This is a genomic window from Micromonospora haikouensis, assembly GCF_900091595.1.
In the GTDB taxonomy this organism is placed as follows: Bacteria; Actinomycetota; Actinomycetes; order Mycobacteriales; family Micromonosporaceae; genus Micromonospora; species Micromonospora haikouensis.
The window spans coordinates 20653-77155 of sequence record NZ_FMCW01000010.1; the positions used below are offsets into that span (position 1 = coordinate 20653).

Annotated in this window: 56 protein-coding genes and 1 pseudogene (1 of these 57 cut by a window edge); 31 read left to right on the forward strand and 26 right to left on the reverse strand. The window is 73.9% G+C overall.

All coding sequences use genetic code 11. The annotated features are described in order from the left end of the window. Positions 1-40: 40 nt before the first annotated feature. The 6 genes from pgl to tkt all read right to left on the reverse strand — a co-directional run bounded on the left by pgl (position 41) and on the right by tkt (position 8707). Complete coding sequence (gene pgl / locus GA0070558_RS11815) at positions 41-811, reverse strand: 6-phosphogluconolactonase (protein WP_091278484.1); 771 nt, start codon at positions 809-811, stop codon at positions 41-43. Between the two features lie 122 nt (positions 812-933). Then, a complete protein-coding gene (locus tag GA0070558_RS11820) occupies positions 934-1950 on the reverse strand; it encodes a glucose-6-phosphate dehydrogenase assembly protein OpcA (protein WP_091278487.1) in 1017 nt (338 codons plus the stop codon). A gap of 31 nt (positions 1951-1981) precedes the next feature. Then, positions 1982-3496, reverse strand: a complete 1515-nt coding sequence (gene zwf / locus GA0070558_RS11825; protein WP_077939163.1) for a glucose-6-phosphate dehydrogenase — start codon at positions 3494-3496, stop codon at positions 1982-1984. 124 nt (positions 3497-3620) lie between these two features. Next, positions 3621-5252 (reverse strand): phosphoglucose isomerase-related protein, encoded by a 1632-nt coding sequence (locus GA0070558_RS11830; RefSeq protein ID WP_091278868.1) that lies wholly within the window; start codon positions 5250-5252, stop codon positions 3621-3623. Positions 5253-5373: 121 nt separating this feature from the next. Next, complete coding sequence (gene tal, locus GA0070558_RS11835) at positions 5374-6552, reverse strand: transaldolase (RefSeq protein WP_091278489.1); 1179 nt, start codon at positions 6550-6552, stop codon at positions 5374-5376. A 16-nt stretch (positions 6553-6568) separates the two neighbouring features. Next, on the reverse strand, positions 6569-8707 hold the full coding sequence (gene tkt, locus GA0070558_RS11840; protein ID WP_091278492.1) for a transketolase: 2139 nt from the start codon (positions 8705-8707) through the stop codon (positions 6569-6571). Positions 8708-8971: 264 nt separating this feature from the next. Here tkt and GA0070558_RS11845 point away from each other — a divergent pair, with 264 nt between their 5' ends. From GA0070558_RS11845 to GA0070558_RS11855, 3 genes are all read left to right on the forward strand, one after another. Then, positions 8972-9931 (forward strand): heme o synthase, encoded by a 960-nt coding sequence (locus tag GA0070558_RS11845; protein ID WP_091278495.1) that lies wholly within the window; start codon positions 8972-8974, stop codon positions 9929-9931. Between the two features lie 209 nt (positions 9932-10140). Further along, positions 10141-10476 carry a hypothetical protein gene (locus tag GA0070558_RS11850; RefSeq protein ID WP_043967526.1) on the forward strand — a complete coding sequence of 112 codons (336 nt, stop codon included), beginning with the start codon at positions 10141-10143 and terminating at the stop codon, positions 10474-10476. An 8-nt stretch (positions 10477-10484) separates the two neighbouring features. Next, complete coding sequence (locus tag GA0070558_RS11855; RefSeq protein WP_091278871.1) at positions 10485-11414, forward strand: ATP-grasp domain-containing protein; 930 nt, start codon at positions 10485-10487, stop codon at positions 11412-11414. 19 nt (positions 11415-11433) lie between these two features. Here the strand turns inward: GA0070558_RS11855 and GA0070558_RS11860 are convergent, their stop codons facing one another. Then, positions 11434-12402, reverse strand: a complete 969-nt coding sequence (locus tag GA0070558_RS11860) for a COX15/CtaA family protein (RefSeq protein ID WP_176734190.1) — start codon at positions 12400-12402, stop codon at positions 11434-11436. A gap of 98 nt (positions 12403-12500) precedes the next feature. On the opposite strand from GA0070558_RS11860, the gene GA0070558_RS11865 reads away from it, so the two are divergent. From GA0070558_RS11865 to GA0070558_RS11910, 10 genes are all read left to right on the forward strand, one after another. Beyond that, a complete protein-coding gene (locus GA0070558_RS11865) occupies positions 12501-13289 on the forward strand; it encodes a helix-turn-helix transcriptional regulator (RefSeq protein WP_091278501.1) in 789 nt (262 codons plus the stop codon). Then, a complete protein-coding gene (gene sufB, locus GA0070558_RS11870) occupies positions 13286-14716 on the forward strand; it encodes a Fe-S cluster assembly protein SufB (RefSeq protein ID WP_077939169.1) in 1431 nt (476 codons plus the stop codon). The genes GA0070558_RS11865 and sufB overlap by 4 nt, the downstream gene beginning before the upstream one ends. A gap of 49 nt (positions 14717-14765) precedes the next feature. Next, positions 14766-15911 carry a Fe-S cluster assembly protein SufD gene (gene sufD / locus GA0070558_RS11875; protein ID WP_091278504.1) on the forward strand — a complete coding sequence of 382 codons (1146 nt, stop codon included), beginning with the start codon at positions 14766-14768 and terminating at the stop codon, positions 15909-15911. After that, positions 15911-16255, forward strand: a complete 345-nt coding sequence (locus GA0070558_RS11880; RefSeq protein WP_077939171.1) for a non-heme iron oxygenase ferredoxin subunit — start codon at positions 15911-15913, stop codon at positions 16253-16255. The genes sufD and GA0070558_RS11880 overlap by 1 nt, the downstream gene beginning before the upstream one ends. Then, positions 16255-17028: a Fe-S cluster assembly ATPase SufC gene (gene sufC / locus GA0070558_RS11885; RefSeq protein WP_074474328.1), complete on the forward strand. Its 774-nt coding sequence runs from the start codon at positions 16255-16257 to the stop codon at positions 17026-17028. The genes GA0070558_RS11880 and sufC overlap by 1 nt, the downstream gene beginning before the upstream one ends. Positions 17029-17034: 6 nt before the next feature. Further along, on the forward strand, positions 17035-18339 hold the full coding sequence (locus GA0070558_RS11890) for a cysteine desulfurase (RefSeq protein WP_077939172.1): 1305 nt from the start codon (positions 17035-17037) through the stop codon (positions 18337-18339). Then, entirely contained in the window at positions 18339-18812 is a 474-nt protein-coding gene (sufU, locus tag GA0070558_RS11895) for a Fe-S cluster assembly sulfur transfer protein SufU (protein WP_043967542.1), read from the forward strand. Before GA0070558_RS11890 ends, sufU begins: the two co-directional genes overlap by 1 nt. After that, positions 18809-19288, forward strand: coding sequence for a metal-sulfur cluster assembly factor (locus GA0070558_RS11900; RefSeq protein ID WP_228986978.1), 480 nt, complete (start codon positions 18809-18811; stop codon positions 19286-19288). The genes sufU and GA0070558_RS11900 overlap by 4 nt, the downstream gene beginning before the upstream one ends. Positions 19289-19609: 321 nt before the next feature. Continuing rightward, positions 19610-20233, forward strand: coding sequence for a LysE family transporter (locus GA0070558_RS11905; RefSeq protein ID WP_091278507.1), 624 nt, complete (start codon positions 19610-19612; stop codon positions 20231-20233). A 117-nt stretch (positions 20234-20350) separates the two neighbouring features. Further along, positions 20351-20992, forward strand: coding sequence for an acVLRF1 family peptidyl-tRNA hydrolase (locus GA0070558_RS11910; protein ID WP_077939175.1), 642 nt, complete (start codon positions 20351-20353; stop codon positions 20990-20992). Between the two features lie 109 nt (positions 20993-21101). On the opposite strand, the gene GA0070558_RS11915 is transcribed toward GA0070558_RS11910, so the two are convergent. Next, positions 21102-22157 carry a polysaccharide deacetylase family protein gene (locus GA0070558_RS11915; RefSeq protein ID WP_091278512.1) on the reverse strand — a complete coding sequence of 352 codons (1056 nt, stop codon included), beginning with the start codon at positions 22155-22157 and terminating at the stop codon, positions 21102-21104. Positions 22158-22384: 227 nt separating this feature from the next. Next, entirely contained in the window at positions 22385-23302 is a 918-nt protein-coding gene (gene ypfJ, locus GA0070558_RS11920) for a KPN_02809 family neutral zinc metallopeptidase (protein WP_091278874.1), read from the reverse strand. Between the two features lie 243 nt (positions 23303-23545). Here ypfJ and GA0070558_RS11925 point away from each other — a divergent pair, with 243 nt between their 5' ends. Then, complete coding sequence (locus GA0070558_RS11925) at positions 23546-25150, forward strand: ABC-F family ATP-binding cassette domain-containing protein (protein ID WP_091278516.1); 1605 nt, start codon at positions 23546-23548, stop codon at positions 25148-25150. 160 nt (positions 25151-25310) lie between these two features. On the opposite strand, the gene GA0070558_RS11930 is transcribed toward GA0070558_RS11925, so the two are convergent. Beyond that, positions 25311-25913 (reverse strand): cadmium resistance transporter, encoded by a 603-nt coding sequence (locus GA0070558_RS11930; protein WP_256091886.1) that lies wholly within the window; start codon positions 25911-25913, stop codon positions 25311-25313. 204 nt (positions 25914-26117) lie between these two features. On the opposite strand from GA0070558_RS11930, the gene GA0070558_RS11935 reads away from it, so the two are divergent. The 3 genes from GA0070558_RS11935 (at position 26118) to GA0070558_RS11945 (ending at position 29339) form a co-directional block, all read left to right on the forward strand. Next, complete coding sequence (locus tag GA0070558_RS11935) at positions 26118-26345, forward strand: helix-turn-helix domain-containing protein (protein ID WP_007072022.1); 228 nt, start codon at positions 26118-26120, stop codon at positions 26343-26345. Between the two features lie 46 nt (positions 26346-26391). Continuing rightward, positions 26392-27159, forward strand: a complete 768-nt coding sequence (locus tag GA0070558_RS11940) for an enoyl-CoA hydratase/isomerase family protein (protein WP_043967551.1) — start codon at positions 26392-26394, stop codon at positions 27157-27159. A 200-nt stretch (positions 27160-27359) separates the two neighbouring features. Beyond that, positions 27360-29339 (forward strand): ABC transporter ATP-binding protein, encoded by a 1980-nt coding sequence (locus GA0070558_RS11945; protein ID WP_091278522.1) that lies wholly within the window; start codon positions 27360-27362, stop codon positions 29337-29339. Positions 29340-29368: 29 nt separating this feature from the next. Here GA0070558_RS11945 and mug read toward each other — a convergent pair whose 3' ends face one another. From mug to GA0070558_RS11975, 6 genes are all read right to left on the reverse strand, one after another. After that, positions 29369-30016 carry a G/U mismatch-specific DNA glycosylase gene (mug, locus tag GA0070558_RS11950; RefSeq protein WP_256091887.1) on the reverse strand — a complete coding sequence of 216 codons (648 nt, stop codon included), beginning with the start codon at positions 30014-30016 and terminating at the stop codon, positions 29369-29371. Beyond that, on the reverse strand, positions 30016-30777 hold the full coding sequence (locus GA0070558_RS11955; RefSeq protein WP_091278528.1) for an SDR family oxidoreductase: 762 nt from the start codon (positions 30775-30777) through the stop codon (positions 30016-30018). The genes mug and GA0070558_RS11955 overlap by 1 nt, the downstream gene beginning before the upstream one ends. A gap of 51 nt (positions 30778-30828) precedes the next feature. Next, positions 30829-31287 (reverse strand): SCO6045 C-terminal-like domain-containing protein, encoded by a 459-nt coding sequence (locus tag GA0070558_RS11960; RefSeq protein ID WP_091278531.1) that lies wholly within the window; start codon positions 31285-31287, stop codon positions 30829-30831. 23 nt (positions 31288-31310) lie between these two features. After that, on the reverse strand, positions 31311-32135 hold the full coding sequence (locus GA0070558_RS11965; RefSeq protein ID WP_091278877.1) for an MbnB/TglH/ChrH family RiPP precursor modification enzyme: 825 nt from the start codon (positions 32133-32135) through the stop codon (positions 31311-31313). Next, a complete protein-coding gene (locus GA0070558_RS11970) occupies positions 32132-33064 on the reverse strand; it encodes a TIGR04222 domain-containing membrane protein (protein WP_091278534.1) in 933 nt (310 codons plus the stop codon). Before GA0070558_RS11970 ends, GA0070558_RS11965 begins: the two co-directional genes overlap by 4 nt. Before the next feature lie 64 nt (positions 33065-33128). Continuing rightward, positions 33129-33701 (reverse strand): TetR/AcrR family transcriptional regulator, encoded by a 573-nt coding sequence (locus GA0070558_RS11975; protein ID WP_043967560.1) that lies wholly within the window; start codon positions 33699-33701, stop codon positions 33129-33131. A 253-nt stretch (positions 33702-33954) separates the two neighbouring features. Between GA0070558_RS11975 and GA0070558_RS11980 the strand changes: the two genes are divergently transcribed. Both GA0070558_RS11980 and GA0070558_RS11985 read left to right on the forward strand, forming a co-directional pair. Next, complete coding sequence (locus tag GA0070558_RS11980; protein WP_043967562.1) at positions 33955-34599, forward strand: HAD family hydrolase; 645 nt, start codon at positions 33955-33957, stop codon at positions 34597-34599. A gap of 351 nt (positions 34600-34950) precedes the next feature. Beyond that, positions 34951-35892 (forward strand): serine protein kinase RIO, encoded by a 942-nt coding sequence (locus GA0070558_RS11985; RefSeq protein ID WP_091278537.1) that lies wholly within the window; start codon positions 34951-34953, stop codon positions 35890-35892. A 102-nt stretch (positions 35893-35994) separates the two neighbouring features. Here the strand turns inward: GA0070558_RS11985 and GA0070558_RS11990 are convergent, their stop codons facing one another. Further along, complete coding sequence (locus GA0070558_RS11990) at positions 35995-36240, reverse strand: DUF2630 family protein (protein WP_077939191.1); 246 nt, start codon at positions 36238-36240, stop codon at positions 35995-35997. A 105-nt stretch (positions 36241-36345) separates the two neighbouring features. Here GA0070558_RS11990 and GA0070558_RS11995 point away from each other — a divergent pair, with 105 nt between their 5' ends. The 8 genes and pseudogenes from GA0070558_RS11995 (at position 36346) to GA0070558_RS12030 (ending at position 45624) form a co-directional block, all read left to right on the forward strand. Then, the gene (locus GA0070558_RS11995) at positions 36346-37260 is read left to right on the forward strand and encodes a GNAT family N-acetyltransferase (protein WP_091278540.1); all 915 of its coding nucleotides are present in this window, start codon (positions 36346-36348) and stop codon (positions 37258-37260) included. A 162-nt stretch (positions 37261-37422) separates the two neighbouring features. Next, complete coding sequence (locus tag GA0070558_RS12000; RefSeq protein WP_091278543.1) at positions 37423-38802, forward strand: cytochrome P450; 1380 nt, start codon at positions 37423-37425, stop codon at positions 38800-38802. After that, a complete protein-coding gene (locus GA0070558_RS12005; RefSeq protein ID WP_228986981.1) occupies positions 38799-39713 on the forward strand; it encodes a terpene synthase family protein in 915 nt (304 codons plus the stop codon). Before GA0070558_RS12000 ends, GA0070558_RS12005 begins: the two co-directional genes overlap by 4 nt. Continuing rightward, a pseudogene (locus GA0070558_RS34960) lies at positions 39710-41418 on the forward strand (prenyltransferase/squalene oxidase repeat-containing protein). Before GA0070558_RS12005 ends, GA0070558_RS34960 begins: the two are co-directional and overlap by 4 nt. 97 nt (positions 41419-41515) lie before the next feature. Next, positions 41516-44110, forward strand: a complete 2595-nt coding sequence (locus GA0070558_RS12015; RefSeq protein ID WP_091278546.1) for a sensor histidine kinase — start codon at positions 41516-41518, stop codon at positions 44108-44110. A gap of 110 nt (positions 44111-44220) precedes the next feature. Then, positions 44221-44643: a roadblock/LC7 domain-containing protein gene (locus GA0070558_RS12020; RefSeq protein ID WP_091278549.1), complete on the forward strand. Its 423-nt coding sequence runs from the start codon at positions 44221-44223 to the stop codon at positions 44641-44643. 5 nt (positions 44644-44648) lie between these two features. Then, entirely contained in the window at positions 44649-45035 is a 387-nt protein-coding gene (locus GA0070558_RS12025; RefSeq protein WP_043967572.1) for a DUF742 domain-containing protein, read from the forward strand. Then, positions 45016-45624 (forward strand): GTP-binding protein, encoded by a 609-nt coding sequence (locus GA0070558_RS12030; RefSeq protein ID WP_074474310.1) that lies wholly within the window; start codon positions 45016-45018, stop codon positions 45622-45624. The genes GA0070558_RS12025 and GA0070558_RS12030 overlap by 20 nt, the downstream gene beginning before the upstream one ends. Before the next feature lie 62 nt (positions 45625-45686). Here the strand turns inward: GA0070558_RS12030 and GA0070558_RS12035 are convergent, their stop codons facing one another. After that, entirely contained in the window at positions 45687-48530 is a 2844-nt protein-coding gene (locus tag GA0070558_RS12035; protein ID WP_077939195.1) for an aconitate hydratase, read from the reverse strand. Between the two features lie 241 nt (positions 48531-48771). Between GA0070558_RS12035 and GA0070558_RS12040 the strand changes: the two genes are divergently transcribed. Beyond that, complete coding sequence (locus tag GA0070558_RS12040) at positions 48772-49431, forward strand: DedA family protein (protein WP_091278552.1); 660 nt, start codon at positions 48772-48774, stop codon at positions 49429-49431. A 46-nt stretch (positions 49432-49477) separates the two neighbouring features. Here the strand turns inward: GA0070558_RS12040 and GA0070558_RS34255 are convergent, their stop codons facing one another. The 8 genes from GA0070558_RS34255 to GA0070558_RS12070 form a co-directional block, all read right to left on the reverse strand. Further along, complete coding sequence (locus tag GA0070558_RS34255; protein WP_256091888.1) at positions 49478-49849, reverse strand: PI-PLC domain-containing protein; 372 nt, start codon at positions 49847-49849, stop codon at positions 49478-49480. Between the two features lie 96 nt (positions 49850-49945). Next, positions 49946-50521 carry a glycerophosphodiester phosphodiesterase family protein gene (locus GA0070558_RS34260; RefSeq protein ID WP_256091889.1) on the reverse strand — a complete coding sequence of 192 codons (576 nt, stop codon included), beginning with the start codon at positions 50519-50521 and terminating at the stop codon, positions 49946-49948. Further along, the gene (locus tag GA0070558_RS12050) at positions 50487-51854 is read right to left on the reverse strand and encodes a helix-turn-helix domain-containing protein (protein WP_256091890.1); all 1368 of its coding nucleotides are present in this window, start codon (positions 51852-51854) and stop codon (positions 50487-50489) included. The genes GA0070558_RS34260 and GA0070558_RS12050 overlap by 35 nt, the downstream gene beginning before the upstream one ends. Then, positions 51847-52014: a hypothetical protein gene (locus GA0070558_RS33380; protein WP_176734189.1), complete on the reverse strand. Its 168-nt coding sequence runs from the start codon at positions 52012-52014 to the stop codon at positions 51847-51849. Before GA0070558_RS33380 ends, GA0070558_RS12050 begins: the two co-directional genes overlap by 8 nt. After that, positions 52011-52259: a hypothetical protein gene (locus GA0070558_RS12055; RefSeq protein WP_091278555.1), complete on the reverse strand. Its 249-nt coding sequence runs from the start codon at positions 52257-52259 to the stop codon at positions 52011-52013. Before GA0070558_RS12055 ends, GA0070558_RS33380 begins: the two co-directional genes overlap by 4 nt. Positions 52260-52423: 164 nt before the next feature. Then, positions 52424-53431 carry a helix-turn-helix domain-containing protein gene (locus GA0070558_RS12060; protein WP_091278560.1) on the reverse strand — a complete coding sequence of 336 codons (1008 nt, stop codon included), beginning with the start codon at positions 53429-53431 and terminating at the stop codon, positions 52424-52426. A gap of 88 nt (positions 53432-53519) precedes the next feature. Further along, entirely contained in the window at positions 53520-54068 is a 549-nt protein-coding gene (locus GA0070558_RS32800; protein WP_141722206.1) for a DUF5956 family protein, read from the reverse strand. Positions 54069-54282: 214 nt separating this feature from the next. Then, complete coding sequence (locus GA0070558_RS12070; RefSeq protein WP_256091891.1) at positions 54283-54486, reverse strand: hypothetical protein; 204 nt, start codon at positions 54484-54486, stop codon at positions 54283-54285. A 48-nt stretch (positions 54487-54534) separates the two neighbouring features. Between GA0070558_RS12070 and GA0070558_RS12075 the strand changes: the two genes are divergently transcribed. The 3 genes from GA0070558_RS12075 to GA0070558_RS12085 all read left to right on the forward strand — a co-directional run. Further along, complete coding sequence (locus tag GA0070558_RS12075; protein ID WP_091278580.1) at positions 54535-55293, forward strand: hypothetical protein; 759 nt, start codon at positions 54535-54537, stop codon at positions 55291-55293. A 79-nt stretch (positions 55294-55372) separates the two neighbouring features. Next, the gene (locus tag GA0070558_RS12080; RefSeq protein WP_043967588.1) at positions 55373-55762 is read left to right on the forward strand and encodes a DUF6841 family protein; all 390 of its coding nucleotides are present in this window, start codon (positions 55373-55375) and stop codon (positions 55760-55762) included. Positions 55763-55975: 213 nt separating this feature from the next. Next, positions 55976-56503, forward strand: partial view of a cellulose binding domain-containing protein gene (locus tag GA0070558_RS12085; protein ID WP_256091892.1) — the 5' portion only. The gene runs 168 nt beyond the window's last position; 528 of the gene's 696 nt are visible here — the first part of the coding sequence; it begins with the start codon at positions 55976-55978; the stop codon falls past the right edge of the window.

Sequence of the window (56503 nt, forward strand, 5' to 3'; positions counted from 1 at the left end):
TACCTCGGAAAGCGTTAACAGGGGGCCCTTCCTTACCGCCTCAGCGGAGGCTGCGCAGGCGCGGCGGCACCTCGGCCACCGCCGCCCGGTCCAGCAGCCACAGGGTGCGGCTGACGCCCTGCACCCCGGCCGCCGGGAGCTGCACCGGGCCGGCCCCGGCCAGCGCCATGCCCACCGCGCGGGCCTTGTCCGCGCCGCTGGCGACCAGCCAGACCTCCTCGGCCGTGTTGATCGTCGGCAGGGTCAGCGTGGTGCGCACCGGCGGCGGCTTGGGGCTGCCCCGCACGGCGCTCACCGGCCGCGTGTCGTGGTGCACCGGGTGCTCGGGGAAGACCGAGGCGACGTGCCCGTCCTCGCCCACCCCGAGCATCAGCACGTCGAAGTGGGGGAGCGCGGCGTGCCCCGGGCGGGCCGCGCGGGCCAGCTCGGCGGCGTACCCGGCGGCCCCGGCCTCCGGGTCGTCGCCGGTCGGGCCGTCCGAGGCGGGCATCGGGTGCACCCGGGCCGGGTCCAGCGGCAGCGCGTCCAGCAACGCCGCGCGGGCCTGCGTCTCGTTGCGCTCCGGGTCGCCGGCGGGCAGGAACCGCTCGTCGCCCCACCAGACGTCGACGCGGGACCAGTCGACCGCGTCCCGGGCCGGCAGCGCGGCCACCGCGCGGTAGACGGCCGCGGCGATCCGCCCGCCGGTCAGCACCATCGACGCCTGGCCCCGGTCCGCCTGCGCGTCGAGCAGCCTCACCACCAGCCGGGCCGCCACCGCCTGCGCCAGCAGGTCGGCATCGGCGTGCACGGCGACACTCGCCTCACTCATCTATGTGCCTTCGCCTCCCGACCGCCCTCGCGGTCCGTCGTGCCCTCGGGCCGCACGGCCCTCCGTCGTGTCGGCGACGGCGTGGCCCGGGCCGACCGCCGTGGTCGACCCGGGCCACCCCGTCACTCGTTGGTGCTCGTGCCGGCGTGGGCGGTGACGCCCGCCTCGGCCCGCTTCGCCGTCGCCGGGTCCTTCCAGACGTGCACCCGCTGGGCGGGTCGCTGCTGCAACCCCCGGAGGCCGGCCATCGCCCCCAGCGCCTCGGCGTAGACCTGGTCGGCGTCCAGCCGGCGCAGCTCCTCGGCCAGCTCGTCGCCGAGCGGCCGGCGGGTCAGCGGCAGCTGCCGGTCGTCCTGCCCGGTGCGCCGGAAGGTCGCCACGCTGTCGTCCCGGGTGAGGCTCAGCTCGTCGCCGTTGGCGCACCTGAGCTGCACCTCGCGCATCCTGGGCGCCTCCGGCGCGGGCTCCCAGCGCGGGGCGATGCCGAGCCGGCTGTTCAGCCAGCCGCACATCAGCGCCGCCGTCGGGTCGGTCGGCGGGGCCACCACCCGGGCCTCGGTCACCCGCTCCTCGGTGGTGTCGAACGCCCCGGCGACCAGCGTGCGCCACGGGGTGATCCGGGTCCACGCCAGGTCCGTGTCGCCCGGCGCGTAGTCGCGGGCCCGCTGGCGCAGCGCCGCGATCGGGTCGTCGGCCTGCGCCGAGTCGGTGATCCGCCGGTCGGCGACGACGCCCAGAAAGTCCGTCGCGATCTCGGCCGGCGGCTCGCCGTGCCACCACGTCACCACGGGCACGTCCGGCACCAGCAGCGGCATCACCACCGACTCGGCGTGCAGCGCCAGCCGGCCGTACATCCGGGTGACCACGGCCTCGCACGGGCCGAGCCGCCCGCCGACGACGATCTCCGCGTCGAGGCGGTTGCGGTCCCGCTCGACGTCGGAGCGCACCACCACGAGCAGCCGGCACGGGTGGGCGGCGGCGGCGATGGTCGCCGCCGCCTCCGCCTCGCGGACCCGCTTCTCGTCGACCACCACGATCAGGGTGAGCGCCATACCGCTGGCCACCCCGCCCGCGCTGCGCCGCTCGGCGGCGAGCGCCTTGACCACCTCGTTGCCGGTGGTGTCCCACAGCCCGATCAACGGAGCCTCCTGGTCTGGTCGCTGTGCTCGTTCACGCTCTGCGCCAAGCCCGGCCCTCGCGGGCCAGCATCTCGTCTGCGGCGCGCGGACCCCACTCACCGGACCGGTACGGCTCCGGCTTCGTGCCCTCCCAGGCGTGCTCCAGCGGGTCCACCACCGCCCAGCTCTGCTCGACCTCGGCGGCGTCCGGGAAGAGGGTACGGTCGCCGATCAGCACGTCCAGCACCAGCCGCTCGTACGCCTCGGGGCTGGACTCGGTGAACGCCTCGCCGTACTGGAAGTCCATCGCGATGTCGCGGACCTCCATCGTGGTGCCCGGCACCTTGGAGCCGAACTTGAGCACCACGCCCTCGTCGGGCTGCACCCGGATGACGAGCTGGTTGGGGCCGAGGGACTCCATGTCGGCCGGGTTGAACGGCAGGTGCGGGGCCTTCTTGAACATGATGGCGACCTCGGTGACCCGCCGGGGCAGCCGCTTGCCGGCCCGGATGTAGAACGGCACCCCGGCCCAGCGTCGGTTCTGGATGCCCAGCTCCACGGCCACGTACGTCTCGGTGGTCGAGTCGGCCGGCACGCCGTCCTCGTCGAGGTAGCCGACGGCCCGCTGGCCGCCCACCCAGCCGGGCAGGTACTGGCCGCGCACGGTGCCCCGTGAGACGTCCTTCGGCAGGGTGATCGCCTTGAGCACCTTCAGCTTCTCGGCGCGGATCTCGTCGGCGTCGAAGCTGGTCGGCTCCTCCATCGCCACCAGCGCGAGAAGCTGGAGCAGGTGGTTCTGGAGCACGTCGCGGGCCGTGCCGACCGAGTCGTAGAAGCCGGCCCGGCTGCCGATGCCGACGTCCTCGGCCATCGTGATCTGCACCGAGTCGACGTACTTGGAGTTCCACAGCGGCTCGAACAGGCTGTTGGCGAACCGCAGGGCCAGGATGTTCTGGACGGTCTCCTTGCCCAGGTAGTGGTCGATCCGGAAGACGTCCTGCCGGGTGAAGACGTCGTCGACGAGGTCGTTGAGCTCCTTGGCCGACGGCAGGTCGTGCCCGAACGGCTTCTCCACCACCACCCGACGCCACCCGCCGCACTTCTCGTTGTCGGCCATCCCGGTGCGGGCGAGCTGCTTGAGCACCACGGGGAACGCCGCCGGGGGGATCGAGAAGTAGAACGCCGCGTTGCCGTGGATGCCGTGGCTGTCGCGCAGGTTGTTCAGGGTCTGGGCGAGCTTGTCGAAGGCGGCGTCGTCGTCGAACGAGCCGCCGACGAACTTGATGTTGCCGGCCAGCCGGCCCCAGACCTCCTCCCGCCACGGTGTCCGGGCGTGTTCCTTCGCCGCGTCGTGGGCCAGCGACTCGAAGTCGCCGTCGCACCAGTCGCGCCGGGCGAAGCCCAGCACCACGAAGCCGGGCGGCAGCAGCCCCCGGTTCGCCAGGTCGTAGACCGCCGGCAGCAGCTTCTTCCGCGCCAGGTCACCGGTCACGCCGAAGATCACCAGAGCGCAGGGCTCCGGGATCCGCGGCAGCCGCCGGTCCTGTGGGTCGCGCAGCGGGTTCACCGGATCACCTCCGGACCCACCAGGGTCACCTCGGTCCGCGACTGCGGGGCTCGCAAGACCGGCCCACTCCTCGCACGCACGGTGCCTCCTAGCTCCGCTGATTCCACATCGTCCATCGTCACGCTCACAGTTGCCGGGCCGCGTCGAGCAGCTGGGCCGCCCCCGCCGACCGGTCGGTCAGGTGCAGCCGCAGCACCGGGCGGCCCCGGCGGGCCAGGGCCCGCCGATCGCCGGCGGCCTGGGCTTCCTGGAGCCTCCCGAGGGAGTACGGTTTTCCGGGCACCGGCAGATCATCCCCGACCGTACCGGTCAACTGAAGGAAACTCCCTACCTGTGGACCACCCTTGTGATACTGGCCGGTGGCGTGCAGGTAGCGCGGCCCCCAACCGAACGTCACCGGCCGGGCGGTCAGCCCGGCGAGCAACGCGCGCAGCCCGGCGACGTCAGCGTCGCCGATCCGGTCCAGGTACGCCAGGACCGCCAGATATCCGCTGGAGTCGATCCCGTCGACGAGCTGGCGCAGCGCGCCGGCCAGGTCGGCCGGGCCGTACACCTCGATCGCGCCCTCGGTCGACGACGGCGGCCGGGCCGGCGCGGCCGAGGCGAGGAACCGCTCGGCCCGCTCCCCGCCCTCGGCGGCGGCCGGCTGGTCGAACGGGTTCACCCCGAGCGTCACCCCGGCGATCGCCGTGGCGTACTCCCAGGTCAGGAACTGGGCACCCAGCGGGCCGTTGACCGCCACGTCGGGCGCGCGGCCCGCGCCGGGCACCGCGCCGGGGGCCAGCGACCCGCCGTAGCTGACGGTGAGCACGTCGGGCCCCGCGCCGCCGGGGGCGGTGGGGGACTCCAGCACCACCGGCAGGAGGCCGAGCCCCGCCTTGCCGGTCGACTCGGCGAGGAGCTGCTCGATCCAGTCGCCGAGCCCGTCGAGCCCCGTGCCGTCGGGCACGAGGGCCACCTTGTCCCGCCCGCCGGTGGCCGCCGCGCCGAGGGCGGCGCCGAGCGCCAGCCCGGGGTTGTCGGCGTCGCGGCCCAGCGAGGCGGCGAGCGCCTCGGCCTGCTCCAGCAGCTCGTCGACGGCCACGCCGGCCAGCGCCGCCGGCACCAGACCGAACGCGGTCAGCGCCGCGTACCGGCCGCCCACCCGAGGGTCCGCGGGCACGGTGACCGCGCCCAGCTCGGCGGCCACCGCCTCCAGCGGGGAACCGGGGTCGGTGACCACCACGAAGTGCCGGCCGGCCTCCGCCGCGGTCAGCCCGGAATCCAGGAACGCCTGCCGGTAGACCCGCCAGTGGCTGTCGGTCTCCACGGTGCGGCCGGACTTGCCGGCCAGCACCACCACCGTGCGGTCGAGGCGGTCGGTCAGCGCCCGGCGGACCTGGCCCGCGTCGGTGGTGTCGAGCACGGTCAGCGGCCGGCCCAGGGCCCGGGTGACCACCTCGGCGGCCAGCGAGGAGCCGCCCATCCCGGCGACCACCACGTGGTCGAGGTCGCCCAGCTCGGCGGTCAGCTCGGCGAGCTGGGGCAGCAGCTCGACGCTGCGCCGGTGGGTGTCCAGCCAGCCGAGCCGGGTCCGCGCCGTCGCCTCGGCCGCCGGCCCCCACAGCGCGGGGTCCTGCGCCGCCAGCCGCGCCGGCACGCCCCCGGCGACGAGGGCCTGCCGGACGGACGCGGGCGCGGACCGGTCGACCGGGTCCGCGCCGTGCACGACCAGCCCGGCGGACGCGTCCGCCGGGCCGGTCAGCGCGTCGCTCACGTCGCCACCCCGGCCCACCACGGGCACGCCGGTGCAGGGCCGCCGGGGCGACCCGGAGGGGACGGGTCGACGGCGCGGGACGCCCCGGGGCGGTGCCCCGGGGCGTCGCCACGACCGTCGGTCACGCGTTGCCCCCCACCTTCTGTGCCTTGTCCGCGTTGCCCTGGGCGGCCTGGCCGGGCCGCCCGGTGCCCTGGCCCGCCGCGGCGAGCGACTTGCGCACCCCGTCGAGCAGCTCCTGCCAGCTCGCCTCGAACTTCTCCACGCCCTCGCGCTCCAGGACGGCGATCACGTCGGACATGTCGACGCCGACCGACTCCAGGTCGGTGAAGACCTGGCGGGCCGCGTCGTACGCGCCGGTGACGGTGTCCCCGCGCGTCTCGCCGTGGTCGGCGTACGCGTGGATCACCGACTCCGGCATCGTGTTGACCGTGCCGGGGGCGATCAGCTCCTCGACGTAGATGACGTCCCGGTAGTCCGGGTTCTTCGTCGAGGTGGACGCCCACAGCGGGCGCTGCGGGTGCGCCCCGGCGTCGGCGAGGGCCCGCCACCGGTCCGAGGAGAACACCTCGCTGTAGCGCTCGTAGGCGAGCTGGGCGTTGGCCACGGCGGCCTTGCCGCGCAGCGCCTTGGCCTCGTCGGAGCCGAGCTTCTCCAATCGCTTGTCGACCTCGCTGTCGACGCGGGAGACGAAGAACGACGCCACCGAGCCGATCTTCGACAGGTCGTGGCCGTTGGCCTTCGCCTGCTCCAGGCCGGCGAGGAACGCCTCCATGACCTGCGAGTAGCGGTCCAGGCCGAAGATCAGCGTGACGTTGACGCTGATCCCCTCGGCCAGGGTCGCGGTGATCGCCGGCAGGCCCGCCTCGGTGGCCGGGATCTTGATGAAGAGGTTGGGCCGGTCGACCAGCCACCACAGGGCCTTGGCCTCGGCGACCGTCTTCTCCGTCTCGTGCGCCAGCCTCGGGTCCACCTCGATGGAGACCCGGCCGTCGACGCCCTGGCTGCCGTCGTACGACGGGCGCATCACGTCGCACGCCCACCGCACGTCGTACGTGGTGAGCATGCGCACCGCCTCCTCCACCTCCACCCCACGGGTGGCGAGGTCGCGCAGCTGCCCGTCGTAGGTGTCGGCGTCGGCGAGCGCCTTCGCGAAGATCGTCGGGTTGGTGGTGACCCCGGCCACGTGCTGCTCCCGGCGGAGCTGGTCCAGCCCGCCGGAGCTCAGCCGCACCCGGGAGAGATCGTCGAGCCAGACCGCCACCCCGGCGGCGGTGAGTTCGCTGAGCCTGTCCGTCATGCCCGTCCTCGCTTCTTCAGTTGCCGGTCGTGAAGCCGGTGATGTCGCCCACCCGGGTGAGCGCCGCGTGCGCGGCGGCCACGATCCGGTCGGGGGTGAAGCCGAACTGCTCGAAGAGCACGGTGTGCGGGGCGCTCGCGCCGTAGTGCTCGATGCTGACGCTCTCGCCGGAGTCGCCGACGATGCCGCGCCAGGACATCGCGATGCCCGCCTCCACGCTCACCCGGGCCTTTACCCCGCGCGGCAGGACCGACTCCCGGTACGCCTCGTCCTGCTCGTAGAACCACTCCTGGCACGGCATCGACACCACCCGGGTGGGGGTGCCGTCGGCCTCCAGCCGCTCCCGGGCGGTGAGGCAGAGCTGCACCTCGGAGCCGGTGCCGATGATGATCACCTGCGGCTTGCCGCCCGACGCCTCGGCCAGCACGTAGCCGCCCTTGGCGACACCCTCGGCGCCGGCCAGGGTCGACCGGTCCAGCGTCGGCAGGGCCTGCCGGCTCAGCGCCAGCGCGGTCGGCCGGTCGGTGTGCTCCAGGGCCTGCCGCCACGCCCATGCGGTCTCGTTGGCGTCGGCCGGGCGGACCACGTCCAGGCCGGGGATGGCGCGCAGCGCGGTCAGGTGCTCCACCGGCTGGTGGGTCGGGCCGTCCTCGCCGAGGCCGATCGAGTCGTGCGTCCAGACGTAGACCACCGGCAGCTTCATCAGCGCGGCGAGCCGCACCGACGGGCGCATGTAGTCGCTGAACACCAGGAACGTGCCGCCGTACGGGCGGGTGCCGCCGTGCAGGGCGATGCCGTTGAGGATCGCGCCCATCGCGTGCTCGCGGATGCCGAAGTGCAGCGTGCGGCCGTACTCGTGGCCCGGGAAGTCCTTGGTGGCGTGCACCGCCGGGACGAACGACGGCTCGCCCTTCATGGTGGTGTTGTTGCTCTCGGCCAGGTCGGCCGAGCCGCCCCACAGCTCCGGCAGCACCGGGGCGAGGGCCTCCAGCACCTTGCCGGACGCGGCCCGGGTGGCCACGCCCTTGGCGTCGGCGGGGAACGTCGGCAGCGCCTCGGTCCAGCCCTCCGGCAGTACCCGCTGCGACATCCGGTCCCACAGCGCCTTGCGCTCCGGGTTGGCCTTGGCCCAGCCCTCGTACGTCCGCTCCCACTCCTGCTGCGCCGCCGCGCCGCGCTCCAGGACCCGGCGGGCGTGCCCGAGGACGTCCTCGTCGACCTGGAAGCTCTGCGCCGGGTCGAAGCCGAGCAGCTCCTTGGTGGCGGCCACCTCGCTCGCGCCGAGCGCCGAGCCGTGGATCTTGCCGGTGTTCTTCTTGTTCGGCGCGGGCCAGCCGATGATGGTGCGCAGCGCGATGAAGGAGGGCCGGCCGGTCTCGGCCTTCGCCGCCAGCAGCGCCCGGTGCAGCGCCTCGACGTCCTCGTGGTAGTCGCCCTGGTCGGCGTCGCCGGCCCGCCAGTCGACGGTCTGCACGTGCCAGCCGTACGCCTCGTAGCGGGCCGCGACGTCCTCGCTCTTGGCGATGCGGGTGTCGTCCTCGATCGAGATCTCGTTGTCGTCGTAGATCACGCAGAGGTTGCCCAGCTGCTGGTGCCCCGCGAGGGCGCTGGCCTCGTGGGTGATGCCCTCCTCGATGTCGCCGTCGGAGGCGATGCACCACACGTCGTGGTCGAAGACCGACGCGCCCGGCTCGGTCTCCGGGTCGAACAGGCCGCGCTCGCGGCGGGCGGCCATGGCCATGCCGACCGCGTTGCCCAGGCCCTGGCCGAGCGGGCCGGTGGTGGTCTCCACGCCCGGGGTGTGCCCGTGCTCGGGGTGGCCCGGGGTGAGCGAGCCCCACTGCCGCAGCGACTTGAGGTCGTCCAGGGCCAGCGGGTAGCCGGCGAGGAAGAGCTGGATGTAGAGGGTGAGGCTGGAGTGGCCGGCGGAGAGCACGAACCGGTCCCGGCCCGGCCAGTTCGGGTCGGCCGGGTTGTGCCGCATCACGCGGTTGAACAGCAGGTAGGCCGCGGGCGCGAGGCTCATCGCGGTGCCCGGGTGACCGTTGCCGGACTTCTCCACGGCGTCCATGGCCAGCACGCGGACGAGGTCCACGGCCCGGCGGTCGAGGTCGGACCAGTTGAGTGCGGGTTGCTCAGGTCGGTTGGCAGCCACGATGTGTCGTACTCCTCGGCAGTTGGGCGGAACCCTCTCGGATGACCCTATCGAGCGGGGGTAAACCCCCGCCCCGGGATCTGTGCATGCTCTTCTTTACGCGGTTGGGCGTTTCCGCCGTTCAACCGGGGGTGTGACGGTCCGCACCGTGGTCGGGTCGCGCGGGCAGCGAAAACGACGACGCGTAGTGTGTGGGGACGGTGTGTGGGCCCCGACGGGTCCGACCGACCCGACTCCCCCTGCCGACGCCGGAAGGTGGCATCCGTGAGCATGATCACCGAGCGCCCCGTCAGCAACTCTGCCGGGCAACCGCCGGTGCGCACGGTGACCGGCACCCCGGTGGCGCCCCGGCGGGACGTCCGGGCGGTGGTCTCGGCGTACGTCTCGCTGACCAAGCCGCGGATCGTCGAGCTGCTGCTGGTGACCACCGTTCCGGCGATGATGCTCGCCGAGGGCGGGCTGCCGTCGCTGTGGCTGATGGCGGTGGTCCTGGTGGGCGGCTCGCTCGCCGCCGGTGCGGCCAGCGTGCTCAACTGCTACATCGACCGGGACATCGACCAGCTCATGCGGCGCACCAAGCGGCGTCCGCTGCCGACACACACGGTGTCCCCGCGCAACGCGCTGGTCTTCGGCCTGGTGCTCGCGGTGGTCTCGGTGACGCTGATGGCGGTGTTCACCAACCTGCTGGCCGCGGGGCTCACCCTGGCCGCGATCGCCTACTACGACCTGGTCTACACGCTGTGGTTGAAGCGGACCACGCCGCAGAACACCTTCTGGGGCGGCGCGTGCGGGGCCGCGCCGGTGCTGATCGGCTGGGCCGCGGTGACCGGCTCGCTGGCCCCGGCGGCGTGGGCGCTGTTCGCGGTGGTCTTCTTCTGGCAGATGCCGCACTTCTACCCGCTCGCGATGAAATACAAGGCCGACTACGCCCGCGCCGGCATCCCGATGCTGCCGGTGGTGGCCTCGGCCCGCCGGGTCAACGCCGAGATCATCGGCTTCGCCTGGCTGACGCTGCTCTCCTCGCTGGCCGTCTGGCCGCTCGGGATGAGCGCGATCTACGGCGTGACCGCGCTGCTGTCGGGCGGGGTCTTCGTGTACGAGGCGCACCGGCTGTGCCGCCAGGTGGCCTCCGGCGGCGCGGTCCGCCCGATGCGGCTGTTCCACTGGTCGTACGTCTACCTGACCATCCTGTTCGCGGCCGTCGCCGTCGACGCGCTGGTCTGATCCATCGATCCTGGGCGACATTCCCGACTTGCGTCGGGCGCGCGCGAGTTGTGACGATCGTGTAACTTCGCCCGGCCGCTTTGGTGCCCTGAGTCCTCATATAACCGGGCAAATCACCTGTGGTTCTCCTTAACCGCAGGGGTAATTGGCATCACAAATAGTTCATGGTTCTCGCACGTCCGGATGCGACTCTGCTTAGGCTTCGCGTCATGGCAGATGGTTCCGATACGACGCTGACGGCTCAGCAGACCGTCGCCGACCAGACCCCTGACGGCCTGGTCGCGGGCATCAAGTCGTTCGCCGCCGGGCACGGCGGGGCGAAGGCGGTCATCGAGTACGTCGGCAAGCGCGGCGCGCGCATCGTCCTCGTCGGGTCCGACGGGGCCTGGGGCGACCAGTTCGCGGACGACACCGTCGTCGCGCGGGAGGCGTGCGCCAAGGCGGGAGTCACCGTCGAGAACGCCTGGGAGCGCGAGCTGATGGACCAGATGCGCCCGAGCAACGACCTCTGGCGGTCGATGGCCCGGCGCACGATGGCCCGTTGACCGACAACTTGACCGACCACCACCAGCCGACCCGGGGGGAACCCCGGGTCGCTATCGTCACCTGCGCCGACCTGCCCGACCTGGAGCCCGACGACCGGCTGCTGCTGGCCCCGCTCGCCGGGCGGGGGATCGCGGCCACCGTCGCCGCCTGGGACGACCCGGCGGTCGACTGGGCCGCGTACGACCTGGTCGTGCTCCGGTCGCCGTGGGACTACGCGCTGCGCCGCGACGAGTTCGTGGCCTGGGCCGACACCGTCCCCCGGCTGGTCAACCCGGCCGACGTGGTGCGCTGGAACACCGACAAGCGCTACCTCGACGAGCTGTCGGCCGCCCGCGTGCCCACGGTGCCGACCGGCTGGGTGGCGCCGGGGCAGCCCTGGACGCCGCCCGCCAGCGGCGGCGAACACGTGATCAAGCCGGCGGTCAGCGCCGGCAGCCAGGACACCGGCCGCTACGACCTCGCCGACCCGGAGCACCGCGAGCTGGCCCTGGCCCACCTGCGCCGCCTGTCGGACGCCGGCCGGGTCGCCATGGTCCAGCCGTACCTCGCTGCGGTGGACACCGCCGGGGAGACGGCCCTGCTGTTCCTGGCCGGCCCGGACGGGCTCGCCTTCAGCCACGCGATCCGCAAGGGCCCGATGCTCACCGGCCCCGATCTCGGCCCCGACGGGCTCTACAAGGCCGAGGAGATCACCCCCCGCACGGCCACCCCCGCGCAGCTCGCCGTCGCCGAGCGGGTGCTCGCGGCGGTCCCCGGCGGCACGCGGCGGCTGCTCTACGCCCGGGTGGACCTGATCCCGGGCCCGGACGGCGCGCCCGTCCTGGTCGAGCTGGAGCTGACCGAGCCGTCGCTGTTCCTCGGGTACGCCGACGGGGCCCCCGAGCGCCTCGCCGACGCCGTCGTCACCCACCTCACCCGCCTGCCCCGTCCCCGCTAGGGCGGCCGGGGCGGGGGCGTCAGGCGCCGACCGGGACGGGGGCCTCGGCCGGCGGCGTCGCGGTCTCCCACGCCGGCTGGACCGGCCGGCGCTCCCGGGTCGACCACTGCACGGCGAGGGTGGCCAGCAGGACCAGGCACGAGCCGAGCATGTGCGCGCCGACCAGCACGGCGGGCAGGTGGGTGAAGTACTGCACGAAGCCGATCACGCCCTGCCCCAGCTCCACGGCGACCAGCACGACGGCGGCCCGTTCCGCCCGGCGCGCGCCGACCGCGCGGAACGCGAAGACCAGCGCCACCGACAGCCCGACCAGCAGGAACACCCCGTCGGCGTGCGCCTGGGAGATCGCCTCCGGGTCGATGCCGTTGCGGGCCGCGCCGTGGTCGCCCGCGTGCGGGCCGCTGCCGGTGACCCAGGTGCCGATCACCAGCACCGCGGCGCTGACGACGGTGGTGACCAGCGCCAGCGCCCGCAGCGGCCCCGGCACGGTGGGCGCCACGGGGCCGTCCGGCTCGCCGACGCGCCGCCAGAGCGCGTACGCGGCCGCGATCACCACCATCGAGGCGAGGAAGTGCAGCCCCACCACCCACGGGTTGAGGTTGGTCAGCACGGTGATCCCGCCGATCACGGCCTGCAAGGGGATGCCGAACAGCACCGCCACCGCGAGCGGCAGCAGCTCCCGCCGCCGTGCGCCGTGCAGCAGCACCCCCACCACCACGGCGAGGGCGATGAGGCCCACGGCGAAGGTGAGCAGCCGGTTGCCGAACTCGATCACCCCGTGCACGCCCATCTCCTGGGTCGTCGTGTACGACGCGTCGGTGCACCGGGGCCAGGTGGGGCAGCCGAGGCCGGAGGCGGTCAGCCGGACCGCCCCGCCGGTGACCACGATGGCCACGTTCGCGATGATCGAGGCGAGCGCGAGGCGGCGCAGCAGGGTGGCGGAGACCGGGAACCGGACGGATCGCTTCACGGAGCGAATCCTACGCACCGTAGTGGAACCCGATCGGGTGACTCCGGCGCTGCGGTGGTTCGGATCACCGGCACCCGGGTTTGCGGCCCCCCGGCGAATTACGTAACGTGGGCGTTGTGAAAAACGCGGCGGCGCTCTCCGGGCAGCAGCCGGCGGCCGGTCCGGTCGCCGGTGCGTCAGCGTCCGCCCGCCCGGAGTCCGCTCCGCCCGCGCCCGCGGCCGGTTCCGCCGCGGCCGACCTGTCGACCCGGGACCGGGTCACCCAGCTGCTGCTGGAGCGTGGGGCGACCACCGCCGGGCAGCTCGGCTCGGCGCTGGGCCTGAGCCCGGCGGCGATCCGCCGGCACCTCGACGCGATGCTCGCCGACGGCGACGTGGTCGCCCGCGAGCAGACCGTCCGGGGCAGCCGGGGGCGGGGCCGCCCGGCGAAGGTCTTCGTGCTGACCGACGCGGCCCGGGGCCGCTGCGGCACCCACCACTACGACAACATCGCCACCGCCGCGCTGCGCTGGATCTCCCGCAACGGCGGCTCGGCGGCGGTGGAGGCGTTCGCCGCCGACCAGGTCGCCGCCCTGGAGGACCGCTGCCGCGCGGCCATGGAGGACGCCGGCGACGATCCCCTGGCGCGGGCCGAGGCGCTCGCCGGGGCACTGACCGCCGAGGGCTACGCTGCCAACGCGTCCACGATCGCCTCCGGTGGCCAGCTCTGCCAGCACCACTGCCCGGTGGCGCACGTGGCCGCCGAGTTCCCCCAGCTGTGCGAGGCCGAGACGGCGGTGATCTCCCGTCTGGTCGGCACCCACGTGCAGCGCCTGGCCACCATCGCGCACGGCGACGGGGTGTGCACCACGCACATCCCGGCCCAGTCCCGTAACACCGTCACCACTGTGAGGACAGATAGATGACCGAGCAGATCGTCCAGCCCCTGACCCAGGAGGAGCAGCTCGCCGCCCTCGGTCGCTACGAGTACGGCTGGGCCGACCCCGACGTCGCCGGGGCCGCCGCCCAGCGCGGCCTCAACGAGGCGGTGGTGCGGGACATCTCGGCGAAGAAGAACGAGCCCGCCTGGATGCTCGACCTGCGCCTGAAGGGCCTGCGGCTGTTCGGCCGCAAGCCGATGCCGGCGTGGGGGGCCGACCTCACCGGGATCGACTTCGACAACATCAAGTACTTCGTCCGCTCCACCGAGAAGCAGGCCACCAGCTGGGAGGACCTGCCCGAGGACATCAAGAACACCTACGACCGGCTGGGCATCCCCGAGGCGGAGAAGCAGCGGCTGGTCGCCGGCGTCGCGGCGCAGTACGAGTCCGAGGTCGTCTACCACAAGATCCGCGAGGACCTGGAGGAGCAGGGCGTCCTCTTCCTGGACACCGACACCGCCCTCAAGGAGCACGAGGACGTCTTCAAGGAATACTTCGGCACGGTGATCCCGGTCGGCGACAACAAGTTCGCCGCGCTGAACACGTCCGTGTGGTCCGGCGGCTCGTTCATCTACGTGCCGAAGGGCGTGCACGTGGAGATCCCGCTGCAGGCGTACTTCCGGATCAACACCGAGAACATGGGCCAGTTCGAGCGGACCCTGATCATCGTCGACGAGGGCGCGTACGTGCACTACGTCGAGGGCTGCACCGCGCCGCTCTACTCGTCCGACTCGCTGCACAGCGCGGTCGTGGAGATCATCGTCAAGAAGAACGCCCGGTGCCGCTACACGACCATCCAGAACTGGTCGAACAACGTCTACAACCTCGTCACCAAGCGCGCCGTGTGCCACGAGGGCGCGACGATGGAGTGGGTCGACGGCAACATCGGCTCCAAGGTCACCATGAAGTACCCGGCGGTCTACATGACCGGCGAGCACGCCAAGGGCGAGGTGCTCTCGGTGGCCATGGCCGGTGAGGGCCAGCACCAGGACGCGGGTGCCAAGATGGTGCACGCCGCGCCGCACACCAGCAGCACCATCGTGTCGAAGTCGATCGCCCGGGGCGGCGGCCGCACGTCCTACCGGGGCCTGGTGCAGGTGCTGGAGGGCTCGCACAGCAGCCGCAGCACGGTCAAGTGCGACGCGCTGCTGGTCGACACCATCTCCCGCTCCGACACCTACCCGTACGTCGACATCCGCGAGGACGACGTGTCGATGGGGCACGAGGCGACCGTCTCCAAGATCAGCGACGACCAGCTCTTCTACCTGATGAGCCGGGGCCTGAGCGAGGACGAGGCGATGGCGATGATCGTCCGCGGCTTCATCGAGCCGATCGCCAAGGAACTCCCGATGGAGTATGCCCTGGAGCTCAACCGCCTGATCGAGCTCCAGATGGAGGGCGCGGTCGGCTGACGCCGCCGCCCAGCCAGACACCGTCGCCTTAGAACAGACCAAGGAAGAGATGACTACCCAGGCTTCCGCGCCGCCCAGCACCAAGTCGCAGGCGCTCCGCTCGTACGACGTCGCCGACTTCCCGGCCCTGACGGGCCTGGAGGAGGAGTGGCGCTTCACCCCGCTCAAGCGCCTGCGCGGCCTGGTCGGCGGCGACGCGCAGGCCGCCACCGGCGCCGTCCGGCACGAGCACGGCGACCTGCCGGCCGGCGTCACCGTGTCCCGGGCCGGCTCCGACGACCCCCGGGTGGGCAGCGTGCTCACCCCGGTCGACCGGGTCAGCGCCCTGGCGTACGGCGGGGCCGGTCAGGCGCTGCTGGTCGAGGTGGCCCGCGAGGCGGTCGTCGCCGAGCCGGTGTGCCTGCGGGTGGTCGGCGACTCCGCCGAGGGGCTCGCGTTCGGCCACACCTTCGTCGAGGTGGGCCGGTTCGCCGAGGTGACCCTGGTGCTGGAGCACGCCGGCTCGGCCACCCTGGCCGACAACGTCGAGGTGTCGGTGGCCGACGGCGCGAAGCTGACCCTGGTCACGGTGGCCGACTGGGCCGCCGACGCCGTGCAGGCGCAGCACCTGAAGGTCCGGCTGGGCCGGGACGCCAGGGTCGTGCACGTCCAGGTCACCCTCGGCGGCGACCTGGTCCGGCAGTACACCTCGGTGGAGTACACGGGCCGGGGCGGCGAGGCCGAGCTGTACGGGCTCTACTTCGCCGACGGCGGCCAGCACCTGGAGCACCGCCAGCTCGTCGACCACAACGTGCCCGACTGCCGCAGCTACGTCGGCTACCGGGGCGCGTTGCAGGGCGCCGACGCGCACACCGTCTGGGTGGGCGACGTGCTGATCCGCGCCGAGGCGACCGGCACCGAGACGTACGAGATCAACCGGAACCTGCTGCTCAGCGACGGCGCGCGGGCCGACTCGGTGCCCAACCTGGAGATCGAGACCGGCGAGATCGCCGGCGCCGGGCACGCGAGCGCGACCGGCCGCTTCGACGACGAGCAGCTGTTCTACCTGATGGCGCGCGGCATCCCGGAGACCGAGGCCCGCCGCCTCGTGGTCCGCGGCTTCTTCGCCGAGCTGATCAACAAGATCCCGGTCGAGGAGCTGCGCGACCGGCTCGGCGACGCCATCGAGGCCCGGCTGGCCAAGGGCGGCGTCTGATGATCAGGATCTGCGCGGCCGACGACGTGCCGAAGGGCACCGTGGTCAGCGCCGACGTCGACGGCACCCCGATCGCGCTGGTGCACGGCGAGGACGGGGAGTTCTACGCCGCGTACGACGAGTGCTCGCACGCGGCCGTGGCCCTGTCGGAGGGCGAGGTCGAGGGCTGCACGCTGGAGTGCTGGCTGCACGGCTCCCGCTTCGACCTGCGCACCGGCGAGCCCACCGGGCTGCCCGCCACCGAACCCGTTCCGGTCTATGCCGTCGAGGTCCGCGACGGCGACATCTACCTTCCCGTGGGCGCCGACGGCCGCCCGACGCCGAGCAATGGAGTGACCCGATAATGAGCACCCTGGAGATCCGCGACCTGAAGGTGTCGGTCAAGCTGCCCGAGGGTGAGCTCAAGCCGATCCTGTCCGGCGTCGACCTGACCGTGCGGTCGGGGGAGACCCACGCGATCATGGGCCCCAACGGCTCCGGCAAGTCCACCCTGGCCTACTCGATCGCCGGCCACCCGAAGTACGAGATCACCGGCGGCTCGGTGACCCTCGACGGCGTCGACGTGCTGGCCATGTCCGTCGACGAGCGGGCCCGCGCCGGCCTCTTCCTGGCCATGCAGTACCCGGTCGAGGTGCCCGGCGTGTCGGTGGCCAACTTCCTGCGCACCGCCAAGACCGCGATCGACGGCGAGGCGCCGAAGCTGCGCACCTGGGGCGGCGAGCTGCGCGGCGCGATGCAGCGCCTCCAGATGGACCCGGCCTTCGCCCAGCGCAACGTCAACGAGGGCTTCTCCGGCGGCGAGAAGAAACGGCACGAGATCGTGCAGCTGGAGCTGCTCAAGCCGAAGGTGGCGATCCTCGACGAGACCGACTCGGGCCTCGACGTCGACGCGCTGCGCGTGGTCAGCGAGGGGGTCAACCGGGTCCGCGACACCGGGGACACCGGCCTGCTGCTGATCACCCACTACACCCGCATCCTGCGCTACATCAAGCCCGACTTCGTGCACGTCTTCGTCGCCGGGCGGATCGTCGAGCAGGGCGGCCCGGAGCTGGCCGACAAGCTCGAGGACGAGGGCTACGAGCGGTACGTCGCCGGGGCCGGCGCGGCGCGGGCCTGACCGACGATGTCCTCTCTGACCATCCCGGCCGGCATGCCGCAGTTCGACGACGTGCCGCGCTTCGACGTGGCGGCGGTGCGCGCGGACTTCCCGATCCTCGACCGGGAGGTCAACGGGCACCCGCTGGTCTACCTCGACAGCGCGAACACCTCGCACAAGCCGCGGCAGGTGCTCGACGTCCTCGCCGAGCACTACGCGCGGCACAACGCCAACGTGTCGCGCTCGGTGCACACCCTGGGCACCGAGGCGACGGAGGCGTACGAGGGGGCCCGGGCCAAGATCGCCCGGTTCGTCAACGCGCCCAGCGTGGACGAGGTGGTGTTCACCAAGAACTCGACCGAGGCGATCAACCTCGTGGCGTACGCGTTCTCCAACGCGTCGCTGCGCGCGGACGCCGACCCCCGGTTCCGGCTGGGCCCCGGCGACGAGATCGTGATCTCCGAGATGGAGCACCACTCCAACATCGTCCCGTGGCAGCTCCTCGCGGAGCGCACCGGCGCGACCCTGCGCTGGTTCCCGGTCACCGACGCCGGGCGGCTCGACGAGTCCGGGCTGGACGACCTGGTCACCGAGCGGACGAAGATCGTCTCGCTGGTGCACATGTCCAACATCCTCGGCACCGTCAACGCCACCGCCCGGATCACCGCCCGGGTCCGCGAGGTGGGCGCGCTGCTGCTGCTGGACTGCTCGCAGTCCGTGCCGCACCTGCCCATCGACGTGGTCGACCTCGACGCCGACTTCGTCGTCTTCACCGGGCACAAGATGTGCGGCCCGACCGGCATCGGGGTGCTGTGGGGCCGCGGCGAGCTGCTCGCGGCGATGCCCCCGGTCATGGGCGGCGGCTCGATGATCGAGACGGTCACCATGGCCCGGTCGACGTTCGCCGCGCCGCCGGCCCGGTTCGAGGCGGGCACCCCGCCGATCGCCGAGGCGGTGGCGCTCGGCGCGGCGGTGGACTACCTCACCGGCCTGGACATGCGGGCGATCCAGTGGCACGAGAAGGAGCTGACGGCGTACGCGCTGGACGCCCTCGCCACCGTGCCCGGCCTGCGGATCTTCGGGCCGACCGTGCCGGTGGGCCGGGGCGGGACGATCTCGTTCGCGCTCGGCGACATCCACCCGCACGACGTCGGGCAGGTCCTCGACTCGCTCGGCGTGCAGGTGCGGGTCGGGCACCACTGCGCGAAGCCGGTGTGCAGCCGGTTCGGCGTGCCGGCCATGACGCGGGCCTCGTTCTACCTCTACACCACCACCGGCGAGATCGACGCCCTGGTGGGCGGCCTGGAGCAGGTGCGGAAGGTGTTCGACTGATGCAGCTCGACCAGCTCTACCAGGAGATCATCCTGGACCACTACAAGCGCCCCCACGGCCGTGGCCTGCGCGACGCCGACGACCCGACGGACCGGGTCGCCGAGGCGCACCACGTCAACCCGACCTGCGGCGACGAGGTGACCGTCCGGGTCGCCACCGACGGCGTCGTGCTGCACGACGTCTCGTACGACGGCATGGGCTGCTCGATCAGCCAGGCGTCGGCGAGCGTGCTGCACGAGCTGCTGCGCGGCCGGGAGGCGGGGGAGGCGTTCGCCGTGCACGAGGCGTTCGTCGAGTTGATGTCCGGCCGTGGCCAGGTCACGCCGGACGAGGACGTGCTCGGTGACGGGGTGGCGTTCGCGGGTGTCGCGCGCTACCCCGCCCGGGTCAAGTGCGCGCTGCTGCCGTGGATGGCGTTCAAGGACGCGGCGGCGCGCGCCGGGGTGGGCGCGAGCCCGGAGGTGAAGGCATGAGTTCTGACCAGACCGCCGGCGCGCCGCAGGACGGCGCCGTGGCGACCGACGCCGCGACCCCGGCCACCGAGGGCACGGCCCCGTCGGCCGCCGGCAGCGGTGGTGACGCTGGTGCGGCCGGCGTCGCCGACGCCGGCAGCGGCGCGGGCGGGAAGGCCGCCGTCGCCGACGTCGAGGAGGCGATGAAGGACGTCGTCGACCCCGAGCTGGGCATCAACGTGGTCGACCTCGGCCTGGTATACGGCGTGCACGTCGACGACGAGAACGTCGCCACCCTCGACATGACGCTGACCTCGGCGGCCTGCCCGCTGACCGACGTGATCGAGGACCAGGCCCGGCAGGCGCTGACCACCGGCCCCGGCGGGGGACTGGTGAACGACATCCGGATCAACTGGGTCTGGCTGCCGCCGTGGGGCCCTGACAAGATCACCGACGAGGGGCGCGACCAGCTCCGCTCCCTCGGCTTCAACGTCTGATCCCCGTCGAGGTCCGACGCTCGCCTGCGTCGTTGCTTCCCGTCGAGCGCGGCACCCGCCCGGGTGCCGCGCTCGACCCGTTCCGGACCGGGGACTCCCGATCGGGGGTCGAGCGGCCGCCGACTGCGCCCGAGGGCCACTCGACCCATGATCGGGCACGGTCTCGGCCCGCGATAAACCGCTGGTCAGGCGGGTGGGCGCGACGCACCATGGGCGGATGATCGAGACGTACCGGATGATGCCTGCCCCTGTCCCCACGGCCGTGGCCGGCGGTCGACAGCGGGCGGTGCCGCCGGTCGCCCCGGTCCTGCGCCGACCGTCGTGACCGGGGCGTTCCTGGCCGGTCTCGCGGCCGGCTACGGCGTCGCCGTGCCCGTGGGCGCGATCGCCGTGCTGATCATGGGACTGAGCGCGCGGACCTCGTTCCGGGTCGGTGCCGCCGCCGCCCTCGGGGTGGCCACCGCCGACGGCGTCTACGCGGCCGTGGCCACCCTCGGCGGGGCGGCGGTCGCCGGCCTCGTCGCCCCGGTCGCCGGGCCGCTGCGGCTGGTGGCGGCGGCCGTGCTGCTCGCCATCGCGGTGCGGGGCGCATGGCAGGCGCTGCATCCCCGCCCGGTGGGTGCGGCGGGTCGGCGGCGCGGCCTGGAGAGCCCGGGCCGCGCCTTCGCCGGGTTGCTGGCGCTGACGATGCTCAACCCGGCGACCGTGGTCTACTTCGCCGCGCTCGTGCTCGCCCGCAACGACGGCCACGGGGTCGGCCCGGCCGCGGCGGTCGCCTTCGTGGCCGGCGCCTTCCTCGCCTCGGCGAGCTGGCAGCTGCTGGTCGCCGGCGGTGGCAGCGTGGTCGGCCGGGCCCTCACGGGCCCGCGCGGTCGCCGGGTGACCGGCCTGGTGTCCAGCGCGATCATCGCCGCGCTGGCCGTCGCCGTCCTGGCGACCACCTGACCACCTGACTGCTGCTCCGGACCTTGGACAAGTTGACGTTCGAGCGGAACGGTGATTGTCCAAGGGCCGGGGCGGGTGGGGCGGACGGTCGGCTGCCGGTGCCGTAGGTTCGGGGCCATGAGCAGCAGACCGGCGGCCGGCGGCGGACGCTGGGTCGAGGTGGCACCGGCCCGCGTCGACCGCTGGGTGGACGGCTTCGCCGACCGGCACGGCCCACCCACCGCGACGGCCCAGGAGTACGGCCTGCTGCTCACCGCCCCGGACGGGGCCACCGCCGCCCTGCACACCCCGCCGGGCGCGCCGCCCGGGGCCGACGTGCCCGGGTTCGTGGCCGCCGCCCGTGCGCCGCGCCGGATCGGCCTGCTGCTCGCCCGCAAGGGCGCGGTGGCCGTCGGTGTCGCCGAGGGGGAGAAGCTGGTCGTGTCGAAGGTGGACACCCGCTACGTGCAGGGCCGCACCGCCGCCGGCGGGTGGTCCCAGCAGCGGTTCGCCCGGCGGCGGGACAACCAGGCGAAGGCGGCCCTCGGCGACGCGGCCGAGCTGGCCGTCCGGCTGCTCCTGCCGGAGGCGGCCCACCTCGCCGCCGTGGTCTGCGGTGGCGACCGCCGGGCGGTGGACGGTGTGCTGGCCGACCGGCGGCTCGCCCCGCTCGCCGAGTTGCGCGCCGACCGCCTCCTCGACGTCCCCGAGCCCCGCCTCGCGGTGCTGGTCGACGCGATCGCCGCCGCCCGCGCCGTCCGAATCCTGGTCCGGGGGTAAGGAAGGGCACCTTGTTAACGCATTCTGCATAGGAAGGGGCCCCTGCAATCACCCCGCGCCGGCTTCCCGCCCGGGCCGACGGGAACGGCCCGGGCGGGAAGCTCCGGGGTCAACCGGTGGTGCAGGAACGGATCTGCGGCCGGGCGCTGCTGTTGCCGTTCATCATCGTGGTGAAGCCGAACGTGTTGCCGCTGCCGTTGGACCGCATCGTCATCACGTAGCCGGTGCTGTCCCAGCTGGCGGTGCCGTTCCAGGTGGTGCTGACGCGCTGCGGCGCGGTCACCGCCACGACCACCGTCCAGTTGCTGGCCCCCTGGACCGTCACCGAGGTGTTGTACCGGTCGCCCCAGACGTTGGGGAAGGTCGCCGTCGCGGTGCATCCGCCGCCGGGCGGCGGCGTGGTCGGGGAGCCGGTCGGCGGCGCGGTGGTCGGCGGCGGGGTGCCGTCGGGGGCCACCGCCCGGCCGGTGCTCGGGGAGATCATGCCGGGGCAGAGGCCGCGGCTGTTCAGGTTTGCCATGATCTGCGGGATCGCGTCGCGGGTGTTCTGGATGCCGTCGTGCATCAGGATGACCTGGCCGTCCTGGAGCCGGCTGGCGTTGGAGACGATCTGGCTGACGCTGGCACCGTTCCAGTCCTGGGAGTCGACGTCCCAGATCACCTGGCGCAGGCCGAGCGAGGAGGCGACCGACTGGAGGGTCGAGTTGGTCTCCCCGTAGGGCGGGCGGAACAACTGCGGCCGTACGCCGGTCGCCGACTGGATCGCCGAGTTGGTCTGGGAGAGGTCCGACTGCATCTGGCTCTGGTTCATCGAGGTCATGTGGGCGTGGTTCCAACTGTGGTTGGCGACCCACATGCCGGCGTCGACCTGGGCCCGCGCGGCGGACGGATTGCCCTGCACGTTCTGCCCGACGTTGAACATGGTCGCCCGGACGTTGTTGGCCCGGAGCACGGACAGCAGGGCATTGGTGCTGCCCGTCGGCCCGTCGTCGAAGGTGAGGCCGACGTAGCCGTTGCAGGCTGCGGCGCTGGACGGGGTGGCGGCGACCGCGAGACCGGTCGCTGCCAGCGTCACGGCGGCGGTGGCGAGCACCGCCAGTCGGCGGGCGTGGCGCGCTGCTCGGGGTGGTGACGGGCGGCGGGGGCCGCTGATGCTGGCGAACATGCGCAGGTCCTCCCGGGGGCGGTGACGTTCGACGATGCCCGACATCAATAGGTGTAGATGGATGCCGTGGTGGCACGGAGTATTGCAGCGGCATTTCGAACGGGTCAACGAATTCCGGAAGTTTTCGGAAACTTTTCGAACGGGTGGCCCGGAGGGGAGCTCGACCCGGCCGGCGACGGCCGTCGGCCGGGTCGGGCTCCGCTGCGCTGGCTCGCCGGGTACGAGGGTCAGGCGCCGCCGCCGAAGGTGTCGCACTGCTTCGGGTCGCCGGTCTCGTACCCCTTGGTGAACCACTGCCGGCGCTGCTCGGAGGTGCCGTGGGTGAACTCGTCCGGGTTGACGGGGCGTCCCGAGCGCTGCTGGATGGCGTCGTCGCCGATCTTCTCGGCGGTGTCGATGGCCTGCTGGATGTCCTGCTCCGAGATGCTCTTGAAGATCTTCTGGCCCTGCTCGTCGGCGGTGCCGGTGGCGTTGCGCGCCCAGGCCCCGGCGTAGCAGTCGGCCTGGAGTTCCAGCTTCACCGACAGGGCGTTGGCGTTGGCCGGGTCGCGCTGCTGCTGGCGGCGCATCTGCGCCTCGGTGCCGAGCAGGTCCTGCACGTGGTGGCCGTACTCGTGGGCCAGCACGTACGGCTGGGCGAACTCGCCCTTGGCCCCGAGCTGGTCGGCGAGCAGGTTGTAGAAGGTCAGGTCGATGTAGACCAGGTCGTCGGCCGGGCAGTAGAACGGGCCGACGCCCGAGTCGGCCTGGCCGCAGGCGGTGTTGACGCCCTGGCTGAAGAAGACGGTCTTCGACGGCTGGTACTGCTCGCCGAAGGTCTCCGGCAGGGCGGTGCGCCAGTACGCCTGGATCGAGTTGACGTAGAGGGTGTTACGGCAGTCGAGCTGCTTGAGGGCGTCGTCGGCGGAGCACTTCTGCTCCAGCGAGGTGTTGTCGCCCTGCCCGGACCCGTCGCCGTCGAAGGCCGCGTTCAGGCCGAAGCCGCCGCCGACCAGGGCGACCAGCACGGCGACGATGATGCCGACGATGCCGCCGCGTCCCCCGCCGATCGGGATCGGGATCCCGCCCAGGCCGCCGCCTCCGCCGGACCCCCGCCGGTCGTCCACCTGGCTGGTGTCGATCCGCGCGTTCTCGTTCAGCTCCATGTTGACCCCGATCACCGATTCGTCACGTGTGGTGGTTGCGGTGCCGGACCGGGTCCGGACGACGCCTCCGTACCCGATGATCTTGATCGGTAATCCGGGCGGCGCGCATCGGGCGGCCCGGTACACTTGCCCCGTGCTGCGCTGCGAAGGCTGAACCGCCCCGCGCCGACGGGAACATCGACCCGCCGGCGCTTTCGCGTGCCCTGAGTCAGCCCTTCCAGACCCCGAGAGCGAGTCCCCGACATGATCACTGCCACCGGCCTGGAGTTGCGCGCCGGCGCCCGGATCCTGCTGTCCGACACCACGCTGCGGGTGCAGCCGGGCGACCGCATCGGCCTGGTCGGCCGCAACGGCGCCGGCAAGACCACCACGCTGAAGGTCCTCGCGGGGGAGGGGCAGCCCTACGCCGGGCAGATCGACCGGCGCAGCGCCATCGGCTACCTCCCGCAGGACCCGCGCACGGGCGACCTGGAGGTCACCGGCCGCGACCGGGTGCTCTCCGCCCGGGGGCTGGACGTGCTGATGGCCCAGATGCAGGAGGTCGAGGCCCAGCTCGCCGAGAACGCCGACGACCGGCTGGTCCGCCGCTACGGCGCGCTGGAGGACCAGTTCGCCGCCCTCGGCGGGTACGCGGCCGAGGCCGAGGCCGCCCGCATCTGCGCCAACCTCGGCCTGCCCGACCGGGCCCTCGCCCAGACCATCGGCACCCTCTCCGGCGGCCAGCGTCGCCGCGTCGAGCTGGCCCGGATCCTGTTCCGCGACGCCGGCGAGAACGGCGGCGGCATCCTGCTGCTCGACGAGCCCACCAACCACCTCGACGCCGACTCGATCACCTGGCTGCGCGGGTTCCTCGCCAACCACAAGGGCGGGCTGATCGTGATCTCCCACGACGGTTCGCTGCTGGAGTCGGTGGTCAACAAGGTCTGGTTCCTCGACGCGACCCGCTCGGTGGTCGACGTCTACAACCTGGGCTGGAAGGCGTACCTGGAGGCGCGGGAGACCGACGAGCGCCGCCGCCGCCGGGAGCGGGCCAACGCCGAGAAGAAGGCCGGCGCGCTGATGGCCCAGGCCGACAAGATGCGGGCCAAGGCCACCAAGACCGTCGCCGCGCAGAACATGGCCCGCCGGGCCGAGAAGCTGATCTCCGGGCTGGAGGAGGTCCGGGTCTCCGACAAGGTGGCCAAGGTCCGCTTCCCGAACCCGGCGCCGTGCGGCAAGACGCCGCTCACGGCGACCGGCCTGTCCAAGTCGTACGGGTCGCTGGAGATCTTCACCGACGTCAACGTGGCGGTGGACCGCGGGTCGCGGGTGGCCATCCTCGGCCTCAACGGCGCGGGCAAGACCACCCTGCTGCGGATGCTCGGCGGCCTGCTGGAGCCGGACACCGGCGAGGTGCACGCCGGGCACGGGCTGCGGCTGGGCTACTACGCCCAGGAGCACGAGACCCTGGACGTGGAGCGGACGGTGCTGGAGAACATGCGGGCCGCCGCGATCGAGCAGACCGACACCGAGCTGCGGAAGATCCTCGGCGCGTTCCTCTTCTCCGGCGAGGACGTCGACAAGCCGGCCGGCGTGCTCTCGGGTGGGGAGAAGACCCGGCTGGCCCTGTCCACCCTCGTCTGCTCCGGCGCCAACGTGCTGCTGCTCGACGAGCCGACCAACAACCTCGACCCCGTCAGCCGGGAGCAGGTGCTGGACGCGATCGCCCGTTATCCGGGGGCGATCGTCCTGGTCACCCACGACCCGGGCGCGGTGCTGGCGCTCAAGCCGGACCGGGCGATCCTGCTCCCCGACGGCGACGAGGACGCCTGGAGCGACGACCTGCTCGAACTGGTCGAGCTGGCCTGACCGGCCGGCGGGTCCCGGCGACCGCCCCGGGAGCGCGGACCGCAGCCCCCGGACGGCGACCGCTCCGGGAGGGGGCCGCCGGAGCTGCGGGCGAAATGGGAATTTCCGCGCCTTTTGCGGTGGGCCGTCACTCTCTGCACCGTGCGTGCCCTCGGCGCGCTCAGCCGAGGATGCCGCCCAGCCGGGTGAGGACCCCGGAGGTGACCAGGATCAGCGCGCCGATCGCGACGAAGACGACGGGGACCAGCCAGTGGCCGACCCGGCCGACCCACCGGACCACGGCCGGGTGGCCGCCGAGGCCGGCGGCGACGGCGCACCAGAGGCCGACCAGCGCCGCGAACACCACCAGCCAGACCAGGGCGTCGGCCGGGGCGAGGGAGCGGAACACCGGCACGTAGACGGCGATGTTGTCGGCGCCGTTGGCGACGGTCACCCCGGCCACACCGAGCAGCCCGCCCACCACGGCGGGCGGCCCGTCGTCGTCCGAGCGGGCCAGCAGGGCGCGCACGCCGAGCGCGATCGGGAGCAGGCCGAGCAGCCCGGTCCACGGATCGGGCACCACGAGCAGCCCGGCGGCGGCGACCGCGGCGGCGGCGACCAGGGCGCCGATGCCCAGGTACTGCCCGGCGACGATGTGCCCGGGGCGGGGTCGGCCGGTGCTCCGGGCGGCCACGAACAGCACGGTCAGCACCACGACGTCGTCGATGTTGGTGGCGGCGAACACCAGCGCCGCGCCGGCGGCGGTCGCGATCAGGTCGGTCACGCCAGGCAGGGTACGGCCGCCGCGCCCGCCGCCCCGGCCCGCCCGAACGGGGTACGGCGACCGGCCGACGTCACCCTATCGGGTAGCTGACAATGCATAGCGTGTCGGTTGGCGAATAGTTGATATCTGGCGCATGATCGTTCGAGGCGGTCTAATAGGTGGGACCGTATCCGAACCGCACAGTCTGGGACGTGAGGAATCAGCATGGCAGCCACTGGCACAGCCACCAGCACTGAGAAGGGTCGCCGGATCGTCGGAGCCGAGCGTCAGACGCTCGCCAAGGACCTCGTAAAGCGGTACACCGGCGGAGAGAGCATCCGGGCGCTCGCGGCCTCCACCGGCCGTTCCTACGGGTTCATCCACCGGGTGCTCACCGAGTCCGGCGTGCAGCTGCGTCAGCGCGGCGGCGCGCGGCGCCGCAAGAAGGCGTGACCCGCCCACCGACGTCGTCCATCAGCGCCGTCCCCCGGGCCGCCCGGTGACCCCTGGCGCGGTCGGGGTACGACTCGACTGCGACGGGCCGGTGGCGACGGTGACGTTGTGCCGGCCCGACGTGCTCAACGCGCAGACCCCGGCGATGTGGCGCGCGATGAGCGACTTCTCCCGTGACCTGCCCGGCGACGTGCGCGTCGTCGTGGTGCGCGGCGAGGGGCGGGCCTTCTCCGCCGGCCTCGACCTGTCGGTGGCCGGCGCGTCCGGCCCCGGCTCGTTCGCCGAGCTGGCGACCCTGCCCGAGCAGGAGTGCGCCGACCGGATCGCCGACTTCCAGGCCGGCTTCACCTGGCTGCACCGGCCCGACGTGGTGTCGGTGGCCGCCGTGCAGGGCCACGCCATCGGCGCCGGCTTCCAGCTCGCGCTCGCCTGCGACCTGCGGGTGCTGGCGACCGACGCCAAGCTCTCCATGGCCGAGGTGACCCTCGGCCTGGTTCCCGACCTGGCCGGCACGAAGCGCCTCGTCGAGCTGGTCGGCTATGCCCGCGCCCTGGAGATCTGCGCCACCGGCCGGCGGATGGACGCCGCCGAGGCCGACCGGCTGGGCCTGGCCACCCTGGTGGTGCCCAACGCCGAGCTGGACGCCACGGTGCGCGACCTGACCGCGGGGCTGCTCGCCCACCCCCGGGACGCGGTGGTGGAGATCAAGGCGCTGCTCGCCGGTGCCGCCGGCCGGTCCCACGCCGAGCAGCAGCGGGCCGAGCGCGAGGCGCAGACCCGCCGGCTCCGTGACCTCGCCGGCCGGGGCGAATAGCCGGCCCCTCAGCAGAGCGCACCAACCGGACCCTCGGCAGGGGGGACAGCCGGACCGTCGGCCAGCGGGCCGGCCCACCACCCGGTGGGAAGAACGGTAAGGACTTTCCGGGAAGAACCGGCTTACGGCCAAGGTTGTCGTAGCCGTCGGGACAATCGACCTGACGGCACGAGCCGACCACGACCCGGAGGTGACGCGTGATGTCCGACGGTGGCATGGCCGGCTGGAGCATGATCCGGTCGATGCGCAACCAGGACGAGGTCTCCGCCCACCGGCTCAGCCGCGGCACCGCCCGGCGGATCGTCGAGTTCGCCCGGCCCTACCGCCGCGACATCGTCGTCTTCCTGGTCACGGTGGTGATCGCCGCGGTGATCGGCGTGGCCACCCCCGTGCTCGCCGGCGACGTGATCAACGCGATCAGCCGGGGCGGCGCGGAGGCCGGGTCGACCGTGGTCCGCCTCGCCCTGGTCATCGCCGTCCTCGCCGTCGCCGACGCGCTGTTCTCGCTGGTCCAGCGGTGGTATTCGGCGCGCATCGGCGAGGGCATCATCCTCGACCTGCGCACCCGGGTCTACGACCACGTGCAGCGGATGCCGTTGCAGTTCTTCACCCGCACCCAGACGGGCGCGCTGGTCAGCCGGCTCAACAACGACGTGATGGGCGCCCAGCGGGCGTTCACCTCCACCCTGTCCGGGGTGGTCAGCAACGTCATCCAGCTCGTGCTCACCGCCGGGGTGATGCTCACCCTCTCCTGGCAGATCACCGTGCTGTCGCTGGTCATGCTGCCGATCTTCATCGTCCCGGCCCGCCGGGTCGGCCGGCGGCTGGCCGACATCACCCGCGAGTCGTACAACCTCAACGCCAACATGAACGCCACGATGACCGAGCGGTTCGGGGTCGCCGGGGCGCTGCTGGTCAAGCTGTTCGGCGCGCCCGAGGTGGAGGCGCGCCGGTTCGCCGGCCGGGCCGAGCGGGTCCGCGACATCGGCATCCAGTCCGCGATGTACTCGCGGACGTTCTTCGTGGCGATGCTGCTGGTCGCGTCCCTGGCCCAGGCGCTGACCTACGGCCTCGGCGGCTGGCTCGCGGTCACCGGCAGCGTCAGCGCCGGCACCGTGGTCACCCTCGCCCTGCTGCTCACCCGGCTGTACGGCCCGCTGACCGCGCTGTCCAACGTCCGGGTGGACGTGATGAGCGCGCTGGTCTCCTTCGACCGGGTCTTCGAGGTGCTCGACCTGCGTCCCGGCATCGCGGAGAAGCCGGACGCCGTCGCCGTGCCGCGCGGCAACGGCCGGGTGGAGTTCCGCGACGTGCGGTTCCGCTACCCCGCCGCCGCCGAGGTGTCCCTCGCCTCGCTGGAGGAGGTCACCACCCTCGACCGCACCGTCAACGAGCCGGTGCTGCGGGGCGTCTCGTTCGCCGTCGAGCCGGGGCAGATGATCGCCCTGGTCGGCCCGTCCGGGGCGGGCAAGTCCACCCTGTCCATGCTGATCCCCCGGGTCTACGACGTCACCGACGGCCAGGTGCTCGTCGGCGGCGTCGACGTGCGCGACGCCACGCTCGCCTCCCTGCGCGACGAGATCGGTGTGGTCACCCAGGACTCCCACCTGTTCCACGAGACGATCGCCGAGAACCTGCGCTACGCCAAGCCGGACGCCACCGACGACGAGATCTGGGCGGCCCTCGCCGGCGCGCAGGTCGCCGACCTGGTGCGGTCCCTGCCCGACGGGCTCGACACGACCGTCGGCGAGCGGGGCTACCGCTTCTCCGGCGGGGAGAAGCAGCGCATCGCGATCGCCCGGCTGCTGCTGAAGGCCCCGTCGATCGTGATCCTCGACGAGGCGACCGCGCACCTGGACTCGGAGAGCGAGGCGGCGGTGCAGCGGGCCCTGGCGGTGGCGCTGACGGGGCGTACGGCGCTGGTCATCGCGCACCGGCTCTCCACGGTCCGCGACGCCGACCAGATCCTCGTCCTCGACGAGGGGCGGATCGTCGAGCGGGGCCGGCACGAGGAGCTGGTCGCCGTGGGCGGCCTCTACGCCGAGCTGTACCGCGCCCAGTTCGCGGTGGCCGACTCGCCCACCCCGTACGTGGACGCGACGGGCCCCGAGACCGTGATCACCATGCCGATGGCCACCTACGTCGCCGACGAGGCGATGCCCCCGGCCGCCGCGAACTGACCCCGGTGGCCGGCGTGCCCACCCGCCGGTCAGGCCGGCGCGGCGGTGGCGGCGCGCAGCTCGCCGAACGCCGCGCCCAGCGTCTCGGCGGTGAAGTGGGCGTTGAGCCCGCTCGGGTTGGGCAGCACCCACAGCCGGGCGTCGCCGAGCAGCTCCGGCTGCGGCCCGAAGGCCGCCTTCGGCCGGCCGAACCCGATCCGGTACGCGGTCACCCCGACCACCGCCACCCACGCCGGCCGGTGCCGGCGCACCTTCGCCGTCAGGATCCGCGCGCCTTCGACCAGTTCGTCCGCGGTCAGCTCGTCGGCCCGGGCGCTGGCCCGTGCCACCATGTTGGTGATGCCCAGCCCATACCCGGGCAGCGCGTCCTGCTCGCTCGGGTGCAGCTGGCGGGGGGTGAAGCCGCCCCGGTGCAGGGCCGGCCAGAACCGGTTGCCCGGCCGGGCGAAGTGCCACCCGGTGGCCGCCGACCACAGCCCCGGGTTGATGCCGACGAAGAGCACGGTCAGCCCCGGCCCGATGACGTCCGGGATGGTGCGCTCCGCCGCCGCGGCCAGCTCCTCGCGCGTCGGCCGGCGACGCTCCGGCCCGCCGGTCACCCCTGCCGGCCCGCCGGTCAGCCCAGCTCGTGTGTCGAGGCGGTCCGCCGCGCCGGGACCACCCGTCGGGGCGGCCATCACAGGCCGCGCAGCGCGCCGCCGTCGACCGGGAGGGTGATCCCGGTCAGGTAGCCGGCGGCGGGGGAGAGGACGAACGCGGCGACCCGGCCGAACTCGGCGGGCTCGCCGATGCGGCGCAGCGGGATGCCCGCCTCGGCCTCGGCCCGGGCCCGCTCGGCGTCCCCGGAGGCGGCCAGGAGCTGCCGGTTGCGGTCGGTCATGATCCGCCCCGGGAGCAGCCCGAGCACGCGCACGCCGCGCGGGCCGTACTCGTCGGCCATGTCCTTGGCCACCCCGGCCAGGCCGGGGCGCAGCCCGTTGGAGATGCCCAGCCCGGCCAGCGGGGCGCGGGCCGAGGTGGACAGGACCAGCCCGATCGCGCCGCCGTCGGTCAGCGCCTCGGCGACCGTGCGGGCGGTGCGGACGGTGCCGAGGAAGACGGTCTCGAAGGACTCGCGCCACTGCGCGTCGGTCGTACCCGCCGCGGTGCCCGGCGGCGGCCCGCCGACGGAGACCAGCGCGCCGTCGAGCCGGCCGAACTGCTCCCGGGCGGCGGCGACCAGCCGCTGCGGGGTGGCCGGGTCGCTCAGGTCGCCGGCCAGCCCGATCGCCCGCTCGGGGCCGCCGAGCCGCCGTACCGCCTCCGCCACCTGCTCGGGGGCCCGGGCGGAGACGACCACCCGCGCCCCGTCGGCGACGAGGCACTCGGCGGTGGCGAAGCCCAACCCCCGGGAGGCCCCAGTCAGCACGTACACCCGGTCGGTGAGTCCCAGATCCATGCGCCGATCCTGCCGTACGCCGGTGGGGGCGGCCACTCGCGGGCCGGGCGGCTACCGGCGGGCCGGACGCAGCAGGCGTACCCGGCCGGCGAGCCGCACCGCGACGGCGCCGCCGGCGCGGGCCAGGGCCGGCAGGCGGCGCGGTCGCGGCGGTGTCGCGCCGTCGTAGCGGCTGGCCGCCTCCCGCACCGCCAGCTCCTCCGCGCCCAGCCGCGGCAGCTCGCCCCGGCGGTGCAGCTCGCGGGCCAGGTCCCAGCCGTCGCGCAGCGAGCCGTTGGTGGGCCGGCCGTCGGCCCAGCCGGCGAACGTCGCCGGCCAGGCGTCGCCGAGGCCGGCGGCCAGCAGCGGCCAGTGCCGGGCCACGTCGCCGGCCCGCTTGCGCAGCAGGGCGCGGCGGGCGGCGTCGACGGGCGCCGGGGCGAACCCGGCCGGCAGCGGCCCGCCCGCGACCAGCGCCGCCACCAGCTCCGCCTGCCGGGCGGCCAGGTCGCCGCCGCCGGGCGCGCTCACGTCGCCATCGTCCCCTGGCGCGTTCACGTCACCGCCGGGTATCCGGACGCCGCGGCGATCGCGTCCAGCTCGGCCCGCAGCGCCGGCGCGGGCGGCCAGCGACCGTCGCGTTCCAGCAGCAGCGCGGGCGGGCGGTGCCGGGCGCACAGCTCGCCGATCAGGTCGAGCACGACCGGCGGCACCGGGTCGGTGTGCGTGTCGTGATAGAAGCCGCCCTGCTCGGCGCCCCCGGCGACGTGCACGTACGCCACCCGGTCCAGCGGCAGCCGGTCCAGCAGGGCGAGCGGGTCGGCGCCCCGGTTGCGGGCGTTGGCGTGCACGTTGGCGATGTCCAGCAGCAGCGTCGCGCCGGTCGCGTCGAGGATCTCGGTGAGGAAGTCGGCCTCGTCCAGCTCGTCGTCGGGCCAGTCGAACAGCGCCGCGATCGGCTCCAGCGCCAGCGGCACCGGCAGGTCGGCCTGGGCGCGGCGCACGTTGGCCACCACCGCCGCCACGGCCTCCCGGCTGCGCGGCAGCGGCAGCAGGTGCCCCGCCTCCAGGCCGCCGGCCCGCACGAACGCGATGTGCTCGCTGACCAGCGGCGCGCCGACCAACTCGGCCACCCGCGCGAGGTGGGCCACCCGGGCCGGGTCGACCGGCTCCGCGCCGCCGAGGGAGAGCTTCACCCCGTGCGGTACGACGGTGACCCCGCGCTCGACCAGGGCGGCGAGGCCGGGCGGCGGTGGCCCGTGCGGGGCGACCGCCTCGGCCACCACCTCGACGAACCGCAGCCCCGGCAGCTCGGCCACGAACCCGGCGATCTCGGGCCGCCAGCCGATGCCGACGCCGGTGGGACCCGGGCCGGTCATCCGCCGCAGCCCCCGCCGCAGCCGCCGCCACCGCAGGAGCTGCCCCCGCTGCACGAGCTGCCGCTGCAGGAACTGCCGCTGTCCGACGAGCCGCCGCTGCACCCGCCGACCGAGGGGCTGCCGGTGCCGGACAGCGCCTGCCGCTGGATCTCGGCCTGCTCGGCGAAGCCCGGGTCCATGGCCCACAGGGTGGCGGTGCCGAACAGGGCCACGCCCATCGCCGCGCCGGCCGCCCCGTAGGTCGCGTACGCCGGGCCGGAGGCGGGGGCGAGGTGCACGTTGGTGCGGCGCAGCTCGCGCAGGGCCCGCTCGGCCGCCCTGGTCCGCCACGGCACCCGGGCCAGCAGCGCGGAGGCGATGGCCAGGGGGATCACGGCGAGCACCAGGAAGGCGACCGGCCGGCCGTTGGACAGTCCCGCGAAGATCCGGAACCCGCCGAGCAGGACGAGGAGGAACACCGGGAACGACCCGCGCTGGGCGGACTGGCGTCGGGCCGCGCTCAGCGCGAGGCCCTGCTGCTCGAGGCCCTGGCGCAGCTGGTCGAGGGCCTGCTGCACCCAGCGGTCGCGGCCCAGCTCGCGGGCGTACAGGCCCTGGTTGGCGGCGTGGTGGACCGCCCGGTCCAGCGGGGTCGCCCCCGCCGGCAGGGAGCCGCCGACGGCGAGCCGCCGGTCGGTGCGTACGCCGACGACGCCGGTGCCGCGCAGCCCGCCCAGCGAGGTCCAGATCGCGAGCTGGTTGCCGCCGTTGAGGTAGGCCACCTGCTGGGGGCCGAGCTGGGCGCCGCCGACGGACGACGGGCCGGCGAGGACCCGCCGCCGGTGAACGATCGCGCCGATCACGACGGCGAGGCCGGCCAACAGGTAGAAACCGAGGAAGGTGGGCCCGGGGATGCCCCAGGTGTCACCGGGCGCCGCGAGGACTCTCATGCTGCTGCTCCTGTCGCGCGAGGGGGTCGCGGGCCCATTGTGGGACAGGCCCGCCACGCGGTCGTCAGCGGCGGCGGACGGCCTCCTCGACCAGGTCGAGCACCGGGCCGAGGTCGCCGGCCGGGCGGCCCATCGCCAGGTGCAGCACCAGGCCGTCGTAGGCGAGTTCGAGGAACCGGGCCAGCACGTCGATGGGTACGTCCTCGCGGAGCACCCCGGCCTCCCGCTGCCGTGCCAGCCGGTCCCGGGTGGCCTCGGCGATGGCGGCGGAGCGTTCGGCCCAGCGGCGGGCGAACGCCGGGTCGGTGCGCAGTCGCCGGGACACCTCCAGTTGGCTGCCCAGCCAGCCGGTGGTGTCCGGGGAGACGGCGCGGGCCAGCAGGTCCCGCATCACCTGGACCAGGCCGTTGCGGGCGACCGTCTCCACCATGGCCGCCGCGTCGTCCTCGGCGACGGCGAGGAACAGCGAGTCCTTGTCCCGGAAGTGGTGGAAGATCGCGCCCCGGGACAGGCCGGTGGCCTCCTCCAGCCGCCGCACGGTGGCGCCCTCGTAGCCGTGCCGGGCGAAACAGGCCCGCGCCGCGGCGAGAATCTCCTGCCGGCGGGCGTCGAGCTGGTCCTGACTTACTCTGGGCACGGCACGATCGTGTCAGGTGGCCCGCCGTCATGCAAACCGTACGTACGGCTTGTAACGTGCCGGCAACGTGGCCGTGCCTGATCGTGGGGCGCCGGCCCCGGCGCTGGCTCTGCCGTGGCCCGGCGCTGGCCACGGGTGGTGCCGGCGGGGACCCGATGCGTGATCGGCCGACGGGTGGCCGGTTACCATCGCCCGGTGACGCCGTGCCTGCCGGCCCTGTCGGCCGGCGGCCCGTCTCCCTTAAGGTGCCCGAGTGCCGCTGCTCCTGCTGGATCTGGACAACACCCTGCTCGACCGGGCCGGGTCGTTCCGTGCCTGGGGTGAGCGCTTCCTGGACGGCATCGGCGCGCCGGCCACCGACATCGACTGGCTGGTGTCGATCGACGCCGACGGGCTGACCGACCGGTGGGACGTGGCGGACGCGATCCGCGACCGGTACGGGCTGCTCATCTCCTCCCTGGACCTGGTGGAGGAACTGCACGACGGGGTGGTGGTCAACAGCCGGCTCGATCCGCTGGTGGCCTGCGCCCTGCGGATCGCCGACGACGCCGGCTGGGTGCCGGTGGTGGTGAGCAACGGCAGCGTCCGCCAGCAGGACGCGAAGATCCGCCGCACCGGCCTGGACCGGTACGTGGCCGACTGGGTCATCTCCGAGGAGGCCGGGGTCAGCAAGCCCAACCCGAGGATCTTCGCGCTGGCGGCCCGGCGGGTCCGGATGCCGCTGCGCGGCGCGTGGGTGGTGGGGGACAGCCCGGAGGCCGACATCGGCGGTGCGGCGGCAGTGGGCCTGCCCAGCGTCTGGCTGCACCGGGGACGGGTCTGGACGGACACCCGGTTCGCCCCCACCTTCACCGTCGACGGGCTGATCGCCGCCGTAGCCACCGTCCTCGCCGCCTGACACCCCCCACCCCCCGACCTCCCACCCCCCCGCCCCCACCCCCCCCACCCCCACCCACCCCGGTCCGGGCTCACGCCCGGCCCGCTTCGGTGATCAAGAGGTTTGCGTCACCGTAGAGATCAACTCTGACGCTTTTCTCTTGATCACCGGGGCCGGCGGGGGTGGGGGCGGGGGCCGGCGGGGTGGAGCGGGGGTTAATTGGTTGCGGGGTGGGGGTGGGTGGGTCAGCATGGTGCCGCGCGTCGGGCGCAGCCGGGTCGTCCCGGTCGAGGAGGGGAGGTCGGTCATGGCCGTCTTCGCAGGGCTCTTCCACCTGCCTTCACCAGCCTCGATCAAGGGATCACCAGCACAGTGCGTGACGACGACTTCCCGGCGCGCGGGCGCCGTGGCCGCGGCAAGGGCCGCTTCGACGACGACGAACCCCAGTTCCTGAAGCGTGGCCGGCCCGCCGAGCCGGTCCTGACCGACCCGGACCCGGGTCCGGACGACGACGCCCCCGGCGGCGACGCCTGGTCCACCTGGGATCAGGCCGTGCACGGCCCCGAGCCGCACCCCGCCTGGCTCGTCACCGAGCTGGCCGCCCGGGACACCGACCTCGGGGTGCTCAAGACCGGCAAGGAGGCGGACGTCCACCTGGTCCGCCGGGCTGTGCCGGACACCGACCGGTCGTGCCTGCTGGCGGTCAAGCGCTACCGCGACGCCCAGCACCGGCTGTTCCACCGCGACGCCGGCTACCTGGAGGGTCGCCGGGTGCGCCGGTCCCGGGAGAACCGGGCGATGGCCGGGCGCACCGCCTTCGGCCGGCAGATGATCGCCGGGCAGTGGGCGGCCGCCGAGTTCGCCGCCCTCTCCCGGCTCTGGGAGATCGGCGCGGAGCACGGCCGGATCTCCGTGCCGTACCCCGTGCAACTGCTCGGCACCGAGCTGATGCTGGAGTTCGTCGGCGACCCCGACGAGGGGCTGGCCGCGCCCCGGCTGGCCCAGTGCCGGCCCGAGCCGGCCGAGCTGCGCTCGCTGTGGGAGCAACTGGTCGACGCCCTGGTGGTGCTGGCCCGGGCCGGCTACGCCCACGGTGACCTGTCGCCGTACAACCTGCTGGTGCACGCGGGGCGGCTGGTCATGATCGACCTGCCGCAGGTGGTCGACGTGGTGGCCAACCCGCAGGGCCCCGAGTTCATGGCCCGCGACGTGCGGGTGGTGGGAGCCTGGTTCACCGCGCGTGGCCTGCCGGCCGACGACACCGATCCGGCGGCGCTGACCGCGCTGCTGCTGCGCGAGGCCGGCATCCGCTGAGTCGACCCGGGTGGGCATCGGGCCGGTCCCGGTGCCCACCCGGGTCGGCCGCCCGGGGGCACCGGGCCCGGGGCGGCCCGCAGTCGCCGGCCGCCCCGCCGGTCACTGGAGGTAGCGCTCCACCTCCGGCACGGGGCGTACGCCCTGGGCCTCGGGGTCGCCGTGGGCCTGGCGGGCGGCCCGCCGCCGGCGCAGCAGGTCCCAGCACTGGTCCAGGGACTCCTCCAAGTCGCGCAGCCGATCCTGCTCGTCGGCGGTGCCGGACTCCTTCGTCTGCGCGGCCGCGCGGAGCCGGTGCTCCTCGTCGACCAGTTCGGAGATCCGGTTCAGGATGGTCTTGTCGTCCATGCCCCTGAGCCTGGCACAGCGGGTCGGGCCGCGCCCGCTTCTCCCGCGCGTCGGGCCGACGGACGGGGTCGCGGAGCCCGGAACGTTGCGGTACGTTGCCACGCGATGACGCTGACCGTGCGGCCGTTCGCCGATGCCGATGCCGACGCCGTGAGCGAGGTGCTGCGGTCGGGCCTGCCGCACCTGCTGGCCACCCCGGAGCTGCTGCGCTGGCAGGCTGCCCGGGCGCAGGGCCCCGAGCGGTTCGGCGCGCTGGTGGCCGAGGTCGACGGGGAGCCGGCCGGGGTGGCCCGCACCGGGCTGCTGCACGAGAGCGCGGAGCCGGGGCTGGGCTTCGTCAACCTGACGGTCCGGCCGGAGCGGCGCGGCCGGGGCGCGGGGGCGGCCCTGCTCGCCGCCGCCGAGCAGCGGCTCGCGGGGCTCGGCGCGACCACGTCGTACGCGATGGTCGACGACACCCCGGCGGACCTGGCCTTCGCCGAGCGGCACGGCTACCGGCGGGGCCGGCGGTCCCTGCTGCTGCGGTGCGACCTGGCCGCAGCGCCGCCGCCCCCGGAGCCGGGGCCCGGCGTCCGGCTGCTCGCCGCCGCCGACCTGCCCGACCCGCGCCTGCTCTACGAGGCCGATCTGGACGTCTCGCGCGACGAGCCGGGCGAGGTCAGCATGGACGAGATCGGGTACGCGGACTGGCTGGCGGCGTACTGGCACCGCCCGGACCTGGACCGGGAGCTGACCACGGTGGCCATGGTGGACGGCGAGGTGGCCGCGTTCACGGTGGGGCTGACCGACAGCCGCCACGACCACCGGTGCGGGATGACCGGCACCCGGCGGCCGCACCGCCGGCGGGGGCTGGCCCGGCTGGTCAAGCAGGCCGCCCTGCGGCGGGCGGCGGCGGCCGGGTTCCGGCACTCGGTGACCGTGAACGACGCCGGCAACGCCGCGATGCTCGGCCTCAATGCCACGCTCGGCTACCGGACGATCGCGGCGCAGTGGCGGTATCGGCGGGATCTGCCCAGGTAGGAGGCCCGCGGCGGGTCCCTTGTGGCGGCGGGGAATGTCGCCCGCGAAAATTATTCCTCTCTCCCCTGGAGAAGTTGACCTGCTCAATGGCATGCTCGGGCGGGACCGTTACTTTCCACGGTCGTTCCGCGACGCACAGTTGATCAGGGGAGTGCACCACACGTGGTAACCCCACACCCGACCCCCACCCGTGCTCGGCGAGCGAGATCCGTTCCGCTGCGGCACGTCGCGCCCGGCCTGCTCCGCGACCCCGTCCGCGCTCTCGTCGGGTTCGGCGAGCGGGCCGACGGCGAGGTGGTCCGGCTCAACGTCGGCGCGTTCCGGCCCTACCTGGTCACCGACCCCGACCACGTGCAGCAGGTGCTGGGCGACCGGGCCGACAACTTCGGCCGGTCGGGCGCCGGCGCGTTCTGGGGCCCGCTGCGCCGGCTGTTCGGCGACGGCATCCTCGGCGACGGTCCCGTGTGGTCGGACAGCCGGCGCATCCTCCAGCCGCTGTTCACCGCCCGGCGGGTCGAGTCGGTGCTGCACCGGATGGCCGCCACGATCGCCGACGCGGTCGCCGAGCTGGACGCGCCGGCCCGCGCCGGCCGGCCCGTCGACATCGGCGCCGAGCAGGCCCGGATCGTGTGCCGGGCGATCATGGAGACGTTCTTCGGCGACCGGATCTCGGTCGCCGACGCGCTGCGCCTCATCCGGGCGCAGGACGCGATCGCCACCTCGGTGATCCCCCGGGTGCTGGCGCCGTTCGTCCCGCTGGCGCTGCCGATGCCCGGCGACCGGGCGTTCCGCGACGCCGCCCGGCGCATCGACGACGTGCTGGTGCCGATCGTCCGGTCGGCGCGGGGCAGCGACGGCGACGACGTCATCGCCACGCTGTGGCGCGGTGCCACCGCCGACGGCCGACCGCTGGACGAGCGGCAGGTCCGCAACGACACCGTGGCCATGGTCGCCGTGACCACCGAGACCACCGTCAACGTGCTGACCTGGCTCTGGCCGCACCTGGCCCGCGCGCCCGAGGTCGCGGCCCGGTTGCAGGAGGAGATCGACTCGGTGGCGGGCGGCCACCCGGTCGGCCCCGAGCACCTGCCGCGGCTGCGCTACACCCGGATGGTGCTCGACGAGCTGATCCGGCTCTACCCGGTGGCCTGGCTGGCGCCCCGGCAGGTGCTGCGGCCGACGACGCTCGGCGGCGTACGCCTGCCGGCCGGGGCGACGCTGCTGGTCAGCCCGCTGGTCACCCATCGGCTGGCCCGCTACTGGGACGACCCCGGCGCCTTCGACCCGGAGCGGTTCACCCCGGATCGGGTCCGGGCCCGGCACCGCTACGCCTTCTTCCCCTTCGGCGGCGGCCCGCACCAGTGCCTGGGGATGCACCTGTTCTATCTGGAGGCGCAACTCATCGTGGCGAACCTGTTGGCCCGCTACCGGCTGCGGGTGCGCAGCCCCCGGCTGCCCGCCGTGCAGCTCGCCGCCGCCCTGCGCACGCGGGACCGCGTGGAGCTGGACGTGCGCCCCGCCCGCACCGGGGCCGTCGCGTGAACGTCGTCACGCCACCGTCCACGGTGCTGCCCGACCAGCTCTCCGCCGCCGCCGAGCAGGGCCGCATCTGCGCGCTCGCCGCGCAGGGGCAGCGCGACCTGCAACGGCAGGCGGCCCGCTACCCGGACCTGTTCGCCGGCCGGGCCTTCGACGCCGCGCTGTTCAGCAACATCGCCCTGGCCATCGCCTTCGGCGCACCCTGGTGCACCGCCGAGCAGCTGCGGCTGACCAACCGGATGGTGCTCTGGGGCTTCGCCCTCGACTGGCGGATCGACTACCTGGCGAAGTCCCGGGCGGACGTCGACCGGGTGGTGGCCGGCGCCCTCGCGGTCGTCGAGGGGGCCAGCCCCGACGCCGACGACCCGCTCGGCCGCCTGCTCGCCGAGCTGCGCGACGACCTCGCGGCGGTGCCGGCCTTCGCCGAGCTGGGCGGTGCCTGGCGGGCGGCGGTGCGCCGCACCGTGACGGCGATGGCCCGGGAGTGGGAGTGGAAGACCGCGCGGGAGCGCGACGGCGCGCCGCTGCCCGGCTTCACCGAATACCTCGCCAACGCCGACAACCTCGCCTGCACCGTGGTCAACGTCGCGCACTGGATCTGGACGGGCGACGCGGAGACCCACCGGCGGCTGGACCGGCTGGTGACCGTCAGCGACGAGGTGCAGCGGGTGCTGCGGCTCGTCAACGACCTCGCCACCTACGAGCGGGACCTCGAATGGGGCGACCTGAACGCGCTGCTGCTGGTCGACGACCGCGCCGAGGTCGACCAGCGCATCGTCGAGCTGGTCGAGCGGTGCACCGAGCTGCTGGCCCCGCTGTCGGGCGGCTGCCCGCTCCAGGCGGCGTACCTGGCCCGGCAGATCGGATTCAGCAGCGGCTTCTACCGCTCCGCCGACTTCTGGGGGCAGCGGTGACGATCTTCCGGGGGCAGTGGTGACGCTCGCCCGGCAGCGGGCCGCCGCCTGCGGCCGCGCCGACCGGCCGGCCCGGGATCCGGAGTCCGCCGCGGACGCCCGCGAGCTGGTCGCCGCGATGACCCTCACCCCGGGCGGGCAGTCCTCCGCGTCGGTGTACGAGACGGCGCGCCTGGTCAGCCTCGCGCCGTGGCTGACGCACCACGCCGAGCGGGTCGCGTACCTGCTCGCCGGCCAGCGTCCCGACGGCGCGTGGGGCGGCCCGCAGGGGTACGCGCTGGTGCCGACGCTGAGCGCCACCGAGGCACTGCTGACCGCGCTGCGCCGCCGGGACGCCGACGTGCTCGCGGGCGCCCGCGCCGCCGAGCGGCTGGGCCGGGCCGTCGACGGCGGGCTGCGGGCCCTGCACCGGTGGCTCGCCGGCCCGGCCCCGTTCTCCGCGCCCGACCTGCCGGCCACCGACCTGACCGTCCCGGCGCTGGTCGGCTCGGTCGCCGCGCACCTCGACGCGGTGCGCGCCGACCCGCCGCCCGGCCTCGCCGCCTGGCGCGACGCCGGCCCGCTGCCCCTGCCGTCCGGGCTGGACCACGCCCGGCTCGACCGGGTCCGCGCGCTGGTCGCCTCGGGCGGCCCGCTGCCGGAGAAGCTGCTGCACGCCCTGGAGGTGGCCGGCCCGGCGGCCCGCCGGGCCGCCGGGGTGACCCCGGTCGGGCCCGGCACCGTGGGCGCGTCCCCGGCGGCGACGGCCGCCTGGCTCGGTGGGCCCGGGCCGGGGCCCGGCGCCGCCGCCGCGGTGTCCTACCTGGAAGACGTGGCCCGCCAGCAGGGCGGCCCGGTGCCGTGCGCGACCGGGATCACCGTCTTCGAACGGGCCTGGTCGCTGAGCACCCTGAGCCGGGCGGGCATGACGCTGCCCGTGCCGCCCCGGCTGCTCGCCGGGCTCGCGGCCACCGTCGGCCCCGCCGGCACCGCCACCGCGCCCGGCCTGCCCGCAGACGCCGACACCACGGCGGTGACCCTCTACGCGCTGGCCCGCCTCGGCCGCCCCGTCGACCCGGCCAGCCTCTGGGGGTACGACACCGGCGAGCACTTCTGCACCTGGCCGGGGGAGGACGGCGCGTCGGTCACCACCAACGCCCACGTGCTCGACGCGTTCGGCTGGCACCTGGCCCACCGCGCGCCGGCCGACGCCCGGCTCACCGCCGTGACGCGGCGGCTCACCCGCTGGCTTGCCGACCGGCAGTCGTCCGACGGGGCGTGGACCGACCGCTGGCACGCTTCGCCCTACTACGCCACGAGCTGCGCGGTGCTCGCCCTGGCCGGTCACGGCCGGGGCCCGGCCGCCGTGGGCGCGGTGACCCGGGCCGCCGACTGGGTGCTCGCCGGGCAGCGCGCCGACGGCTCCTGGGGGCGGTGGGGCGGCACGGTCGAGGAGACCGCGTACGCGGTGCAGGTCCTGCGCGCCGCCCGGTCCGCCGCGCCGGCCGCCGTCGAGGCGGCGCTGGGGCGGGCCCGGCGCTACCTGGCCACGATGGAGGGACGCGACGGCGCGCCCGCGCTCTGGCACGACAAGGACCTCTACCGCCCCGTCGTGATCGTCCGCGCCGCCGTCGCCGCGGCCCGTCATCTCGTCCGCGCCGGGGCCTCTGGTGACGCCTTCACCGGGCCCGGGTACGGCAGGACCCCCTTGATCAGTGCCGCTTGAGTGAACAAACCGACACTGCTAGCGTGCGCGCGTGGTCGACGGTGTACCGGCCACACGCGCTCCGGCAGCCCCCCGAACAGCCGGCCAGGACGGTGTGATGCGTTCCCGCAGTACGAATCTCCGTACGAAAATCGTCGCTCTGCTGGCGTCGCTCGTCGCGCTCTGGGTCTTCGCGGCGTGGGTGACCCTGCGGGACGGCGCCAACCTGCTCGGGGTGCAGGCGCTCAACGAGTCGGTGTCCGAGCCGAGCGAGGCGCTGGTGCTCCAGCTCCAGCGGGAACGGAAGCTGTCGCTGGCCTATCTGGGGCGGCCGGACGAGACGCGGCGGGAGGCGCTCGGCGCGGAACGGCGGCGCACCGACGAGCTGGCGTCGACGTTCCGCGAGTCGTCCAGCAGCTGGCGGGCCACCGTCGCCGCCAGCGACACGCTGAAGCAGCGCCTCGACGCGGTCTACGGGCAGCTGTCCCGGCTGGGCGAGACCCGCTCCGGGGTGGACGCCCGCAGCGTCGACCGGTCGTCGACCCTCGCCGCGTACGGGCAGGTCGTGCGGTCCATCTTCGACGTCTACTCGGCCCTCGGCCTCCTCGACGACCAGCAGGTGGGCGAGGACACCACCGCCCTGATCGAGCTCAACCGCGCCCGTGAGCTGCTGTCCCAGGAGGACGCCATGCTCACCGGCGCGCTCTCGGCGGGACGGATGACCGCGGCGGAACGGTCCCAGCTCGCCCAGCTCATCGGCGCGCAGCGGTTCGCGGCCGACCTGGCGGTGAGCCGGCTGCCCGCCGCCGACCGGGAACGCTACGACGCGATGGTCGGCGGCGAGGCGTTCGAGAACCTGCGCGACCTGGAGGACGGCGTCCTGGAGGGCCGGGGCGCCGACCCCCGGCTGGGCTTCGAGGCCGCCGACTGGGACGCGGCGGTGGCACCCGCGTTGGCCCAGTGGAGCGAGGTCGTGATCGCCGGCGGCGACGACGTGGTGGAGCGGGCCACCCCGGTCGCCGTCACGGTGATCATCCGCCTGGTGCTCGCCACGGGCCTGGGCCTGCTCGCCGTCGTCGCGTCGATCATCGTGTCGATCACCACCGCCCGGGTGCTGCTGCGGCAGCTGGAGCGGCTGCGCGACGCGGCGTTCACCCTGGCCAACGACCGGCTGCCCAGCGTGGTGGAGCGGCTCGGTCACGGCGAGGACGTGGACGTGGCCCGGGAGGCCCCACCGCTGGAGTTCGGCGACGACGAGGTCGGCCAGGTGGGCAAGGCGTTCAACGCGGTCCAGGAGACCGCGCTGCGCACCGCCGTCGAGCAGGCGGAGCTGCGCCGCAACGTCCGCGAGGTCTTCCTCAGCCTGGCCCGGCGCACCCAGGCGCTGGTGCACCGCCAGCTCACCCTGCTCGACGCGATGGAGCGCCGGGAGCAGGACGCCGAGGAACTGGAGGACCTGTTCCGGGTCGACCACCTCGCCACCCGGATGCGGCGCAACGCCGAGAACCTGATCGTGCTCTCCGGCTCCACGCCGGGCCGGGCCTGGCGGCGCAACGTCCCGATGGTCGACGTGGTCCGCGGCGCGGTCGCCGAGGTGGAGGACTACACCCGGGTCAATGTGCTGCCGCTGGGCAACGTCTCGCTGGCGGGCCGGGCGGTCGGCGACATCATCCACCTGCTGGCCGAGCTGATCGAGAACGGGCTGTCGTTCTCGCCGCCGCACACCACCGTGGAGGTGCGCGGCCAGGCCGTGGCCAACGGCTTCGTCATCGAGATCGAGGACCGGGGCCTCGGCATGAGCGAGGAGGACCTCGCCGCCGCGAACCACCGGATCGTGGACCGCTCCGAACTCAACCTGGCCAACGCCGCCCGGCTCGGCCTCTACGTGGTCAGCCGCCTCACCGACCGGCACGGCGTGCGGGTGCAGTTGAAGGAGTCGGCGTACGGGGGCACCACCGCGGTCGTGCTGATTCCGGCGGAGCTGGTGACCGACTCCGGTGGGGCCGGCGGACCCGGGCGCACCGGCAGGACCGACCCGTCCGCGCCGGTCGTGGCGGCCCGGCCGGGCCCGTCGGGCGACCGGCCGGCGGCCCGCCCGGTCGCACCGGTGGCCCTGGCGGAGGCCCCGACGGCCCCGGCCGCCGGGCCGTCCGTCGAGGACGACGGCACGCCGGGCCTGCCCACCCGCGCCCGGCCCCGCACCGCCGGCCCGGCACCGGCCGCCCCGGGCGGGGAGACCGAGCTTCCGGTACGCCCACGGCGTCCCGCCGGGCAGTCGGCGCTGGACGCGCCGACCGTGCCGACCGGGCTCCCGATCACCACGCCCCGGCCGGCCGGCGGCGGTGCGGCACCGGGCTCCACGGTGGAGCGCCCGGAGCCGGCCGAGCGGCCCGACGGGACCACCACCGACGGCGAGACCGCGCCCGACACCCCCGCCCCGGCGCCCGTGCCGGTGCAGCGGACCGGCACCGGGCTGCCCGTGCGCGTGCGACAGGCCAACATCGTGCCGGAGTTGCGCGAGGACCCGGCCGCGCAGCCCGACGAGGAGGAGGACACGGTCCGCGTGCCGGAGCAGGTCCTCAAGATGATGAGCTCCTACCAGCGCGGCACCCGACGGGGCCGCACCGACGCGGCCCGCCTGCTCGGTGGTGCCGGCGGCGCGGAACCCACCGGCGGTTCCGGCGACGACGCCGACGGGCACGAGGCGACCTGAGAACGAGCACGAGGCGACGTGAGGGCGGCGCGGACGACCCGCGCCCGTGGCGGGACGGCAGGTCCCAGACGACAAACGGCGACACCAGCCGGGGGAGAAGAGGACGACGAGTGGGGCAGAAGACGGCTTCGAGTGCCGATCTGACGTGGTTGCTGGATGATCTGGTCGGCCGGGTGAAGCAGGCCGAGCACGCGGTCGCGCTCTCCACAGACGGCCTGCTGATGGCCTCGTCGCAGGGCCTGAGCCGGGACGACGGGGAGCACCTCGCTGCGATGGCGGCCGGCATCCAGAGCCTGGCCCGGGGCGCGGGGAAGCGGTTCGGCGGCGGCCAGGTGCAGCAGACCATCATCGAGATGCAGTCGTCGTTCCTGTTCGTCACCGCCGCCGGCCGCAACGCGTGCCTCGCGGTGCTGGCCTCCGAGGACGCCGACGTCGGCCTCATCGCCTACGAGATGGCCATGCTGGTGACCCGGGTCGGCAAGTACGTGGCCTCCCCGACCCGGCTTCCCGAGCAGCCGGTCAGCGAGAAGTAGCCGCCATGACGGTGCCGGGGGAGTCCACGGAGGAACGGTGGGTCGACGACCACGCCGGGCCGGTGGTCCGACCGTACGCGGTGACCGGTGGCCGGGCGCGCCCGGTCACCGGCACGTTCGACCTGATCTCCCTGGTGACGGCCACCCGGTCGGAGGTGTCGCCGGAGGTCGGGCTGGGCCCGGAGCACCTGGCCATCGTCGCGCTCTGCCAGCGGATCCAGTCCGTGGCGGAGGTCGCCGCCCATCTGGACCTGCCGGTGGGTACGATCCGGGTTCTGCTCGGCGACCTCATGGCGCGCGACCTCGTGCAGGTACGCGAGCCGCGGACGACTGCGGGCCTTCCCGACGACAGCATCTTCGAGGCGGTTATCAATGGACTACGGGCCCTCTGAGCGGCCGGCGGGAGCCGTGCCGTTGCCCACCGCGATCAAGATCCTGGTCGCGGGCGGCTTCGGCGTCGGCAAGACCACGATGGTCGGTGCGGTCAGCGAGACGCGACCGTTGCGGACGGAGGAGGTGCTCACCGAGACCGGGGTCGGCATCGACGACCTGTCCGGGGTGGAGGGCAAGACGACCACCACCGTCGCGATGGACTTCGGCCGGATCACGATCAGCGACGACCTGGTGCTCTATCTGTTCGGCACGCCGGGTCAGGACCGGTTCTGGTTCGTCTGGGACGAGCTGGCGCTCGGTGCGCTCGGCGCGGTGGTGCTCGCCGACACCCGGCGGCTGGCCGACTGCTTCCCGTCGATCGACTACTTCGAGGGGCGCGGCACCCCGTTCGTGGTCGCGGTGAACTGCTTCGAGGGCGCCCGCCGCTACCGGCTCGACGAGGTGCAGGCCGCCCTCAACCTCGACCCGGGGGTGCCGGTGCTGCTCTGTGACGCGCGGCAGCGGGAGTCGAGCAAGGAGGTGCTCATCACGCTGATGGAGCACGCGCTGAAGATCCGGGAGTCCCGCCGCCGCGCCGCCGGCAACTGACCGTATGCAAGGAAGGGCCCCTTGTTAACAGACGTCTGTTAACAAGGGGCCCTTCCTTACGCTCAGCTGGCGATCATGCGGCGCAGGACGTACTGCAGGATGCCGCCGTGGCGGTAGTAGTCCGCCTCGCCCGGGGTGTCGATGCGGACCACCGCGTCGAACTCGACGCCGGTGTCGGTGCTGACCTTCACCGTGCGCGGGGTCTCGCCGTCGTTCAGCGCGGTCACGCCGCTGATCGAGAACGTCTCCGTGCCGGTCAGGCCCAGCGACTCGGCGGTGGTGTCCACCGGGAACTGCAGCGGCAGGACGCCCATGCCGATCAGGTTCGACCGGTGGATCCGCTCGTACGACTCGGCGATGACCGCCCGCACGCCGAGCAGCATGGTGCCCTTGGCCGCCCAGTCCCGCGACGAGCCGGAGCCGTATTCCTTGCCGGCCAGGATGACCAGCGGGACGCCCGCCTCCTGGTAGGCGGTGGAGGCGTCGTAGATGGTGGTCTGCTCGCCGGTGAGGTGGTTGACGGTGAAGCCGCCCTCGACGCCCGGCACGAGCTGGTTGCGCAGCCGGATGTTGGCGAACGTGCCCCGGATCATCACCTCGTGGTTGCCCCGGCGCGAGCCGTACGAGTTGAACTCGTGGCGCGGCACGCCGTGCTCGGCCAGGTATTTCCCGGCGGGGGAGTCGGCCTTGATCGAGCCGGCCGGGGAGATGTGGTCGGTGGTGACCGAGTCGCCCAGCTTGGCCAGCACCCGCGCGTCGGCGATGTCCTGCACCGGGGTCGGCTCCTGCTGCATGCCCTCGAAGTACGGGGGCTTGCGCACGTACGTGCTCTCGCCCTCCCAGGCGAACGTGTCGCCCGTCGGGGTCGGCAGCGACTGCCACCGCTCGTCGCCGGCGAACACGTCGGCGTACGCGGCGCTGAAGCCGGTCGCGCCGATCGCCTGGGCGATGACGTCCTGGATCTCGGCGCTGTTGGGCCAGATGTCGCGCAGGTAGACCGGCTCACCGGCGCTGTCCTCGCCGATCGGCTCGTTGGCCAGGTCGATGTCCATCGTGCCGGCCAGCGCGTACGCCACCACCAGCGGCGGGGACGCCAGGTAGTTCATCTTCACGTCCGGGTTGATCCGGCCCTCGAAGTTGCGGTTGCCGGACAGCACCGAGACGACGGCGAGGTCGCCCTCGTTGACGGCGGCGGAGACCTCCTCCGGCAGCGGGCCGGAGTTGCCGATGCAGGTGGTGCAGCCGTAGCCGACCAGGTTGAAGCCGAGCTTCTCCAGGTAGGGCGTGAGGCCGGCGCGGTCGTAGTAGTCCATGACGACCTTCGAGCCCGGCGCGAGGGTGGTCTTCACCCACGGCTTGCGGGCCAGGCCCTTGTCGACGGCGTTGCGGGCCAGCAGCGCCGCCCCGATCATCACCTGCGGGTTGGAGGTGTTGGTGCAGGAGGTGATCGCGGCGATCACCACGGCGCCGTGGTCCAGCTCGTACTCCACGCCGTCGGTGCCGGTGACGCGCACCGGGTTGCTGGCCCGGCCGCCCGCGCCGACGGCGGCGGTGACCAGGTCGCGGGGCGCGTCGGCCGGGTCGTTGACCCCGTTGGCCGGGGCGTCGCTGGCCGGGAAGGACTCGGCGGACGCCTCGTCGGCCGGGCCGGCGGTGCCGAGCGGCTTCTCCTGCTGCGGCACGCCGGGCTTGCGGCCGGTGGCGTCGGCGGCCACGTAGTCGGTCAGCGCCGAGCGGAACAGCGTCTTGGCGCTGCCCAGCGGCACCCGGTCCTGCGGGCGCTTCGGGCCGGCCAGGGACGGCTCGATGGTGCCCAGGTCCAGCTCCAGGCGCTCCGAGTAGTCCGGCTCGGCGGCCGGGTCGTGCCAGAGGCCCTGCTCCTTGGCGTACGCCTCGACGAGCGCGACCTGCTGCGGGTCGCGCCCGGTCAGCTCCAGGTAGCGGACGGTCTCGGCGTCGATCGGGAAGATCGCCACGGTGGAGCCGTACTCGGGCGACATGTTGCCGATGGTGGCCCGGTTGGCCAGCGGCACGGCGCTCACGCCGGGGCCGTAGAACTCGACGAACTTGCCGACGACGCCGTGCTTGCGCAGCATCTCGGTGATGGTGAGCACCAGGTCGGTGGCGGTGGTGCCGGCGGGCATCTCGCCGTGCAGCTTGAAGCCGACGACCCGGGGGATCAGCATGCTGACCGGCTGGCCGAGCATCGCGGCCTCGGCCTCGATGCCGCCGACGCCCCAGCCCAGCACGCCCAGGCCGTTGACCATCGTGGTGTGCGAGTCGGTGCCGACGACGGTGTCCGGGTACGCCTGGCCGCCGCGCTCCATGATCGTGCGGGCCAGGTACTCGATGTTGACCTGGTGCACGATGCCGGTGCCCGGCGGGACGACCTTGAACTCGTTGAACGCGGTCTGGCCCCAGCGCAGGAACTGGTAGCGCTCCTTGTTGCGCTCGTACTCCAGCTCGACGTTGCGCTCGAAGGCGTCCTCACGGCCGAACAGGTCGGCGATGACCGAGTGGTCGATGACCAGCTCGGCGGGCGCGAGCGGGTTGACCTTGGTGGCGTCGCCGCCGAGGTCGCGGACCGCCTCGCGCATGGTGGCCAGGTCGACCACGCAGGGTACGCCCGTGAAGTCCTGCATCAGCACCCGCGCCGGGGTGAACTGGATCTCCACGCTCGGGTCGGCGGTCGCGTCCCAGCCGCCGAGCTGGCGGATGTGGTCGGCGGTGATGTTCGCGCCGTCCTCGGTCCGCAGCAGGTTCTCCAGCAGGATCTTCAGGCTGTAGGGGAGCCGTTCGTGCCCCTCCACCTTGCTGATCTTGAAAATCTCGTAGCTCGCGTCTCCGACGCGTAGCTGGGTCTTCGCACCGAAGGTGTCGAGGCTCGCCACGTCGTACTCCTTCACACCAGCGACCGTGAGTAGTCCTGAGCAGTCTGTCGCACCGGCCGGGGCGACGCCCCGGTTAGGTGACACTTACCGCGATTCCCGTTTCAACAAAACCGTACGTCCGTCTTGCTAGTCGCGCAACCTCGCGCCAGGCTTCGGGACGCGCCCGCGCCGCCCGCCCGGGTGGCCCGGCGGCGGAGGGGCCGCCGCGCCCCGGCAACCCGGGTAGGGTTCGAGGCCGGACCTGAAGGGATGCGCCGTGGTCGACGTACAGCACTGGCTGACCGCGCTGCCCCCGGTCGCGGTCTACCTGATCGTCGCCGGGGTGATCGGCGTGGAGAGCATGGGCGTCCCGCTGCCCGGCGAGATCGTCCTGGTCAGCTCCGCCCTGCTCGCCGCCACCGGCGTCGTGCAACCCGAGTGGGTGGCCGTCGCCGCGGCGTTCGGCGCGATCGTCGGCGACTCCATCGGGTACGCGGTGGGCCGCCGGGGCGGCCGACCCCTGCTCGCCCGGATCGGCCGGCGCTTCCCGAAACACCTCGGCCCCGCCCAGCTCGCCCGCGCCGAACAGAGCTTCGCCCGGCACGGCGTGTGGGCCGTCTTCTTCGGCCGGTTCGTGGCGCTGCTGCGCATCCTCGCCGGCCCCCTCGCCGGCGCGCTACACGTGCCGTACCGGCGGTTTCTGCTGGCCAACGCGGCCGGCGGCCTGGTCTGGGCCTTCGGCACCACCTACCTGCTCTACAGCGTCGGCCGGGCCGCCGAGCACTGGCTCAAGGACATTTCCTGGGCCGGGCTGGTCCTCGCCGTCCTCGCCGGCATCGGCAGCACCTGGTGGCTGCGGCGGCGGGCCCGCCGGCTGGAGCAGGCGGACGCGTCCGGCGAGGCCGAGCCCGTCGGCGCGACCGCCGGCGACCGCTGACCCGGCGCTGGCCGGTCACCGGCCCAGGCAGCGGCGCGACCACGCCTCACCGACCCAGCAGCGGCGCGACCACGTCGATCCGGTTGGTCCACACCCCGCCCGTCCAGCCCGCCGGGATCGCGTCGACGTCGTCGGCGTCGTCGAAGCCCTCCGAGAACCCGCCCGACCCGTTCACCACGATCACCCGCGTGTCCGCCTCCCGCATCCGGGACACGAACCGGTTCGGCCACCCCCACATCAGCCGCCCGTAGCGCTGCGGCAGGTGCAACTGCCGGTGGCGGCAGGCGTCGGGGACGTGCCCCGTCCAGCCGACCGCCAGGTACGCCACGAGGCAGTCCTTCATGACCTTCTTCGAGGTGATCCGGACGTCGGGCAGCCGGGCGGCGAACGCGGCCACCGCCACGTCGCCCCCGTACACGGTGAGGGTGTCGCGCCGCTGCTGCGGCAGCGTCGCCAGGAGGTCGGCCAGCGCCTCGCCCTCGGCGGCCCCCTCGACCTTCAGGTGGATCAGCAGCTACCGGTCGGGGAACTCGGCCAGCACCTCCTCGGCCGTCGGCAGCAGGCCCACCCCCTTGCCCCGGAACGGGAACGTCCGCCCGCCGTCGCTGGTGTAGCCGTAACCGAGGTCGAGCCCGCGCAGCTCGGCGAGGGTGTGCTCGGCGACCTTCCCCGTGCCGTCGGTGTGGCACTGCAACGTCGCGTCGTGGAAGACCGCCAGGCGGCCGTCGCGGGTGACCTGCACGTCGAACTCCACCAGGTCGGCCCCCGCCGCGAACGCCACCCGCATCGACGCGAGAGTGTTCTCCAGGTACGGATGCTCGGGCGGGTGGATGCGCTCGGCGGTGCAGGTGTCGTTGGTGACGCCCGCCAGGTCGAACGTCTGGGCCAACCCCCGGTGCGCCAGCAGGAACGGCCCGCCCGGTGGCCGACCGGCCAGGGTGGAGCTGTTGCCGACGTACAGGCCGGCGGCGGCGAGCAGCACGACGACCAGCGAGATCGCGAGCCGCCGTCGCCACCGCCGGCCCCGGCCCGGCCGCTCGCCCCCGGGCGCGCTGTCAGTTGCGGTAGATCCCGTTCCCCGTTCTGTCACCGGCGCAGCCTGCCAGCGGGCACCGGCCACCGGCAAGCGGCCCAGCCCACGCCCGCCCCGCCCCCTCGACCCCCACCCACCCGGTGCGCCGATCTTGCAGTTTGGGCCCCTCCCGTGGGCTCTTCGCCCCTTTTGCCGGGGCCGAAACTGCAAGATCGCCGGAGCTGCCCGCGTCGATGCGGCGCACTCCGGTCGCCTCCGCCAGCGCGAGCAGGTGTGGATCCGGCCGGCTCGCGACGGCCAGCACGCCGGCCAGCGCGGTCCGCCCGGCGGGCCTGATGCGCACCTCGGCGGGCACCAGGCGGTCCGCGTGCAGCAGCGCCGCGCCCGCCCCGGCCGCGTCACCGGCACGCAGGTACGCGCCGGACACGTCGACCAGGTGCGCGGCCCGGTGCTCGATCGGCAGCCGTTGCCAGCCCGGGGCACCGACCAACGCCTCGTGGGCGACGACCGCGCGCCGGCCGTCCCCGAGCATCGAAACGGCCACGACCCGGGCGGCGTCGACCGCTGCCCGCTCCGGCCCGCCGGGCTCGGTGACCGCTGCGGCGTCGTCGAGCATCTCGTTCGCCGCAGACCGGTCGCCGGCCTCGGCGGCAGCCAGCGCGGCCTGAAGCAACGCCGCCGCGCACGCCGCCCGCTCGGCGGCACTGCCCCCGCCCGGCTCCAGCGGGGCCACCTGGTGCGCGGCGACGACGGTCGTCTCGAACGCGGCCTGCTGCCGGCCGGCGGCACGCAGGGCCTGGCCGAGCGGGACGGCGGCGAGTGCCGCCAGCACCGGATCGTCGCCGGCAACGGCCAGCGCGCGGTCGGCGGCCAGCCAGGCCAGCTCCGCGGTGCCGAGCTTCACCAGCACGAACGCGACGAGCCGGTACGCCTGGAGGAACTGCTCGGCCTGCCCGCCACCGGCGAGCCGGTGCCCGTCGACGAGCAGGGCGGGGGCGAGCCGCAGCAGATCGACGTACCGGCCGTGGTTATAGGCGGCAGCGGCGTGCGCCACCCGGGTCCGGTAGACGACCGGATCGGTCGGGGCGGCCGGTGCACGCAGCAGGCCCGGATGGCGGGCGAGCGCGGCCCGGACCACCTCGACGCCATCGGCAGCCGGCTCACGCTCGGGCCCGACGGCCCCGTCGCGGGCGATCAGCAGATCCGGGTCGATGCGCAGCACCGCGGCGACCTGCCGCAGGGTCGACACCTTGTCCAGGGCGCGAACGCCCCGCTCGACCTTGTCCACCCACGACTTCGACCTGCCCAACCGATCGGCGAACACCTGCTGGGACATGTTGCGCCGGCCCCGCCAGTACGCCACCCGGCGGCCCACCGGCAGCTCACCCACCCTGCACCAGCCGAGCCACGATGCGCGCCGAGTTGGCGTTCGCCCACGGCCAGCACCGTTTCGGGGTGCCGCAGACCGGGCACCGGCCGTCGCGCTGCCGGTGGGCGTCCAGGTCCCGCTGCCACCACGGCATCTCCAGGTCGCTGACGCCCTGACTCACCGGTCGGCCCTGCCGGGGGTGGCCTCGTGGTCGAGAGCCACGGTCGGGACGATCTCGGTCGGTTGGCAGTGCTGCGGGGTGGTGCGCGCGGCCTGGGCGTCGGCGAGAAGCCGCCGACGGGCGACCGCCTGCTCGGCAGCCTGGATGCGCTGCCCGGTGCCGGGCGGCGGGGGCGGTTCGGGCCGCCGCAGCGCCCACCGGGTGATGGCGCGGACTTCGGTGCAGACCCTGGACCAGGTTGCCACGTCGCCTCCCTCTGCTCGCGGAGTGGGATGGGCGGCGACGGCGGTTCGCACACTTGCGTGGGAAACGGGAGGGCCGCCGCCACCCAGGAGAATCCTGCGGTTGCAGAGCGCATCCGTGATGGCGGCAGGTGTCCGCGACACGTCCGGAACGGACGGCGGACACGTCAGCCGGTGGCGACCGCCAGCGCCTGCCGGTACTCCTGCGCCCACTCCGCGCGCGCCTGGTCGGCGGGCAGGCCAGCCAGGCCCGCGCGCAGGTTGTCCGCACCCGCCGCAACGTCGCCGAGCGCCAGGTAGGCCAGCCCGAGGCCCATCCGGGAGAACGTCGGCGTCAGCCAGTACGCGAGGGCCGGTGCCGATTCAGACTCGGCAACCGTGGTGAGGTCGCTCGCCTCGGCGAGGAGCCGCCCGGCGGCGGCCCGGTCGCCGAGCAGGGCGTACCCGTGAGCCGCCTGCACCGCGTCGCCGACGCGCTGCAGGGCTGTCGCGCCCGGGGTGTGGTACGCGGCGATGAAGTGCCGCACGATGCCGCGTGCGTTGCCCCGCTGGCGCTCCAGGTAGCCGCGGAAGTTCTCGACCTGGGCGGCGAGCGGCCCGCTGTCGACCGCGTCGGCCTGGGCGGCGGCCTCGGTCAGGACACGCACGGCCTCTGTGTCGTTGCGCGCTTCGGCGTACAGCCACCCGACGAACTGCGTCCACTCGGCAGCCACGTAGTGCAGTTCGGCGGCGTGCTTCCCTGCGGCGTGTCGGGCGAGCTGCTGCGCGGTGCGCCAGTGCGCCACGACGGCGGGCAGCGTCACCGGAGCCGGCAGCACGTCGTCGAGACGCCGCTGTGCGGCCAGCACGTCGGCGAGCAACCGCACGCTGGTGCCGTCGAGCCGGCTCGGTTCCGCGCTCACGTACGCGAGCCGCTCGTCGTCGTCGGGTGTGGTGACGGTCGGCAGGGCGGTAACCATGGCGGCGAGGGAGCCGCCGGCATGCAGAAGATCGTCGAGCTGGTGGGCGACGTCGAGGCTGGGACGGGTGCGCCCCGATTCGAGGTCGTGCAGGTAGCTCTTGCCGTAGAAGGCACGCCGGGCCAGATCCCGCAGCGACATGCCATGAGCGCGGCGCAGGCGGCCCAGCTCGGCGGGGAAGCGAGGATCCACGACGGTACGTACGCGAGCAGGCATGGGGACTCCCAGGTAGCGGTCTGGGTGGCGGGCTGCCCACCGCAACCACCGGCGGCCCCACCTTCTGCAACGGTACGCTCCCTTAGGGTTACCCTGCTCGATGCGGTGAGGCAGGCGTGACATGGGCTGTGGGCGCACCGCCACCGGGAAACCGATCGGATTCCAGGAGCGCCGCTAACGCCCGCTGTCGGAGTAGATCCTCTGCACGACTTCGCTGAATCGGGGGGGCGATGTCGGCCGGATGAATCGCTGATGAGGGTAGGGCTGCGTTCAGATCGGCCCACAACCGGTCCTCGCTGTACCCGCCGGGCAGGCGCAGGAACCATCGGTACCCCGCCGGTCTGGCTGGAACGTCGCAGTCGTGCAGGTAGCCGTTGATGTCGGCGTCGATGTCGACCTGCTCCTCCTGGGTGCGCGGGCGGCTGTACTGCTCATCGCCGGCCGGGCTGCTGCAAAACACGCGCGTGGTGTGCGCCTCAACCTGATCGGGGACGCGGACGAGCCGGGCTGGGCCTGCGCACCAGCCGAGCAGGCCGCCCCAGCCGTTCTCGGGCAGTTCGACGTACTCGTCGCCGGTGGGGGGCGTGGGTGACAGCGGCACGTTGTCCCAACGGCCCGCGTCCGAGCGGCTGTTCATGATTACCTCTCGACGCGAGGGCTGGAGCCCGCCGACGTGGCGGGACCTCAGCCCAGTTTGCGCCTGAGGACCGCGAGGGGTTACGGGAACACGCGGTTCCCGTTGTTGGTGCCGCAGTGGAAGGACCACGACCGGGGCGTTACCGCTCTTTCCCGGATCGAGCGTGACCTTGTTCCGCCGGCCTGTGGGTCCGTCGGTCAGGGCGGTCCGTCGGTCAGGCTGGTTCGTCGGGCGGCGGGGTGCCGACCGCGCCGATGGCGGTGGCCTCCGCGTGCCGGTCGCGCAGCCGGGCCCGGATCTCCTCCGGGGTGTACGCCCGTCGCCGCCGCTCGGCGCGGGCCACGACCACCCCGGTCGCGGCGACACCCGCGAGACCGGCCAGCCCGAGCCACTTCCACCACTGCATCCGTTGCCGCATGCGCCTAGGGTAGACGTTCATGAGCAAGCAGAACGGCGGGGCGACGGCATGAGCATCGGCCTGGACGAGGCCGTGGAGCTGACCCGCACCGGCGACGTGTGGGTGTTCCGGGGTCGCAGCGTGCCCGATCGCGCCATCCAGCTCACCACCAACAGCCCGGTCAACCATGTCGGCATGGCGGTGGTCCTCGACGACCTGCCGCCGCTGATGTGGCACGCCGAGCTGGGCCGGTCGCTGCCGGACATGTGGACCGGCACCCACCATCGCGGGGTGCAGTTGCACGACCTGCGGGACGCGGTCTGCGTCTGGGCCAACCGGTACGGCCAGCGGGCCTGGCTGCGCCAGCTCGAACCGCCCGCCGACGTGACGATGGAGCAGGCGGTGCTGCGCACCGTCGCCCGCCTCGACGGCACGCCGTTCCCGTCGACCGCCCAGCTCGCCTGGCGCTGGGCGCGGGGCCGGGTGCCGCAGGTGCGGCTGCCCCTGCCCGGCCGGTGGGACCGGGCAGCCGGTCCAGGAGACCGGGGAGCCGCGCACGAAGAGCAGGCAGAGCAGGGAGCCACCCAGGCGGAGCGGGGGAGCGGCGCGGCGGAGCGGCCGGGCGGGGTCGCGGTGCGGGACCGGGCGCTGGAGACGGCGTACTGCGCCGAGGTCGTCGCGGTGACGTACGAGGCGATGGGCCTGCTGCCGGCGGGCCGCCGGCCGAACTGGTACGACCCGGGCCGGTTCTGGAGCGGAGACGACCTGGGGTTGACCGGCGGGGCGCAGCTCGGCGCCGAGATCGAGGTGCGGATCCCGCCACGGTGAGCGACCGGGGCGGCGCGCTGCGCGCTGGTGCCGCCGACCCTGGTTTGCCGGGGCGGGCGCGCGGCAACTGACAGTCCCCGTGACAGCATCCACCGATCTCGACGCGCTGACCGACTTCTTCAACCGGTACGGCGTGGCCCTGACCACCGGCGACGTGGCGGCGGTCGCCGCCTGCTACGCCCTGCCGGGGCTGGTCGTCGCCGACACCTACAGTTTCTCGTTCGCGTCCCCGGCGGCGGTGGCGCTGTCGTTCGTCGGCGCGGCCCCTGACTACCACGAGCGTGAGCTGGTGGCGGCGCACGCGGTGATCGGGGACGTGCAGCCGGTCTCGGCGCTGTTGACCGAGGTCGCGGTGGAGTGGGAGTTCCTGGACGGCCGGGGACAGCGCGTTCCTGGCGAGCGGTACCGTTACCTGCTACGGAGTACCGACGACGGCCCCGCCATCTGTACGGTGATCCGCACCGCCTGACCGCGTCGCGGCGACCTTCGGGGTGCCCGCGGCATCGCCGGAACCGGGCTCACTGGACTGTTAGGACGGTTCAGTGGGCTCCGGCCCTTTCCGACATTGCCGTAGATCGCTACGCTCTCCGGGCGGGACCGATGAGGGAGGGACATGTCGGGCACACGTCGCGCGCAACCCACCCCTGGGACCAACGCCGCCATAGCCAGTTCACCCTGGATCGTGGTCTCGGTCGGGGTGGTGGTGATGGTGGTGCTGCTGTTCGTGGCGCTCGGCACGTACCGCAGCCGGGGTCCCGTCGGTGAGGCGTTCCCGGCTCCCGAGTGGACGATGCCGCTGCCGACGCTGCCGCCGACGGTGAGCCGGTCGGTGACCGAGCCGCCCGCGCCGGTGGTGCCGGGTCTCTCCCCGCGCTCGACCCTGTCGCCGAGCGGCGGGCAGGCCGCCGGGCCCGGGGTCGTCCCCGTCCCGGTCGGCGAGGGCGGCGCCGGCCCGCTGCCGGCGGAGCCGGCCGCCCCGCCGACCGCCGCCCCGCCCGCGCCCGAACCCGAGCCCGAGCCGCCGGCCCCGACCACCCCGGCCAGGCCGCCCGCGTCGCCGTCGGTGAGCGGCGCGTACCGGGTGATGAACTCCTACGACGGCGCGTTCATCGGCGAGGTGCTGGTGCGCAACGAGTCCCGGTCGCAGCGGGGCTGGACGGTCCGGATGACCTTCCCCGGTGCGCACCTGGTGACCGCCTGGATCGAGGGC

Coding starts and splice junctions, on each gene's coding strand:
- GA0070558_RS12070 (WP_256091891.1), bottom strand. CDS start 54,486: ATGCGGCAACGGATGCAGTGGTGGAAGTGGCTCGGGCTGGCCGGTCTC.
- tal (WP_091278489.1), bottom strand. CDS start 6,552: ATGACGGACAGGCTCAGCGAACTCACCGCCGCCGGGGTGGCGGTCTGG.
- pgl (WP_091278484.1), bottom strand. CDS start 811: ATGAGTGAGGCGAGTGTCGCCGTGCACGCCGATGCCGACCTGCTGGCG.
- GA0070558_RS32800 (WP_141722206.1), bottom strand. CDS start 54,068: ATGAACAGCCGCTCGGACGCGGGCCGTTGGGACAACGTGCCGCTGTCA.
- GA0070558_RS11915 (WP_091278512.1), bottom strand. CDS start 22,157: ATGTTCGCCAGCATCAGCGGCCCCCGCCGCCCGTCACCACCCCGAGCA.
- GA0070558_RS11965 (WP_091278877.1), bottom strand. CDS start 32,135: ATGACCGGCCCGGGTCCCACCGGCGTCGGCATCGGCTGGCGGCCCGAG.
- GA0070558_RS11910 (WP_077939175.1), top strand. CDS start 20,351: ATGAGCAGCAGACCGGCGGCCGGCGGCGGACGCTGGGTCGAGGTGGCA.
- GA0070558_RS12015 (WP_091278546.1), top strand. CDS start 41,516: ATGCGTTCCCGCAGTACGAATCTCCGTACGAAAATCGTCGCTCTGCTG.
- ypfJ (WP_091278874.1), bottom strand. CDS start 23,302: ATGGAGCTGAACGAGAACGCGCGGATCGACACCAGCCAGGTGGACGAC.
- GA0070558_RS12025 (WP_043967572.1), top strand. CDS start 44,649: ATGACGGTGCCGGGGGAGTCCACGGAGGAACGGTGGGTCGACGACCAC.
- GA0070558_RS11935 (WP_007072022.1), top strand. CDS start 26,118: ATGGCAGCCACTGGCACAGCCACCAGCACTGAGAAGGGTCGCCGGATC.
- sufD (WP_091278504.1), top strand. CDS start 14,766: ATGACTACCCAGGCTTCCGCGCCGCCCAGCACCAAGTCGCAGGCGCTC.
- sufC (WP_074474328.1), top strand. CDS start 16,255: ATGAGCACCCTGGAGATCCGCGACCTGAAGGTGTCGGTCAAGCTGCCC.
- GA0070558_RS11900 (WP_228986978.1), top strand. CDS start 18,809: ATGAGTTCTGACCAGACCGCCGGCGCGCCGCAGGACGGCGCCGTGGCG.
- GA0070558_RS11880 (WP_077939171.1), top strand. CDS start 15,911: ATGATCAGGATCTGCGCGGCCGACGACGTGCCGAAGGGCACCGTGGTC.
- GA0070558_RS11955 (WP_091278528.1), bottom strand. CDS start 30,777: ATGGATCTGGGACTCACCGACCGGGTGTACGTGCTGACTGGGGCCTCC.
- GA0070558_RS12030 (WP_074474310.1), top strand. CDS start 45,016: ATGGACTACGGGCCCTCTGAGCGGCCGGCGGGAGCCGTGCCGTTGCCC.
- sufU (WP_043967542.1), top strand. CDS start 18,339: ATGCAGCTCGACCAGCTCTACCAGGAGATCATCCTGGACCACTACAAG.
- GA0070558_RS12060 (WP_091278560.1), bottom strand. CDS start 53,431: ATGCCTGCTCGCGTACGTACCGTCGTGGATCCTCGCTTCCCCGCCGAG.
- GA0070558_RS11890 (WP_077939172.1), top strand. CDS start 17,035: ATGTCCTCTCTGACCATCCCGGCCGGCATGCCGCAGTTCGACGACGTG.
- GA0070558_RS11990 (WP_077939191.1), bottom strand. CDS start 36,240: ATGGACGACAAGACCATCCTGAACCGGATCTCCGAACTGGTCGACGAG.
- GA0070558_RS11945 (WP_091278522.1), top strand. CDS start 27,360: ATGTCCGACGGTGGCATGGCCGGCTGGAGCATGATCCGGTCGATGCGC.
- GA0070558_RS11850 (WP_043967526.1), top strand. CDS start 10,141: ATGGCAGATGGTTCCGATACGACGCTGACGGCTCAGCAGACCGTCGCC.
- GA0070558_RS11925 (WP_091278516.1), top strand. CDS start 23,546: ATGATCACTGCCACCGGCCTGGAGTTGCGCGCCGGCGCCCGGATCCTG.
- GA0070558_RS11970 (WP_091278534.1), bottom strand. CDS start 33,064: ATGAGAGTCCTCGCGGCGCCCGGTGACACCTGGGGCATCCCCGGGCCC.
- sufB (WP_077939169.1), top strand. CDS start 13,286: ATGACCGAGCAGATCGTCCAGCCCCTGACCCAGGAGGAGCAGCTCGCC.
- GA0070558_RS11995 (WP_091278540.1), top strand. CDS start 36,346: ATGACGCTGACCGTGCGGCCGTTCGCCGATGCCGATGCCGACGCCGTG.
- GA0070558_RS12075 (WP_091278580.1), top strand. CDS start 54,535: ATGAGCATCGGCCTGGACGAGGCCGTGGAGCTGACCCGCACCGGCGAC.
- mug (WP_256091887.1), bottom strand. CDS start 30,016: ATGGCCGCCCCGACGGGTGGTCCCGGCGCGGCGGACCGCCTCGACACA.